Origin of the sequence: Streptomyces sp. NPDC057474 (assembly GCF_042802555.1) — a bacterium.
GTDB lineage: Bacteria > Actinomycetota > Actinomycetes > Streptomycetales > Streptomycetaceae > Streptomyces.
Genome location: NZ_JBHVDX010000011.1, coordinates 1 through 57,671, shown reverse-complemented (window position 1 = coordinate 57,671; position 57,671 = coordinate 1). Strand labels below are relative to the sequence as shown.

General features: G+C 70.0%; 41 protein-coding genes and 8 pseudogenes (1 of these 49 running past the window's edge). 15 read left to right on the top strand and 34 right to left on the bottom strand.

The genetic code is table 11. The annotated features are described in order from the left end of the window. The 4 genes and pseudogenes from ACFU53_RS05075 to ACFU53_RS05060 all read right to left on the bottom strand — a co-directional run. A protein-coding gene (locus ACFU53_RS05075) for an enoyl-CoA hydratase-related protein (RefSeq protein ID WP_383986151.1) crosses the window boundary here: on the bottom strand, nucleotides 1-727 show its 5' end (the start). The gene continues 1,073 nt to the left of window position 1, outside the view; only the first 727 of its 1,800 coding nucleotides appear in the window; it begins with the start codon at nucleotides 725-727; its stop codon lies beyond the left edge, outside the window. Between the two features lie 192 nt (nucleotides 728-919). Continuing rightward, a complete protein-coding gene (locus ACFU53_RS05070; protein ID WP_371573163.1) occupies nucleotides 920-1,177 on the bottom strand; it encodes a hypothetical protein in 258 nt (85 codons plus the stop codon). Continuing rightward, nucleotides 1,164-1,475: a DUF6400 family protein gene (locus ACFU53_RS05065; RefSeq protein ID WP_383986149.1), complete on the bottom strand. Its 312-nt coding sequence runs from the start codon at nucleotides 1,473-1,475 to the stop codon at nucleotides 1,164-1,166. Before ACFU53_RS05065 ends, ACFU53_RS05070 begins: the two co-directional genes overlap by 14 nt. Nucleotides 1,476-1,893: 418 nt before the next feature. Next, a pseudogene (locus ACFU53_RS05060) lies at nucleotides 1,894-2,123 on the bottom strand (SWIM zinc finger domain-containing protein); the annotation flags it as partial. A gap of 813 nt (nucleotides 2,124-2,936) precedes the next feature. Here ACFU53_RS05060 and ACFU53_RS05055 point away from each other — a divergent pair. Beyond that, nucleotides 2,937-3,776, top strand: coding sequence for an IS5 family transposase (locus ACFU53_RS05055; RefSeq protein WP_383986147.1), 840 nt, complete (start codon nucleotides 2,937-2,939; stop codon nucleotides 3,774-3,776). On the opposite strand, the pseudogene ACFU53_RS05050 reads toward ACFU53_RS05055, so the two are convergent. The 3 genes and pseudogenes from ACFU53_RS05050 to ACFU53_RS05040 all read right to left on the bottom strand — a co-directional run. Further along, nucleotides 3,733-4,032, bottom strand: a pseudogene (locus tag ACFU53_RS05050) (hypothetical protein); the annotation flags it as partial. The gene ACFU53_RS05055 and the pseudogene ACFU53_RS05050 overlap by 44 nt on opposite strands. A gap of 230 nt (nucleotides 4,033-4,262) precedes the next feature. Further along, nucleotides 4,263-4,925: pseudogene (locus ACFU53_RS05045) on the bottom strand (ISL3 family transposase); the annotation flags it as partial. 395 nt (nucleotides 4,926-5,320) lie between these two features. Further along, entirely contained in the window at nucleotides 5,321-6,661 is a 1,341-nt protein-coding gene (locus ACFU53_RS05040; RefSeq protein ID WP_383986145.1) for a ferric reductase-like transmembrane domain-containing protein, read from the bottom strand. Between the two features lie 215 nt (nucleotides 6,662-6,876). On the opposite strand from ACFU53_RS05040, the pseudogene ACFU53_RS05035 reads away from it, so the two are divergent. Next, a pseudogene (locus ACFU53_RS05035) lies at nucleotides 6,877-7,038 on the top strand (IS4 family transposase); the annotation flags it as partial. Nucleotides 7,039-7,558: 520 nt separating this feature from the next. Then, the gene (locus ACFU53_RS05030; RefSeq protein WP_383986144.1) at nucleotides 7,559-7,840 is read left to right on the top strand and encodes a hypothetical protein; all 282 of its coding nucleotides are present in this window, start codon (nucleotides 7,559-7,561) and stop codon (nucleotides 7,838-7,840) included. A 746-nt stretch (nucleotides 7,841-8,586) separates the two neighbouring features. Here the strand turns inward: ACFU53_RS05030 and ACFU53_RS05025 are convergent. Next, nucleotides 8,587-10,473, bottom strand: a complete 1,887-nt coding sequence (locus tag ACFU53_RS05025) for an NAD-binding protein (RefSeq protein WP_383986142.1) — start codon at nucleotides 10,471-10,473, stop codon at nucleotides 8,587-8,589. A 330-nt stretch (nucleotides 10,474-10,803) separates the two neighbouring features. Here ACFU53_RS05025 and ACFU53_RS05020 point away from each other — a divergent pair, with 330 nt between their 5' ends. Further along, nucleotides 10,804-12,828, top strand: coding sequence for a flavin monoamine oxidase family protein (locus tag ACFU53_RS05020; RefSeq protein WP_383986140.1), 2,025 nt, complete (start codon nucleotides 10,804-10,806; stop codon nucleotides 12,826-12,828). A 64-nt stretch (nucleotides 12,829-12,892) separates the two neighbouring features. Here ACFU53_RS05020 and ACFU53_RS05015 read toward each other — a convergent pair whose 3' ends face one another. Then, the gene (locus tag ACFU53_RS05015) at nucleotides 12,893-13,255 is read right to left on the bottom strand and encodes an RICIN domain-containing protein (protein ID WP_383986216.1); all 363 of its coding nucleotides are present in this window, start codon (nucleotides 13,253-13,255) and stop codon (nucleotides 12,893-12,895) included. Between the two features lie 55 nt (nucleotides 13,256-13,310). Here ACFU53_RS05015 and ACFU53_RS05010 point away from each other — a divergent pair, with 55 nt between their 5' ends. After that, a complete protein-coding gene (locus tag ACFU53_RS05010) occupies nucleotides 13,311-13,487 on the top strand; it encodes a hypothetical protein (RefSeq protein WP_383986138.1) in 177 nt (58 codons plus the stop codon). A gap of 94 nt (nucleotides 13,488-13,581) precedes the next feature. Here ACFU53_RS05010 and ACFU53_RS05005 read toward each other — a convergent pair whose 3' ends face one another. Genes ACFU53_RS05005 through glyA form a run of 6 tightly spaced genes read right to left on the bottom strand, consistent with a single transcriptional unit; the run spans nucleotide 13,582 to nucleotide 22,337 of the window. Then, a complete protein-coding gene (locus ACFU53_RS05005) occupies nucleotides 13,582-15,990 on the bottom strand; it encodes a serine dehydratase beta chain (RefSeq protein ID WP_383986136.1) in 2,409 nt (802 codons plus the stop codon). After that, nucleotides 15,990-16,598, bottom strand: a complete 609-nt coding sequence (locus ACFU53_RS05000) for a sarcosine oxidase subunit gamma (RefSeq protein ID WP_383986134.1) — start codon at nucleotides 16,596-16,598, stop codon at nucleotides 15,990-15,992. Before ACFU53_RS05000 ends, ACFU53_RS05005 begins: the two co-directional genes overlap by 1 nt. Then, entirely contained in the window at nucleotides 16,591-19,482 is a 2,892-nt protein-coding gene (locus ACFU53_RS04995) for a sarcosine oxidase subunit alpha family protein (protein WP_383986132.1), read from the bottom strand. Before ACFU53_RS04995 ends, ACFU53_RS05000 begins: the two co-directional genes overlap by 8 nt. Beyond that, nucleotides 19,479-19,775, bottom strand: a complete 297-nt coding sequence (locus ACFU53_RS04990) for a sarcosine oxidase subunit delta (RefSeq protein WP_383986130.1) — start codon at nucleotides 19,773-19,775, stop codon at nucleotides 19,479-19,481. The genes ACFU53_RS04995 and ACFU53_RS04990 overlap by 4 nt, the downstream gene beginning before the upstream one ends. 10 nt (nucleotides 19,776-19,785) lie before the next feature. Further along, complete coding sequence (locus tag ACFU53_RS04985) at nucleotides 19,786-21,006, bottom strand: sarcosine oxidase subunit beta family protein (protein WP_383986128.1); 1,221 nt, start codon at nucleotides 21,004-21,006, stop codon at nucleotides 19,786-19,788. Next, nucleotides 21,003-22,337, bottom strand: a complete 1,335-nt coding sequence (gene glyA, locus ACFU53_RS04980; protein WP_383986127.1) for a serine hydroxymethyltransferase — start codon at nucleotides 22,335-22,337, stop codon at nucleotides 21,003-21,005. Before glyA ends, ACFU53_RS04985 begins: the two co-directional genes overlap by 4 nt. A gap of 94 nt (nucleotides 22,338-22,431) precedes the next feature. On the opposite strand from glyA, the gene ACFU53_RS04975 reads away from it, so the two are divergent. Beyond that, nucleotides 22,432-23,097, top strand: a complete 666-nt coding sequence (locus tag ACFU53_RS04975) for a GntR family transcriptional regulator (protein WP_383986125.1) — start codon at nucleotides 22,432-22,434, stop codon at nucleotides 23,095-23,097. Between the two features lie 13 nt (nucleotides 23,098-23,110). Here ACFU53_RS04975 and ACFU53_RS04970 read toward each other — a convergent pair whose 3' ends face one another. After that, nucleotides 23,111-23,746, bottom strand: a complete 636-nt coding sequence (locus ACFU53_RS04970) for an FCD domain-containing protein (protein ID WP_383986123.1) — start codon at nucleotides 23,744-23,746, stop codon at nucleotides 23,111-23,113. 265 nt (nucleotides 23,747-24,011) lie between these two features. On the opposite strand from ACFU53_RS04970, the pseudogene ACFU53_RS04965 reads away from it, so the two are divergent. Together ACFU53_RS04965 and ACFU53_RS04960 are read left to right on the top strand one after the other, a co-directional pair. Then, nucleotides 24,012-24,308, top strand: a pseudogene (locus ACFU53_RS04965) (TetR/AcrR family transcriptional regulator); the annotation flags it as partial. Between the two features lie 56 nt (nucleotides 24,309-24,364). After that, nucleotides 24,365-24,951: pseudogene (locus ACFU53_RS04960) on the top strand (enoyl-CoA hydratase/isomerase family protein); the annotation flags it as partial. A 73-nt stretch (nucleotides 24,952-25,024) separates the two neighbouring features. Here ACFU53_RS04960 and ACFU53_RS04955 read toward each other — a convergent pair. The 10 genes and pseudogenes from ACFU53_RS04955 to ACFU53_RS04910 form a co-directional block, all read right to left on the bottom strand. Next, the gene (locus ACFU53_RS04955) at nucleotides 25,025-25,411 is read right to left on the bottom strand and encodes a hypothetical protein (protein ID WP_383986121.1); all 387 of its coding nucleotides are present in this window, start codon (nucleotides 25,409-25,411) and stop codon (nucleotides 25,025-25,027) included. 56 nt (nucleotides 25,412-25,467) lie between these two features. Next, nucleotides 25,468-25,635 (bottom strand): annotated as a pseudogene (locus ACFU53_RS04950) (hypothetical protein); the annotation flags it as partial. A 66-nt stretch (nucleotides 25,636-25,701) separates the two neighbouring features. Next, complete coding sequence (locus tag ACFU53_RS04945; RefSeq protein WP_383986119.1) at nucleotides 25,702-25,962, bottom strand: LysR family transcriptional regulator; 261 nt, start codon at nucleotides 25,960-25,962, stop codon at nucleotides 25,702-25,704. A gap of 24 nt (nucleotides 25,963-25,986) precedes the next feature. Continuing rightward, nucleotides 25,987-26,955 carry a helix-turn-helix domain-containing protein gene (locus ACFU53_RS04940; RefSeq protein ID WP_383986117.1) on the bottom strand — a complete coding sequence of 323 codons (969 nt, stop codon included), beginning with the start codon at nucleotides 26,953-26,955 and terminating at the stop codon, nucleotides 25,987-25,989. A 49-nt stretch (nucleotides 26,956-27,004) separates the two neighbouring features. Continuing rightward, nucleotides 27,005-27,757 (bottom strand): SDR family NAD(P)-dependent oxidoreductase, encoded by a 753-nt coding sequence (locus ACFU53_RS04935; RefSeq protein ID WP_383986115.1) that lies wholly within the window; start codon nucleotides 27,755-27,757, stop codon nucleotides 27,005-27,007. Then, on the bottom strand, nucleotides 27,754-28,791 hold the full coding sequence (locus ACFU53_RS04930; protein WP_383986113.1) for a 2,3-butanediol dehydrogenase: 1,038 nt from the start codon (nucleotides 28,789-28,791) through the stop codon (nucleotides 27,754-27,756). Before ACFU53_RS04930 ends, ACFU53_RS04935 begins: the two co-directional genes overlap by 4 nt. Nucleotides 28,792-28,843: 52 nt before the next feature. Further along, on the bottom strand, nucleotides 28,844-29,377 hold the full coding sequence (locus ACFU53_RS04925) for a 2,4'-dihydroxyacetophenone dioxygenase family protein (RefSeq protein WP_383986111.1): 534 nt from the start codon (nucleotides 29,375-29,377) through the stop codon (nucleotides 28,844-28,846). An 848-nt stretch (nucleotides 29,378-30,225) separates the two neighbouring features. Next, entirely contained in the window at nucleotides 30,226-31,683 is a 1,458-nt protein-coding gene (locus ACFU53_RS04920; protein WP_383986109.1) for a DUF1996 domain-containing protein, read from the bottom strand. Between the two features lie 331 nt (nucleotides 31,684-32,014). Next, the gene (locus tag ACFU53_RS04915; RefSeq protein WP_383986107.1) at nucleotides 32,015-32,215 is read right to left on the bottom strand and encodes a hypothetical protein; all 201 of its coding nucleotides are present in this window, start codon (nucleotides 32,213-32,215) and stop codon (nucleotides 32,015-32,017) included. 1,239 nt (nucleotides 32,216-33,454) lie between these two features. Further along, on the bottom strand, nucleotides 33,455-35,029 hold the full coding sequence (locus ACFU53_RS04910; protein WP_383986105.1) for a glycoside hydrolase family 32 protein: 1,575 nt from the start codon (nucleotides 35,027-35,029) through the stop codon (nucleotides 33,455-33,457). A 208-nt stretch (nucleotides 35,030-35,237) separates the two neighbouring features. Between ACFU53_RS04910 and ACFU53_RS04905 the strand changes: the two genes are divergently transcribed. From ACFU53_RS04905 to ACFU53_RS04890, 4 genes are all read left to right on the top strand, one after another. Continuing rightward, the gene (locus tag ACFU53_RS04905; protein ID WP_383986104.1) at nucleotides 35,238-36,647 is read left to right on the top strand and encodes an ABC transporter substrate-binding protein; all 1,410 of its coding nucleotides are present in this window, start codon (nucleotides 35,238-35,240) and stop codon (nucleotides 36,645-36,647) included. Continuing rightward, entirely contained in the window at nucleotides 36,644-37,639 is a 996-nt protein-coding gene (locus ACFU53_RS04900; RefSeq protein WP_383986102.1) for a carbohydrate ABC transporter permease, read from the top strand. The genes ACFU53_RS04905 and ACFU53_RS04900 overlap by 4 nt, the downstream gene beginning before the upstream one ends. A gap of 65 nt (nucleotides 37,640-37,704) precedes the next feature. Further along, the gene (locus ACFU53_RS04895) at nucleotides 37,705-38,565 is read left to right on the top strand and encodes a carbohydrate ABC transporter permease (protein WP_383986214.1); all 861 of its coding nucleotides are present in this window, start codon (nucleotides 37,705-37,707) and stop codon (nucleotides 38,563-38,565) included. Next, nucleotides 38,562-39,971: a glycoside hydrolase family 32 protein gene (locus ACFU53_RS04890; protein ID WP_383986101.1), complete on the top strand. Its 1,410-nt coding sequence runs from the start codon at nucleotides 38,562-38,564 to the stop codon at nucleotides 39,969-39,971. The genes ACFU53_RS04895 and ACFU53_RS04890 overlap by 4 nt, the downstream gene beginning before the upstream one ends. Here ACFU53_RS04890 and ACFU53_RS04885 read toward each other — a convergent pair. Continuing rightward, entirely contained in the window at nucleotides 39,934-40,998 is a 1,065-nt protein-coding gene (locus ACFU53_RS04885; protein WP_383986099.1) for a LacI family DNA-binding transcriptional regulator, read from the bottom strand. The genes ACFU53_RS04890 and ACFU53_RS04885 overlap by 38 nt on opposite strands. 172 nt (nucleotides 40,999-41,170) lie before the next feature. On the opposite strand from ACFU53_RS04885, the pseudogene ACFU53_RS04880 reads away from it, so the two are divergent. Beyond that, a pseudogene (locus ACFU53_RS04880) lies at nucleotides 41,171-41,422 on the top strand (PIN domain-containing protein); the annotation flags it as partial. A 941-nt stretch (nucleotides 41,423-42,363) separates the two neighbouring features. Here ACFU53_RS04880 and ACFU53_RS04875 read toward each other — a convergent pair. Next, nucleotides 42,364-42,843: a hypothetical protein gene (locus ACFU53_RS04875; RefSeq protein WP_383986098.1), complete on the bottom strand. Its 480-nt coding sequence runs from the start codon at nucleotides 42,841-42,843 to the stop codon at nucleotides 42,364-42,366. Between the two features lie 283 nt (nucleotides 42,844-43,126). Here ACFU53_RS04875 and ACFU53_RS04870 point away from each other — a divergent pair, with 283 nt between their 5' ends. Next, the gene (locus tag ACFU53_RS04870) at nucleotides 43,127-47,083 is read left to right on the top strand and encodes a DNA-binding protein (RefSeq protein WP_383986096.1); all 3,957 of its coding nucleotides are present in this window, start codon (nucleotides 43,127-43,129) and stop codon (nucleotides 47,081-47,083) included. A gap of 328 nt (nucleotides 47,084-47,411) precedes the next feature. On the opposite strand, the gene ACFU53_RS04865 is transcribed toward ACFU53_RS04870, so the two are convergent. The 5 genes from ACFU53_RS04865 to ACFU53_RS04845 all read right to left on the bottom strand — a co-directional run bounded on the left by ACFU53_RS04865 (nucleotide 47,412) and on the right by ACFU53_RS04845 (nucleotide 55,711). Beyond that, nucleotides 47,412-49,679: a discoidin domain-containing protein gene (locus tag ACFU53_RS04865; RefSeq protein ID WP_383986094.1), complete on the bottom strand. Its 2,268-nt coding sequence runs from the start codon at nucleotides 49,677-49,679 to the stop codon at nucleotides 47,412-47,414. 111 nt (nucleotides 49,680-49,790) lie between these two features. Next, nucleotides 49,791-50,681: a carbohydrate ABC transporter permease gene (locus tag ACFU53_RS04860; protein WP_383986092.1), complete on the bottom strand. Its 891-nt coding sequence runs from the start codon at nucleotides 50,679-50,681 to the stop codon at nucleotides 49,791-49,793. Between the two features lie 6 nt (nucleotides 50,682-50,687). Then, the gene (locus ACFU53_RS04855; protein ID WP_383986091.1) at nucleotides 50,688-51,668 is read right to left on the bottom strand and encodes a carbohydrate ABC transporter permease; all 981 of its coding nucleotides are present in this window, start codon (nucleotides 51,666-51,668) and stop codon (nucleotides 50,688-50,690) included. Between the two features lie 31 nt (nucleotides 51,669-51,699). Beyond that, a complete protein-coding gene (locus tag ACFU53_RS04850) occupies nucleotides 51,700-52,995 on the bottom strand; it encodes an extracellular solute-binding protein (protein ID WP_383986089.1) in 1,296 nt (431 codons plus the stop codon). An 85-nt stretch (nucleotides 52,996-53,080) separates the two neighbouring features. Continuing rightward, nucleotides 53,081-55,711 carry a beta-glucosidase gene (locus ACFU53_RS04845; RefSeq protein WP_383986087.1) on the bottom strand — a complete coding sequence of 877 codons (2,631 nt, stop codon included), beginning with the start codon at nucleotides 55,709-55,711 and terminating at the stop codon, nucleotides 53,081-53,083. A 241-nt stretch (nucleotides 55,712-55,952) separates the two neighbouring features. Here ACFU53_RS04845 and ACFU53_RS04840 point away from each other — a divergent pair, with 241 nt between their 5' ends. Next, nucleotides 55,953-56,501, top strand: coding sequence for a TetR family transcriptional regulator (locus tag ACFU53_RS04840; protein ID WP_383986212.1), 549 nt, complete (start codon nucleotides 55,953-55,955; stop codon nucleotides 56,499-56,501). A gap of 246 nt (nucleotides 56,502-56,747) precedes the next feature. On the opposite strand, the gene ACFU53_RS04835 is transcribed toward ACFU53_RS04840, so the two are convergent. Further along, on the bottom strand, nucleotides 56,748-57,671 hold a 924-nt coding region (locus tag ACFU53_RS04835), incomplete at its 5' end, for a phosphotransferase enzyme family protein (RefSeq protein ID WP_383986085.1).

Here is a 57,671-nt window from a genome sequence, read left to right as displayed (position 1 = left end):
CCCTGGTGGCCAGCAGTTCGCCCGGGCGTCCGCGCAACACGCTCTCGGGGTGACCGCCGTGCAGGTACCACTCACCGCCGAGCAGCACGTCCAGCACACCGGGCTGCGAGTCCGCAGCTCTCAGCTTGCGCAGGACGTCCTGTGTGGAGTCCTCGGCCCAGTCGATCCGCCGGACGCTCTGGTCGAGGTACGGGCGCCGGCCCGGGCCGGCGTCGGCGTCGGCGTCGGCGTCGGCCGTGCGTGCCGCGTCCTGCTTGCGTGGTACGTAGGTGCCCCCGGCGAAGCGCTCCACCGCGAGCATGACGGCCTCGATCGCGGCGTCGGCGATCTCGCCCCGGTACAGCTCGCTCTTGGACACCTGGGGAATCCGACACGGTACGGAGGCCCACACGTCACCGGCGTCCATCTCCCCGTCGGCCTGCAGGACGGTGACGCCCCACTGGTCGACGCCCTCGTGAATCGCCCAGTCCAGGGAGGACGGTCCGCGATCGCCCACGGGCCCAGGATGGACGACGAGGCATGTGTGCGCCGTCCACACCTCCTCGGGAATCGCCGTCTTCAGCATCGGCGCCACGATGAGCTGTGGTGCGTGCCGCCGCACGGCGTCCGGCAACGAGCCGCCCGGCAGGGCGAGTTCCACCGCCACGCTGTGGCCGTGGTCGCGCAGCTCGGCGTGGGCCCGCTGGGTGAGGCTGTTGAACACGCTGGCTAGGAGCAGGATGTGCACGGCTGCCTCCGGCGGACGAACGGCAGGCAGGGATGACCGCCGACCGAGATCCTCGGCCACGGCGGTCTGCCGTCCCCGACGACAGACGGTGAGGTCATCCGAAAGCAGGTGCCGATCCGCCGTCCGGCGTCACCGGCCATCGCCCGCGGCGGCACCGCCGGCCCGGCTCACCGGGTCAGCCGCTGTGGACGATCACCGTCGTCGCAGACCGCTGGTGATGCGCTCCCACGGGGAGCGGGTGGCACCGAAATGGGTCTCGTGGGTCCAGATGTGGGTGCACGACCGGCACTGCAGGTGGAGCAGGCTGCCGACGTTGGAGAGCAGATAGCGCCAGTGCTCGGAACAGGTACGACCCTGCTCGCAGGTGGCGCACCCGCGACGGTCGTCGCAGTTCGGGCAGGCCACCCAGGCGCGACGCCCGACATCGGCCTGTGGGTCAAGCGGCAGCATCGCCACCACCTCTCAGCGGTAGGACACCGGCCGAGACCAGCTCGTCGTACACACGCTGCTGCTCCGCGTCGAGGCCGGAATACAGCAGGTCGTACGCCGCTTCCTCGCCGCGCAGTGCGGCGACGGGGTCCCAGTCGGAGCCGAGAGCGGCCAGGACATGAGCGCGCCGGAGCAGTTCGTGTGAGCTCAGGTCGACGCCGAAATCGACCATGGGGAGGGCGTCAGGTCGGTCCGCCGCAGGCCTCTCTGCGGCGGGTTCGTCCGGTTCGCCGGGGAGGGCGCGGCCATGGTGGGACATGCGACCGAACGTAGGTAAGCGTTCCTCGCCCCGGCAAGAGCAGGTGGGGGAAGTCACAGCGGACCCGCGACCCGGGGCACCCGGAGACGGACCCCACATCGGCCGGTGGGGGGGTGGGCGCGTCCCCGCCGCTCGGCGCGGCCGCACCTCGCCGCTACGGTCTCGCCCGGCGTCCGCCTGTCCGAGGGCCTCCAACCCGCGCCGGTGCCCGCGGCTCCGCATCCTGCGCCAGGCCTTGTCGTCCACACCCTGACTCATAGACCGATTTCGTCCATGCGGCACACCAGGCTCCGCTTGCCTTTCTGGGTGGTGCGCAGAGCGGTGATGTACGTGCTGCACTCATCGGGTGTGCCCAGACGGTGGTGGCAGTCGCGAATGCTCTGCAGCAGGCCGACCAGCTGCGCGTAGACCCTGTTGTGCAGAAGTTGCCTTCCAGACCGTAGGGACAGTCGCACTCGCCCGACAGTCCGCCAGGCCCGTCCGGCGTCAGCTCGACCTCGTACCGTTCCGTGCCAAGACGATGGCGGCGACCCAGCCGTCGTCGATCTCGATCCCGGACACCGCGTCGAGGTATCCGAGCCCTCGCTCGAATGGACGCCCGCCGGACAGACTCTTCAGGTTCGCCTCGGTGAGACCGCCCGTGGTCACTCGGTCGTGCTCCGGCCGTGCACTTGATGTGGCGTCAGCGTAGGAGGACTCCGCTGAGTCTGTCTCGATCTCGGGGTTCTGCTGGGCGCGGGTGTTGGGCGTCATACGTTCGGAAACCGGAAGCAAAAGCTGTGTACCCGCCCTGTTCCCCCGAGGGCTTCCGACAGCTCACCCGTTCTGCAGCGTAGAAAGAAGCCGCACGCGGTGGACGTCGAGACCGGCCGGCCACACGCCAGGTGTCTCGCACCGGCGACCATGTGGCCGCGGCGCGGGACCGGACGGCTGCCCACTGCTGGGCGCGGACGCCGTGCGGGCACGTCCGCGGCGGAGCAGGCAGGTGGCGTGCGCGGCCGGGTGAGTGCTGCGGCCATGGCCGCAGGCCTTCCGCCCCGACTCCCTCGCTCAGAGGTTGTTGTCGTTCCGATCTTGAGGGGTGTGGACCGAACGGGAGTTTCGATCGGGTGAGCTAGCCTGTCCGCCGTGGACCACGCCCCCGAGCCGCTGAACTGCCCTGACTGCGGGCGCGTGATGAAGAGCCTGGGCCTTGTCCTGTCTCTCCGCGATGAGGACAAGCAGCGTGTGTGCCGACACGCCTGGAGGTGCCCGGAGGGTCACACCTGGTGGCACTGGGCGGATCGGCCGGCTGAGCCCCTGGATGTCTGCCCCTACCCCCAGCTGTTCCGGCGATGACGGCGACCTGCTGTCGCCTGCCCGCGGCCTGCGGCTCACGAGCTCGGTGGCTGTCGCCGGCCCGATCCTGATCGGTATCGGTCGGCCGGAGTCTCAATCGGGTGACTGCGGCGGCCGGCGCGCATGAGAACAGGGCCTCTTGGTAGCTCAAAGGGTGTCTACGCCAAAAAGCTGTCCAGGAGGCCCTGTTGTCGCAGTTCTACGACATCATGTGGGTGGAGTCCACTTCGACCACGGGGAGGGCAGCCGGAGGCGTACTGCCACCGGGCGATACTCGATGCGATCCGCTACCTGGTCGACAATGGCATCAAGTGGCGGGCGATGCCCGCCGACTTCCCGCCATGGGACCGGGTCTACGCGTTCTTTCGCCGCTGGCGTGACCACGGCCTGGTCAAGGAGTTCCACTACCGGCTGCGCGCCAGGCTCCGCGAGAGGCTGGGGCGCGACGCGGAGCCGTCGGCCGGGGTGATCGACTCGCAGTCCGTCAAGGCGGACGCCGTCGTCGGCTCCGACAGCCGCGGCTTCGACGGCGGCAAGCTGATCAACGGGCGCAAGCGGCACGTCGTGGTCGACACCCTCGGCCTGCTGCTGGGCGTGATGGTCACAGCCACGGATGTCGGCGACCGGACCGCCGCCCAGGTGCTGCTGCAGCAAGTCGCCGACGCGCACCACCAGTTGGAGCTGGTCTGGGCCGACGGCGGCTACACCGGCAGCCTCGTCGAGTACTGCCTGGCCACGCTCACACTGGTGCTGTCGATCGTCAAACGCAGCGACGACATGCGTGGCTTCGTGGTGCTGCCCAAGCGGTGGATCGTGGAGCGGTTCTTCGCCCACCTGATGCGCACCCGCCGCCTGGCACGCGACTACGAGCGGCGCACCACCAGCGCCGAGGCGATGGTCTACTGGTCGATGACCCTGCTCATGACCCGCCACCTGGCCCGGCCACGCCCGCAGCCAGCGTGAACCGGCCTGGCTGCTGCTCGGCCAGCCAGCCGCGCGCGACCAGGCGCTTCGCCTTCGACCGCAGCGCCTCCACCCGTGCCGGCACCACGTCCATGCCGAACAAGGCGGCCATCTCCTGGCAGGTCAGCGGCCCTTGACGGAGCCGGGACCGGTCCGCGAGCGCCTGCAGGATGCGCTGGTAGTCCACCGACAGCACCGACCAGGCCAGCCCCTCACGCCACATCGGAACCTGTGACTTCGTCTTCGCTGCCTCCGGCACCTGCGGCGTCTTTCCCGCACTGTCCGGCGGTCCTGGCCGAGCTCCCGGGCCACGGCGCTGTAGCTCCGGCCGGATGCGGTCAGGGTGTGGACGGCCTGGAACAGTCTCCTGGCGTGCTGCCCGGCTCGTGTGTCCGCTGCGGCGTCCTCGGTGGTTGCCTCGACCGGTGCTGGATCGGCGTCTTCGGCCGGCGGGAGGGCTGCGGGCAGGCAGCCCCTGTGGGCGGCAGCGATGTCCTGAACGCGACGTGACAGCCCCTGCCACAGGTGGAAGCGGTCGCTGACCTGCATGGCCTCGGGGGCGCCGGCGGTGATGCCCTGCCGGTAGGTCAGCGAGCCGTCGCGGCAGACGATCTCGACGCCGGGATGCTCACGAAGCCAGCGGCTGAGCTGTTCTGCGTCCCGTCCCTCCCAGAGCGTCAGGGGCAGACGGGTCGTGGCATCGACCAGGAGGGTTGCGTAGGTGTCGCGGTAGAGGGCGAAGTCGTCCACGCCCAGCACCCGCGGAGTGATCAGGGGCGGCAGCGGCATCCGCATCAGCTGCGACAGGACGGTGCACCGCGACAGCCTGACGTTCAGGACCCGCAGCATCCGGGCCCCACCCCGGCCCGTCAGCAGCACCCCCGCCGCCTCAACCACCCGCTGCAGCAGCGGCGTGCGGCGTTGATAACGCACGGTCAAACCCGGTACCTGCTCGGCGAACGTCACCTTTCCGCAAGCGGTGTTCTCGCAGTACAGACGGCGCACGCTCAGCTCGATCAGCACGGCACGGTCGCCCAGCGACGCATCACCGAGCCGTCTGACGTATCGGCTGTGACACCACCCGCTCGGCGTCCCGCAGCCCGTACACGGCGCGGGAGCAAGCGACCGCGTACGCGCACGGACAACCACCACAGGTCCAGAGCCGTCGACCGAAAGAACCGACACGCCCGCCAAGTGCGGTGACAGGTAAGGCAGTTCAACAGAGCACACCCAAAGGCTGCCCGCTACGCGGACCGGCCGACCACAGCACCCAGATGATCTCCGCCTACGAAAATCTTGCCAGAGCCACTTTCGCGAGTACGCCGACAACGGCCAACTCGGCCTGGATGCGGTCGGCTTCCTCCCGCAGCTCGGCAACACGACGGCGAGCACCCAGCTCACGCTGTTCCAACAGCCCAACCACCGACGGCATCCACGACCTCCCGGGCAGCGACAGCACGATAGGCCACAACTCCCACGGGATCGCCAACCCTATGCCCGACCAGCAGAAACGCAGTCCTCAAGTCCGGAAAGACAACAACTCCTCAGGCCAGGCCGAACCTCTCGGCGTGCACTTGCCGGCGGGGAACTTTCAGGCCGCGTAGGCCACTGAGCACGGCCGAGGTCATCGCGGGCGGGCCGCAGACGTACACGTCGCGCTCGGTGATGTCGGGGACCAGCGCACGGAGACCCTCCGGCTCGAACGGCGGCCTCCCCTCCCCCCTGTGGCCGGTCAGCAGGTGCAGCCGCCCGCCGCGCGCCGCGACCAGTGCACGTACCTCGTCGACCAGCACGGCGTCCCTCTCGCTGCGCACCCGGTAGAGCACGACGACGTCCCCGGCCGGTTCCTCCTCCAGCAGGGCTCGGACGGGCGTGATCCCCACCCCGCCGGCGATCAGCAGGGTGCCGGGCCGTGTGCGATGCAGTGAGGTGAACGCCCCGTACGGCCCCTCGACGAACGCGCGGGTCCCGACCGGGACGTGCCGCAGGCCGGCGCTGGTGCTGCCGACCGCCTTGGCCGTCAGGCGCAACGCATGGCCGTCGGGTGCCGCCGACAGCGAGAACGGATTCGCCAGCCACCAGTGGTTGTGCCCGGGGAACCGCCAGATACAGAACTGGCCGGCCCGGGCCGGCAGTCTGTCGAGGTGGCGGCCGGTGATGTGGACCGACACCACGTCGTCCGACTCCGGCACCACCGCCACGACCCGGAACCGGTGATAGAGGTTCCGCCACACCGGCACGATGACGCGCCCCGTCACCAGGGCACCGAACGCGAACAGCCACAGTGCCCACCAGTAGACCTTGGCCGGCGCGGACGAGTTGAACGTGGTGGTCTCCAACAGTTGGTGCACGAACGCCAGCCCCAACGCCAGGTACAGCAACAGGTGCAGACCGTGCCAGGTCTCGTACCGCAACCGCCGCCGCACCTGACGGACGGAGACCGCGGCGACCACGACGAGGAACGCCGCGGCCCACATGCCCAGCAGCGAGGCCGGCACGCCGCCCAGCGCGAGGAACGTCTTCATCATCGACGCGTCGTCGAGTCTTGCGTACCCGAGCACCACCAGCACGGCGTGGGTGAGGACCGTCCACAACAGAGTGAAGCCGACGCACCGGTGCCACACCGTCAGCCGGTCCATGCCGATGCGGCGGTCCAGCCACGACAGCCGGGCCACCAACAACAGCTGGAACAGCATCAGCACGGCGGCGTGCAGCCCGAAGAACTTGGCGACCGTGAGCACGCTGTTCTTGCCGGTGCCGGCGGTGAAGAACAGACCCTCGACGATCACCAGGTTGACGAGGACAAACGTCCACAGCGCCAAGCGCGCCGCAACGACCGGAGGTACGGTGCCTCGCGGCACGGCTGGTGAACCTGTCGCCCCCATTGCTCCCCCTCATGGGCAAGGCTACGGAACTCTCCCGAAAACGGTTGTGCCCGCTGCGCGTTCGACGGCGGCGCGGGTCAGCTTCACGGATCGAGGCCGGAACGTGCGGCTGAGCACGCGCGCGATCGTCGAAACGGCCCGCACCGACGGCCGACGTCACCGGACACGCGCGCTGGAAGGGCTACCCGAGGAAGGGTTGTTTCACGCTCCAACGCGCCGCGACCCTGGTCCGGCTCTATCACGAACGCTGGGAAATCGAATCGGCCTTCTACACGCTGCGGCACACACTCGCCGACGGGCAAGTACTGCGCTCGGCAGACCCCACCGGTCTCGAACAGGAAGTATGGGCACAGCTCACGCTCTACCAAGTGGTGCGACCACCGTGGTGGACGCGGTGGAGTACGAACTCCGCACCCCACCGGTAGCGTGAAACCGAGCGACTCGACTCCACCCAGCCCGGGCAATCCGGAGCCTCCGTCAGACCCGGAGCGATTCATACTTCAACTACAACCACTGGCTACCACGTCAGAGTCACGGGAAGTTTCGCCGCGCCCGGCAGCATGGCTGCCTGGACGGGGAAAGGGCCGGTGACGCCTGGTGGCTCAGCTGCGGTGTCCGGCACACTCCGGGGCCCGTCGGGGAGTACGGTTGCGGCATCGAGCGCACCTCGCACGCCGTCATCCGTTTCGGCGTCGCCCTCGGGGAACGGCAATGGCCGGACCACATCGGATCCGGCCAGAAAAGAGCCGCACCATGCCTCCTGACGCGTACCCTCGCGCCGGCTTCCATGTCCAGTTCCGCGCCCCGCGGTAGCGGAAATCTTCTGATTCCCGAGGTGTTCCCCGGCATTCCGGCACCTCGCGCACGCCCTGGACCGACCAAGAGGATGCAGGACATATGTATTCACAGGACGCGATCTCCGGCCGCCGCCGCGGCCGCCCCGAACCGACCGCCGAGATGATCTCCGGGCTGGCCTGTCTCATCTGCGGCGCTGACTACCGGAGCACCCCGGACGCGGAAGCCGTGGTGGTTTCCCACCGCGACGACAAGCAACAGCTCGCCTGCCACGGGACGTGCGCACGGCTGGTGAGCGGGTCGGTCTCCGGTCTGAACGAGACGCCCCTCCCGATGGCCGAGCGCCTGCGCAGGCACCAGGCCGATCCACCGGACGGGGCCTGACCGAGACTGCTCAGGCGCACCCGACGGTCGGCATTGTCGATGTCCGTGTCCGCCGAACCCCGTGCGTCTCCATCCCCCGCCGGGCTCGCGTGATCATTGTGCGGCTCAGGCCCCGGCTCTCGACCTGGGCCGGGGTGTCCCTGCTCGTCGGCTGTCCCGACTTCCCGCTCTGGAACGGGTGTCCGGGCCTGTTCGCCGGCCTGGTGACCGGCAATCCCGTTGTCGTGGCCCCCCATCCGCGTCACTGCCGCTGGCGATCACGCTGCGGGTCGCGCGGCAGGTGCCGGCGGAGGCCGGTCACGACCTGAACGTGGTGACGCTGGCGGTGGCCGAACCGGAGCGGCGGGTGCACCGACGGCCGGCCACGCCCCGGCGGTGCGCATCGTCGACTTCACCGGCTCCGCACAGACAGGGCCGCCCTGGCTCACGCGCAGGAGGCCAAGATCCATGATGCCGTGGAAAGAAATGGCCGTGGCCAGCCGAATTCCTCCCCGTCAGGGCTGACTGGATCAAGGTCAGGCACACAGAACCGTTGGGGAGGTTGTGGCCGCAGATCCAGCACGGACGCCGACGAGGCGGTGATAGTGGCGCCCATTGCTGTCGGCCATGGGCGACCACTCCGCTACGCCTTGGGGACCGTCCACTCGATGGGGTCGACGTAGAAGGTGATGTTGCCTCGGTAGCAGGTGCCGGCTTCACGGCGGCCGAGTAGAGCACCGCTGGAGCCGAACGGAGCTGCGTCAGTCCTACGCGATCACGACCACCTCGTCGCGATCGGTCCAGCACCGTCGCTCGTTCTTGTCCGGGTTGATACGCACTCCGTGGTCGGGAACGGCCGTGGCCCGGTCGTGGCGGCGGTAGCCGATGGCACATTCGCCCCGCTGCTGCGCCGCCGCGACGACCGTGGCGAAGGACGCCTCGCAGCCGGGCAGGATGTACGACGCCGCCGGTCGCAGGTGGACCTGACTGCCGGTGAGGGAGAACAGTTCCTCGAACACGGCGGCCAGGTGCCGGTTCTGGGAGATCTGAGCCATCAGCAAGCCGATGAGTTTTCCACTGATGATCACGTCGGCTCCGGGGCTGATGGGCGCGAGCGTCCGGTTGCGGTCGTCGGTCATCTCGGTGACCACCGGCAGCTCCCGTCCGGTCTCCTGCTCCAGCAGGTGCAGAACGAGGAGCGTGACGAGGGTCCGGTTGTCGGCCTCGTCGGGCTGCTGTCCCGGGACGGGGTCCGGGCCGAGCACGACGACGCTGTCGTACGAGTCGATCTCCAGGCACCGAAGTGTCTCCGGCCGGGTGATGTCTCCAGGCCGGAACGTGATGGTCAGCCGGGGTGCGAAGTGTGTACCGATGTCCCGGACCTGCTCGGCCGTCACCTCCTTCCGGTCCGCCACCACGGCAATGACCGAGCCGTGCGCGGCGTACTGGCCCAACTGGTCGACTATGAGCGAGGCCCGCCGGTTCCAGCCGAGGATCAGGAGCCGTTCGGGCCGGGCGATCGCCGGCTGCCAGGGCGTCATCACCGACTCGTCGACCAGCCCGGAGCAGTCGCTGAGCCGCGCGGTGTCGTCGTCCCGGGTGATGACGATCAGCCGGTCGCCGGGGCCGATCAGGGTCTGCGGCGGCGGGTTGAGCAAGGGCCTGCCGTCGCGCAGCAGGCCGACCACGCTGGAGGTGGCGTAGGCCAGCAGCGTGTCGCCGAAGGAGCGGCTGATCAGGGCCGGGTCGAAGGCGAGGTAGAACTCGTCTCCGGCGAAGTCCAGGAGGTCGCGGTACACCAGGGAGAGTCCGGGACGGCGGGCGGACTGGACGATCAGCCGGGCGGTGATCGCGTCGCTCTCCAGGACGATGCCGCGCGTTCCCGCGGCGAGGGAGGCGGCCAGCCGGTACCGGTCGTCTCTGACGGCGGCGACGACGGGCGGGCCTTCCTCCTCGCCGAGCGCGGACCGCAGCGCCAGCAGCGTCTTGACCACTTCCGGGTCTGCTGACGGATCGTCATGGGGCAGCACCAACACAGCGCTGGCCGCGCCCGGGTTGGTCAGGGCGAGCAGGGCGGGGTCGGTGGGGGGACCACTACGGCAGATCAGCCGGGTACGGCCGGTGGTCCCCACCTTGCTCCTGAGGGCCTCCTCCATGCTGGTCTTGTTCCGGTCCGCCAGTACGGCCACCGCGCCATACCGCTGGTTGGCGTTGGCGGCCACCAGTTCGCTCACCACCGTGAACACCTGCTCGGACCAACCCAGCACCACCGAGTGCCCCTGCTCGATGACGGTGGAGCGACCCCGCCGCAGTGCGGTGAGCCGCTCAGTGAGTCCGGTGGTGATCAGACCGACGAGGGTGGAGACGTACACCAGGGCGACCAGGGCGAGCAGTACCGACAACAGCACGCGCAGGAGTGGGCCTGTCGCCCCGCCGAGCCGCAGTGTCTCACCGGTCAGACGCCAGATCTCTACCAGCCTCCCCGAGCGGGACGCGGGCGCATGTGGGTCCGTCCACACCAGCACGGCGCTCGCCGGGAAGACGATTACGAGGCAGCCCAGGGCCAGCCAGCCGACGAGCGCGGAGGTGCCGCGTGTCAAGGTGGTGTCGAACCAGTAGCGTGCCCTGCCTTTGAGTGAAGCCCTTCGTCCCACGCCTGCCCCCTGTTCCGCCGAGGTTCCGGCGGCGGCAGCCGTGCCGCTCCGGTTTGCCCCGCTGCTCCCCCACCGACCGCGCACGGCCACACGGCCACACGGCCACGGACGTGTGCCGACGAGGCGGCCGTGACACGCGGAAGTGTGCCTACGAGGCGGCCGCGACACGCGGATCACCGTCTGTCTTTCATCCCTTCGGGGACCTCACCGAAGGCGCCGCTCCGCGGACGTCCGGCTGGGCGTCAGCGGTTTGACCTCGGCATCGCTCGTTCGGGGCAACGCCGCGGCGCAGGTGGGCGGGTCGGGTCGGCCGACCGGTACAAGTGCGTCATGACTGAAGATCACGAGGCCGTCGTGGCAGGTTCAGGCCTGTCCAGGCGCAGCTTCACAACGGCGGCGGGAACGGCTGCGGCGGCCACGGCTCTGACCAGTGGCACGCCTGCCGCGGCGATGCCCCTACAGGCCGTACAGGCCGTACAGGCCGTCCCGGCCGCACCGGCGCCCACCCGGGGCGCGGACTTCGACAGGTGCCTGGCTGTGGCCCGGGCCCTGTTGGTCGTGGACGACCACGACCGCCCCTTGGTCCCACGCTACGAGCGCGTACTCAAGGACGGACTGCCCGCTCAGCGGACGGCCACGCCCAAGAAGGTCCTCGTCGTCGGGGCCGGCCCGGCCGGTCTGGTGACGGCGTTACTGCTGAAGCGGGCGGGCCACCACGTGACCGTTCTCGAGGCGAACGGCAACCGGGCGGGCGGACGCATCAAGACCTTCCGCCGCGGCGGTCACGAACGGGCGGCTCAGCCCTTCGCCGACCCTCGCCAGTACGCCGAGGCGGGCGCAATGCGCCTGCCCTCCAGCCACCCGCTGGTGATGGGTCTGATCGACCAACTGGACCTGAAGAAGCGGCGTTTCCACTACGTTGACGTCGACGGTGACGGTCGGCCCGCCAACCGCACCTGGATTTACGTCAACGGCATCCGGATGCGGCGTGTCGACTACGCCCGCGCGCCCCGCCGCATCAACCGGTCGTTCGGCGTGCCGCGCGCCCGCTGGGACACTCCCGCCGGGGCCATCCTTCGGTCGGTGCTGGATCCGGTGCGCGACGAGTTCAGCACCGTGGACGCCGGCGGCAAGCGGGTCGACAAGCCGCTGCCGGAACGGGTGCGGGGCTGGGCCAGGGTCATCCAGCGGTTCGGCGACTGGTCGATGTTCCGCTTCCTGACCGAGCACGCCGGGCTGGACGAGCGCACTGTCGACCTGATCGGCACCCTGGAGAACCTCACGTCACGCCTGCCCCTGTCGTTCATCCACAGCTTCATCGGCTCCTCCCTCATCAGCCCCGACACCGCCTTCTGGGAGCTGGAGGGCGGCACGGCGGTGCTGCCGGACGCGCTGCTGGCGCAGGTGCGCGACACGGTCCGGTTCGACCGCCGGGTCACCCGCGTCGAGTACCACGATCCCGACCGTCCCTCCTCCGACACCCGGCACGTCGGCCGCAAGGGCCCTCAGGTGTGGGTGGACACGGTCTCCGAGGGGCGCGACGGCCCGGTGGTGCGCGAGCAGTTCACCGCGGACGCCGCCGTGGTCACCGTGCCCTTCTCCGGTCTACGGCACGTACAGATCAGCCCCCTGATGTCGTACCGAAAGCGCCGCGCGGTCGCGGAACTGCACTATGACAGCGCCACGAAGGTGCTACTGGAGTTCAGCCGCCGTTGGTGGGAGTTCACGGAGGCCGACTGGAAGCGCGAGCTGGGGCGGATCGACCCGAAGCTGTACGACTCCTACCGCACCGGCCGCACACCCGTCGACGGCAGCCTCCTCGGCGCTCATCCCTCCGTGCCGGCCGGCCACATCACCACGGGCCAACGCACCCACTACGCCGCCAACCGTGCCGTCTCCCGCGACCAGCCCCAGGCCGCACACGTCGTGGGCGGCGGCTCGGTGTCGGACAGCGCCAACCGGTTCATGTACCACCCCTCCCACCCGGTGCCCGGCAGCTCCGGCGGAGTGGTGCTGGCCTCCTACAGCTGGGCGGACGACGCACTCCGCTGGGACTCCCTGGACGACGAGGCCCGCTACCCGCACGCCCTGTGCGGACTGCAGCAGGTCTACGGCCAGCGCGTAGAGGTCTTCTACACCGGCGCCGGACGCACCCAGAGTTGGCTGCGCGACCCCTACGCCTACGGAGAGGCGTCCGTACTGCTCCCCGGCCAGCACACCGAGTTGCTGCCCTCCATTCCCGTGCCCGAAGGCCCGATGCACTTCGCGGGTGACCACACCTCTCTCAAGCCGGCCTGGATCGAGGGCGCCCTGGAGTCGGCGGTCCGCGCCGCACTGGAGGTCCACACCTCGTGAGCTGATCGACGGCCCACCCAAGGGCTCGCGGAAGATCGATCTGTTGTTCCCGCGCCCGGTTCGTTCACGCCGTAGCGGGACCCCTGACACGACTCATGATCAGTCGGCCCGCTGTCCTTCGACTTGGGCAGCGGGCCTTCAGCTGGCCACCGCGTAACCCGCTGCCTTGGGCCTGTGCGGCTCGTTGGCTGGTCGGCGAGCGGGGAGACGGCCCATTCGTGGTCGAGGGTGCCGTTGTCGTCCCACTGCAGGATCCGGGCGCCGTGGCGGTGGACCGGTTCTCCACACCCAGTACCTTGCCACTGGCCACGTTGAAGATCTTGAAGAACCCGGACGACTGCTGCACGAACCGCCACTGCTGGTCGGTGGCGTTGGTCGTGGTCCGCTGGGTCGCGCCCGCACCATTGGCGGTGGAGCCGCCGGCGATGGTGAGCCTCAGGTCGCTGTTCGCGTTGGACAGGATGTAGGTGGCACCGTCGGAGATGCCGCCGCCCAGGTCGACGACGCTGTACGTGACCGCGTTGACGCCGCTGCTTCGCCCGCGTCAAGGAGCCGACGTACCGGCCAAGGGCATGGAACTCCTCACCGGCACGCCGGTCGAGGGCACCGCCACTGTCCCACTGGGTGGTGGCGTCGCCGTCATCCGCGAACCACGCTGACCTAGGCGGGGGACCGACTCCGTAGGTGTGAGCGTGCTTCCATGCCCGCCCGTCGGCCGGCCGGCCCACCACGGAGACTCGGCGGGACACGGTCTTAACCTGTGGGCGCGATCGTCCGAGCCAGGAACGGTGCGGTCGCGCTCCTCTCCGCCCCAGCCACTTCGGCCGGCGTTCCCGCCACCACGATCCGCCCGCCCGCGTCGCCGCCGCCCGGGCCCAGGTCGATCACCCAGTCGGCGCCGGCGACCACGGCCATGTCGTGTTCGACGACCACCACGGTGTGCCCGGCGTCGACGAGGCCGTGCAGCTGGCGCATCAGTACCTCCACGTCGGCCGGGTGGAGGCCGGTTGTGGGCTCGTCGAGGACGTACAGGGTGTGGCTGCGGCGTCCGTGCCGCAGTTCGCCGGCGAGTTTGATGCGCTGGGCCTCGCCGCCGGACAGCTCGGTCGCGGGCTGCCCGAGGTGCAGATAGCCGAGGCCCACGTCGTGCAGGGTGCCGAGGCTGCGCGCAGCGGCCGGGGTGCCCGCGAAGAACTCCGCCGCCGCCTCGACCGTCAGGTCCAACACCTGAGCGATGGTGTGTCCCCGGTAGGTCACCTCCAGCGTCTGAGGGTTGTAGCGGGAGCCGCCGCATTCCGGGCAGGGCGCGTACGTGCTCGGCAGGAACAGCAGCTCCACGCTCACGAAGCCCTCGCCCTGGCAGGTCTCGCAGCGCCCGCCCGCCACGTTGAAGGAGAACCGCCCGGCACCGTAACCGCGCTCGCGCGCCTCGTCAGTGGCCGCGAACACCTTGCGGACGACGTCGAAGAGGCCGGTGTACGTCGCCAGGTTCGAGCGCGGGGTGCGGCCGATGGGCTTCTGGTCGACCGACACCAGCCGTCCCACGCCCGCCAGATCCTCACGGAGCTCACCGATGAGCGTGGACTTCCCGGATCCGGACACCCCGGTGACCGCGGTGAACACGCCCAGCGGGAATTCGGCCGTGACTCCGCGCAGGTTGTGCCGGGTCACCGGCCCGACCTTCAACTGTCCCCGGGGGGAACGGCCGTGACGGGCCGGCGCGGGCGACCGGCCGAAGAGGAAGCGGGCCGTCGCCGACTCCGTGACCGAGGCCAGCTCCGCCACCGGCCCACTGTGCAGCACCCTCCCGCCGTGCTCGCCGGCGAGCGGGCCCACGTCCACCAACCAGTCGGCGCCACGCATCACGTCGAGGTGGTGCTCCACCACGAACACCGAGTTGCCCGAGGTCTTCAGCCGGTCCAGCATGGTGAGCAGGGCCTCGGTGTCCGCCGGGTGCAGCCCCGCGGACGGCTCGTCGAGGACGTACACCACACCGAACAGCCCGGATCGCAACTGCGTGGCCAGGCGTAGCCGTTGCAGCTCCCCCGCCGACAGGGTGGGCGTCGCACGGTCCAGGCTGAGGTAGCCGAGACCCAGTTCGAGGATCGGCTCGATACGGGACCTGAGGTCGTCGGTGAGGACATGGGCCGTCCGAGAGGTGCTCGCCGGCAGGTCGGCCAGCTCCGCCAACGGCAGCGCGGCCAGTTCGGCGATCGTCCGGCCCGAGAAGGTCACCGCCAGTGCCTCGGGCCGCAGCCTGCTCCCACCGCACGCCGGGCAGTGCTCGCTCTGCAGGAAGCGTTCCGCCTTCGCCCGTAGGGCCGCGCTCTTGGTGTCGGCGAACGTCTTCATCACATACCGGCGGGCGCTCATGTACGTGCCCTGGTACGGCCGTTGGATGCGGTGGGCCTCCCGCACCGAATGCACCGTCACGACCGGCTGCTCGTCCGTGAACAGGATCCACTCCCGCTGTTCGGCAGGTAGTTCGCGCCAGGGCCGGTCCACGTCGTATCCGAGCGCGTCGAGGATGTCGCGCAGATTCTTGCCCTGCCACGCACCGGGCCACGCGGCGATGGCACCCGCACGGATGGACAGTGAGGCGTCCGGGACCAGTGATTCCTCGGTCGTATGGTGCACCCGGCCCAGCCCGTGGCACTCCGGGCACGCCCCGGCCGCCGTGTTCGGGGAGAAGGCGTCCGAGTCGAGGCGCTCCGCGCCGGGCGGGTAGTCGCCCGCGCGGGAGAAGAGCATGCGCAGGGAATTGGACAGGTTCGTGAGCGTCCCGACCGACGAGCGGGACGTGGGCGCGGCGCGCCGCTGCTGCAGGTCGGTATCGCTGTCGAAGCCGATCCGGTGCTTGCCCGCCAGGAGCAACGTGCGGCTTTCGCGTACCTGCGCGAACCGGCCGTCGGCCCGGTCGGTGTCCACGGTGGCGGGATCTTCGTCCTCCAGCCCGAGCACGACCGCCTTGTCCGAGCCATGGCCGTGGCCGGTCGCGCCGAGCGAGCCGAACAGTTCGGCCCGCACTCGGCTGACGGACGGCAGCAGGCCCTCCTCCTCCAGGAGCCCGACGAAACGTCGGGCCGCGCGCATCGGCCCCACCGTGTGGGAGGAGGAGGGGCCGATGCCGACCGAGTACAGGTCGAACGCGCTCAACGCCATCAGGGAGTCTCCGGGCCGTGGTACTCGCTCATCGCGTCGATGAGCCAGCGGGCCAGGTAGTCGGCGAACGAGGAGCGCGGGAGGAGCCGGTACGTCGGCGTGTCGTCGACCTGCCAGAGCAGTACGGCGACGGGTCCCACCGTGGTCGACAGGGCCTGGCCGGGTTCGAAGGCCCGGGGGTGGAGGTCCAACGGGCAGCCCTTTTCCAGCACGTCCCGGGCGGCCGGGCCGCTCAGCTCCAGCGTGGTGCGGTTCGCAGAGACGTCCACGACGGAGCCCGGGTCTTCGGCGAGTGCCTCCCGCACCTCGGCGACCACAGCGGTCGCGTCGGCCTGGGACAGCACGAGCCACTCGTCGGGGCCGAGCCAGAGGATGGTGTGGGGTCCGGACGTGGAGGTGAGGCCGCACTTCGGAGGGAGCGGCGCCCCCAGGGCCTTCTCGATACGGTCGGCCGCTTCGGACGCGGGGTCGACGCGCACGTTCACCATGGTGATGAACGGCCACTCGGTCAGCGTGACGCCGCGGGCGCCGGTGACGGCGGCGGCGCGCATCCGTTCCTCCAGATGCGCCACGGGGCTCGTCCGCAGTGCGGCGATCGGCTCAGCCATCTCGCTTGGTCCCTTCGGGGTCGTAGAGGACGAAGTCGGCCACCTCGACGGGCACGAGGTCCTCGCCCACGGGGGCGAGCAGGGTCTCGCCGATCCTGGCCCGCCCGTCGGCGACGAGGGCGAGGGCGAAGGGGCGGCCGAGGGCCGGGCTGTGGTAGCTGGAGGTGACGTGGCCGAGCATCGGCACCGGCCCGGCCTCGGGGGTGACGGGTACGTCCGGCGCGACGAGCTGGGTGCCCTCGGGCAGCCGGGTCGTGCGGTCGGCGGGCAGCAGTCCGACCAGCTGCTTGCGGTCGGCGCGGGAGGTGTCGGCGCGGGAGTAGGACCGCTTGCCGACGAACTCCTTCTGCTTCGAGACCACCCAGGACATACCCGCGTCCTGTGGGGTGACGGTGCCGTCGGTGTCCTGGCCGACGATGATGTACCCCTTCTCGGCGCGCAGCACGTGCATGGTCTCTGTGCCGTACGGGGTGATGCCGTACGGCTGCCCGGCCGCGTACGCCTGCTCCCAGACGGTCAGGCCGTACCACGCGGAGACGTTGATCTCGTAGGCGAGTTCGCCGGAGAAGGAGATCCGGCAGATGCGGGCCGGGATGCCGGAGGCCAGGGTGGTCTCGCGGAAGGCCATGAAGGGGAAGGCTTCGGCGGACAGGTCGACGTCGGGCGCGAGCTGGGCCACGACCTCGCGCGACTTGGGGCCGACGACCGCGATCGTCGACCACTGCTCGGTCACCGAGGTGCAGTGGACGTCGAGTTCGGGCCACTCGGTCTGCGACCACTCCTCCAGCCAGTCCAGGACGCCGGCGGCGCCACCGGTGGTGGTGGTCATGAAGAAACGGCCCTCGTCGAGGCGCAGTGTCACGCCGTCGTCGAAGATCATGCCGTCGGGCTTGCACATCACGCCGTAGCGAGCCATGCCGGGCTTGAGCTTCTTGAAGGCGTTGGTGTAGATGCGGTTGAGGAACTCGCCCGCGTCCGCGCCCCAGATCTCGATCTTGCCGAGGGTGGAGGCGTCCATGATCGCGACGCCCTCGCGGGCCGCGCGGCACTCACGGGCCACGGCGGTGTCCATGTCCTCACCGGGCAGGGGGAAGTACCAGGGGCGCTTCCACTGCCCGACGTCCTCGAACTCCGCGCCGTGTGCCACATGCCAGCTGTGGATGGACGTGGTGCGCTCGGGGTCGAACAGCTCGCCCCGCTCACGACCGGCCAGGGCGGCGAAGCCCACCGGTGTGTAGGGCGCCCGGTAGGCCGTGGTGCCGATGTCCCCGGGAGACGCGCCCGCGCCGAGTGCCTCGGCGATCACGCCGATCGCGTTGACGCCGGACGTCTTGCCCTGGTCGTTGGCCGTGCCCAGCGAGGTGTACCGCTTGACGTGCTCGACGCCGCGCATGCCCGCGCCGGTGGACCGCCATACGTCGGCGACGCTGACGTCGCGCTGCAGGTCGACGAAGTGGGTGTCCCAGCTGCTGGGTTCACCGTCGGGGCCGGGCACGAGCCAGAGGGCGCGCACCTCAGGACGTGCGCCCTTGTACGAAGCCGTGGGCACAGGCACCGGGAAGCCGGCGTCCGTCGCGGCCAGCGCTCCGGCCCGCGCCCCTTCGGCCAGGCAGCCGTCGAGGCCGTACGTCCCACGGGCCGCACCCACGACCTGCTGGTCCCGAACGGTGCCGTCTGGCACGAAGGCGACCAGGTCCTCGTCCCAGCGCAGCTTGCCCTGACGCTGGCTGTGCAGGTGCACCACCGGGCTCCAGCCGCCCGAGACGGCGAGCAGGTCGCAGTCGAAGGACTCGGGAGCACCGGTGAGTCGACCGCTCTCGTCGAGGGCCTGGACGGTGACGCCGGTCAGCCGGCCGTCCCCGTCGGTGTCGACCACCGCACTGCCCGTCAGGACCCGCACCCCGGTCGCCACGGCGACCTCGGCGGCCCGGTGGGACAGCTCGGGGCGCGCGTCCACGACGGCGGCGATGTCGATTCCGGCGGCGTGCAGGTCGGCGACCGTGTCATAGGCGCTGTCGTTGGTCGTGCTCACCACGGCTCGCGCACCCGGCGCCACGGCGTACTGGTTGAGGTACGAGCGCACGGCCGCGGCGAGCATCACGCCGGGGCGGTCGTTGCCGGCGAAGACCAGCGGACGCTCGTGCGCGCCGGTCGCCAGGACCACCTGGCGGGCCCGGATGTGCCACAGCCGCTGGCGCGAGACACCCGCGGAAGCGTCGGGGGCGTCGGCGCCGAGGTGGTCGGTGCGCCGCTGGAGGGCCAGCAGGTAGTTGTCGTCGTACGAGCCGAATGCCGTGGTGCGTTGCAGTACGACGACCTCGGGTGCGGCGTCGAGTGCCGCGCGGACCTCGGCGACCCACTCCAGGGCGCTCTGCGCGCCGACCCTCTCGGTGCTTCCGGAGAGCAGCGAACCACCGGGCTCGGGCTGGTCGTCGACGAGGATGACGCGGGCGCCGGAGCCCGCGGCAGCGGCGGCGGCCGCGAGCCCGGCCGGTCCGGCGCCGACGACCAGGACGTCGGTGTGCACGTACTTCTTGTCGTAGACGGCGGGGTCCGTGCCCGGATCGAGCCGCCCCATCCCGGACAGTGTCGTGGCGGACAGGCCGTCGTACAGCTCCGCCGTCGTCGCGGGCAGCATGCCCTCCGCGTACGAACCGTCCACCTGCAACAGGGCGTTCGGGTCCTCGACTCCCGCGGCGACGATGCCGCGCGGGCGGCCGCGGTAGAGCGACGGGGCGACCTCGACGAGGCCGTTCGCCAGCATCGCCGAGGCGACGGTGTCGCCGGGGTGCCCGGTCAGTTCCCGCCCGTCGACGGTGAACCGCAGCACGGCGTCGCGGTCGATGCGGCCCCCTTGCCGGAGCCGGAAGTGCTGGTCGGTCATCGGTTCCCTCCGGCCTGGGGCAGTTCGGGGCGGGGCTCGTCGAGCCGGTAGGAGGTCAGTACCTCGTGGGTGGCGGTGTCGCGCAGGACGTTGAACCAGCGGCGGCAGCCGATGCCGTGCATCCACCGCTCGGCGAAGGGGCCCTTGGGGTTGTCGCGGTAGAAGACGTACTCGGCCCACTGCTCGTCGGTGAGGTCCGCCTGGTTCTCGGGATAGGGGACGTGGGCCTGTCCTCCGTAGTGGTACTCGGTCTCGTTACGGGGACCGCACCATGGGCAGCTGATCAGCAGCACGGTGTCCTCCTCAGTGGGCCACGGCTGCGGCGCCGTGCTCGTCGATCAGGGCGCCCGTCGCGAAACGTTCGAGGGCGAAGGGGGCGTTCAGGGGATGCGGTTCGCCCGTGGCGATGGTGTGCGCGAAGGTCCAGCCGGCGGCCGGGGTGGCCTTGAACCCGCCGGTGCCCCAGCCGCAGTTGACGTAGAGGTTCTCGACGGGGGTCGTGCCGATGATCGGGGAGGCGTCCGGGCTGACGTCGACGATGCCGCCCCAGGTGCGCAGCACGTGGGCACGGGCGAAGACGGGGAACAGTTCGACGGCGGCGGCCATCTGCTGCTCGATGACGTGGAAGGAGCCGCGCTGCCCGTAGCCGTTGTACGAGTCGACGCCGGCGCCCATCACCAGCTCGCCCTTGTGGGCCTGGGAGACGTAGACGTGCACGTGGTTCGACATGACGACCGTCGGGTGGACCGGCTCGTGCAGCTCGGAGACCAGCGCCTGGAGGGGGTGGGACTGCACCGGCAGCCGGACGCCGGCCCGCTCGGCCAGCACGCTGCTGTGCCCGGCCGCCGCGAGGCCGACCCGGCCGGCGAGGATGCGGCCGCGGTTGGTCTCGACGCCCACGACCCGGTCGCCGTCCTTGAGGAAGCCGGTGACGTCGCAGCCCTGGATCAGGTCGACGCCCATCTCGTCGGCCCGGCGCGCCAGTGCCCAGGCGACGTGGTCGTGCTTGGCGATGCCGGCCCGTGGCTGGAAGGTGCCGCCCAGGACCGGATAACGGGTGCGGGAGGAGACGTTGAGGATGGGGCAGACCTTGGCGACCTCCTCCGGGGTGAGCCACTCGGCGTCGACCCCGTTGAGGCGGTTGGCGTTGACGCGGCGCATGCCCTCGCGGACGTCCTGCAGGGTGTGCGCGAGGTTGAGGACGCCACGCTGGCTGAACAGGAAGTCGTAGTCCAGTTCCTCCGGGAGCCGCTCCCACAGCTTGAGCGCGTGCTCGTAGATCGCCGCGCTCTCGTCCCACAGGTAGTTCGAGCGGATGATCGTGGTGTTGCGGGCCATGTTGCCGCCGGCCAGCCAGCCCTTCTCCAGGACCGCCACGTTGGTGATGCCGTGGTTCTTGGCGAGGTAGTAGGCGGTGGCCAGGCCGTGGCCTCCCGCGCCGACGATGATGACGTCGTAGGAGGAGCGCGGCTCGGGGTTGCGCCAGAGCCAGTCCGGGTGCTCCGGCAGTGGCTTGGTGGTCATGCCGCGTCTCCGTTCACGTGGGGCAGGTGGGGCAGGTGGGGATAGAGGGGGAACGCGCCGGCGAGCTTCTCGACCCGGTCGCGCAGCAGGCCCGCACGCTCGTCGCCGAGCTGCTCGTCCTTCAGGGCCTGGGCGATGATGTCGGCGACCTCGCGGAACTCCGTCTCGCCGAAGCCGCGGGTGGCCAGGGCCGGGGTGCCGATCCGCAGGCCCGAGGAGACCATCGGCGGGCGGGGGTCGAAGGGCACCGCGTTGCGGTTGACGGTGATGCCGATGCGGTGCAGCCGGTCCTCGGCCTGCTTCCCGTCGAGCGCGGAGTTCCGCAGGTCGACGAGGACCAGGTGGACTTCGGTGCCGCCGGTCAGCACGGTGATCCCGGCCTCGGCCACGTCGTCGGCCAGCAGTCGTCCGGCGAGGATGCGGGCGCCGTCCAGGGTTCGCTGCTGGCGCTCCTTGAACTCCGCGCTCGCCGCCACCTTGAAGGCCACGGCCTTCGCCGCGATGACGTGCTCCAGCGGGCCGCCCTGCTGGCCCGGGAAGACAGCTGAGTTGATCTTCTTGGCCAGGCCGGCCCGGCTGAGGATCACCCCGCCGCGCGGGCCGCCGAGGGTCTTGTGCGTGGTGGTCGTCACGACGTCGGCGTACGGCACCGGGTTCGGGTGCAGGCCCGCGGCCACCAGCCCGGCGAAGTGCGCCATGTCCACCATCAGATACGCGCCCACCGCGTCGGCGATCCGCCGGAAGGCGGCGAAGTCCAGCCGACGGGGGTAGGCCGACCAGCCGGCGACGATCATCTTGGGCCGGTGGGCGAGAGCGAGCTGCTCGACCTCGTCCATGTCGATGCGCAGGTCGGACTCGCGCACGTGGTACGGCACGACGTTGTACAGCTTGCCGGAGTAGTTGATGCGCATGCCGTGGGTCAGATGACCGCCGTGCGCCAGGTCGAGGCCGAGGATCGTGTCACCGGGCTCCAGCAGCGCGAACATCGCGGCCGCGTTGGCCTGGGCACCCGAGTGGGGCTGCACGTTCGCGGCCTCGGCGCCGAACAGCTCCTTCACCCGGGTGATGGCCAACTGCTCGACGACGTCGACGTGTTCGCAGCCGCCGTAGTAGCGGCGGCCCGGGTAACCCTCGGCGTACTTGTTGGTCAGTACCGAGCCCTGGGCCTCCATGACGGCGGCCGGGGCGAAGTTCTCCGAGGCGATCATCTCGAGGGTGGACTGCTGACGGTGCAGCTCGGCGTCCACCGCGGTGGCGACCTCCGGGTCGAGCTCGCCGAGCGGGAGGGAGAGGGAGGAGGCGACCGTGGTGATCGACGGGTTCGTTGCCATCTGCACACCGTTCTGAGAGCCGACTAATGAATGACTGATATATCAGCCTCTGCGGTAAGGTATGTGAGCGTGCTCGACAGGTCAAGGGGGCTTTATGCAGCAGGTGGCGACAGAGGCCGGGGGCGAGGAGCTGTCCCTCGCCGAGCGCGCGTACCGCATCATCCGCGACCGGCTCGTCATGCTGGAGATCCGCGCGGGTGCGCCGATCAACGAGGAACAGCTGGCGCAGTCGCTCGGCGTCGGACGGACGCCGGTGCGCGAGGCGCTCAAGCGGCTCCAGTACGAGCGTCTCATCACGGCCTATCCCCGGCGCGGCACCTTCGCCACCGAGGTCAACATCACCGACCTGGCCCACATCTCCGAGGTGCGCCAGGAACTGGAACCCCTGGCCGCGGCCCAGGCCGCGCGGCGGGCCACGGCCACGGACCGTGCGACTCTGACGGTCCTGCGGCGGGAGCTGGAGAGCGCGGATTCCGGTCGGCAGGATGCCACCGAGCTCATGCACCTGGACCTTCAGGTCCATCGCGCCATCTACGCCGCCACGCACAACCCGTACCTGGAGGACACTCTCGTCCACTACGACAACCTGGCCACCCGCATCTGGTGCCTGTTCGTCGACCGGCTGTCCGACATGGCCGGTCACGTCGAAGAGCACGGACCGTTGATCGAGGCGATCGTCGCCGGTGACCCCGACAAGGCGGCGCATCTCGCCCGCACTCATGTCGCGGGCTTCGAACAGGCCATTCGCGCGGCCATCTGAGCGGCTCGCCGCGTCAGTGCGCGGCGCCCCGCGGATCCCCGTCCCCCGGGCGCATGCGGGGCCTGCCCGCCAAGGTGGTCCACAGGTGCGGGGCGACATCGTCCTCGGGGAGCCGGGCGATCATGAAGCGGACGCGGCGTTCGATCTTGACCCGCCACAGGCGGGCCGCCTCGTTTCCGTCGGCGCCCAGCAATGCGTCGTGGATGGCGGTGTTTTCGTCGGTGATGGCGTCACAGGCCTGGCTGTAGTCCATGTGCAGAGCCCTGACGAACATGCGCAGGCGGGCCGTGAGCCGTTCGAAGGTACCGGCGGCCTGCGGGAGGTCCGCGATACGGGCCAGCGCGTCCTGGAACCGCAGGTCGACCTCCCCGCTGCGGACGTGGTCGTTGTCCCGGGCGGCGGCGCGGATCTCCGCCAGGGCCGCCGAGGCCGGGGCGAGTCTCTCCGGGCCGAGCATGGCGACACGGAGGATGAGCAGCGCCCCGAGGCTGGCGCGCAGGGCGTAGAGATCGAGGACGTCCTTCGCGGTGGCGGCGGGGACAGCGGTCGCGCCGCCCGGCAGCAGATCGAGCATGCCCTCCTCGGCCAAGGCCCGCAGTCCCGCGCGGACTTCCCGGCGGGAGAGGCCGAGGCGGAGCGCGAGCGGCACCTCCCGAACGCGGTCGCCGGGCCGGGGGCAACCGGCGAGGAGGGCGTCCCGCCCCGCAGGGCCGTGAAGGCGCCGGCCGCGGCCAGGATGTGGGGTGTCTCCCCGTCGCGGCGGAACAGCCGGCCCCCGGCGCTCGCCGCGGCCGCGACCGAACGGTCACCGCCATACCCCATAAGTTACCGACAAGTAGCTCACCTGGCGGGCCACTCCGTCGTCGGAAGGATGAGGGCAGGTGAGCCCGCGCAGGAGTGACAGCCGTGACCGGATGATCCTCAGTGCTGCCGCTCTGCTGCGCGAGTACGGGGCGAGTGCGACCAGCATCGACCGGGTGCTCTCACACAGCGGAGCCCCTCGGGGCTCGGTGTATCACCACTTCCCCGGTGGGCGGACGCAGCTCATCGACGAGGCGGTGGCACTGGCGGGGGCCTTCATCGCCGGCCTGATCGACGCCGCCATGCAGGCGGACGACCCGGTGGAGGCCGTCGACGCGTTCTTCGCGCCGTGGCGGGACCGGCTCGTGGAGGGCGACTTCCGCGTCGGCTGCCCGATCGTGGCGGTGGCCGTCGAGACCAACGACGACGCACCCCAGCTCGCCCTCTCGGCCGCCGCCGTCTTCTCATCAGCGCCGCGCTCGACGAGGTCGAGAAGGCGGAAGGCCCTCGCGCCCTGGTCACCGCCGCCACCGGCAAGTTCTACTCCAACGGGCTCGACCTGGACTGGGTGTTCGCCCATGCCGACCAGCACGTGGACTACGTCGCCTCCGTCCACGAACTGTTCGCGCGGATGCTGTCGCTGCCGGCCATCACGGTGGCCGCGCTGCAGGGACACACCTTCGCCGCCGGCGCGATGTTCTCCCTCGCCCATGACTTCCGCGTGATGCGTGCCGACCGCGGCTACTGGTGTCTGCCCGAAGCGGACATCAACATCCCCTTCACCCCCGGCATGGCCGCCCTCATCCAGTCCCGGCTGATGCCGCAGACCGCCCACGAGGCCATGGTCACCGCCCGCCGCTACGGCGGCTCCGACGCCGCGGCCGCCGGCATCGTCGACCAGGCGCGCTCCCCGAGGACGCCGTGCGCTTCACCGCCATCGAGATCGCCCAAGCACAGGTGGCCAAGGCCGGCGACACACTCGGCACCATCAAGTCCCGCATGTACGCCCCGGCCCTGGCCACCCTGCGCGACACCACCAACCCGCTCGGCTGAGCAGCACCTCACCGACCGCACTCCCCGCGGCCTCGGGCACTTCCACCCCGGGGCGCGGGCTGCTTCGGCCGCATCACACGGCGGGCTGACCGACCGGCTTCGTCTCGCCGCCGACTGACGCTGCGGCCCGCTGTGCTTCTTGCTGACTGCCATCCGCGTACGGCCGAGTGCCGGCGAGGTCAGCGCTCCTCGAAGCAGACGGTCGCGGCTCGTACCCCGCCCTCACGGCATGGGCGATTGCGGCGAGGCGGGACGCGGCCGAGTGCGCGTCCGGGAGACAGGCCAGCACGAGTTGGGTGTCCGGGTATCCGTGGACGGGCACTGTCCGTACGGATCTGCCGAGGCGGTCACGGACACTTTCGCCGACGACGACCACGAGCCGTCCGAGCGCGACGCGGTCGGCCATGACATCCAGCGGCTCGTTCGGCAGTTGCGCCTCGTAGCCCGGCAGTGCCTCCACCTCGGTGATGTCAGGAACGGACGGTCGGCCAGGGGGTGGCCCGCCGGGAGCAGGACGACCGGCCGCTCCGGGCCGAGTTCCATCAGTTCGAGGCCGGGGGTGGCAGCCGTCTGGCACATGAGGGCGATGTCCGCGGTGCCGTCCCGAAGGGCGCCGACCTCGTCGTAGGTGAAGACGACGTCGGTGGGCACGCTGTCCGCACCCTGTGCGTCGGCGGCGAGCAGGACGGGCAGGACGCCAGGGCCGGCGGCGGGCCTAGCGCGATGGTGACCCGCCGCTGCTCGGCGGCTTTACGCGCCTTGCGTACGGCGGTGTCCATCGCCGCCAGGATCGTGCGGCACTCGGCCAGGAAGACCTCGCCCGCGGCCGTCAGCGTCACCTGTCACGTGGTGCGTTCCAGCGGGGGGACACCCACGCGCCTCTCCAGAAGAGCGATGGCCCGGGACAGGGGGCGGCTGTGTGATGCCGAGGCATTCCGCGGCCTGGCCGAAGTGCAGCGTCTCGGCCACGGCCACGAAGTAGGCGAGTTCCCGGGTCTCCAGTTGATTCATCGACGTCACCCCACGTCCCGTCCTCTACTTCGTCGCCTCCGCGCGGGCCTCACTCGGAGTGAGGCCGAATCTGGAGCGGAAGAGCCGGGCGAAGTGGGCCTGGCTGGAGAACCCCCACCGGTGCGCGACATCGGCGATCCTGGTCTCCCACGCCCCGGGCCCGGTGAGTTCCCGATGCGCCCCGACCAGGCGCCGTTCCGTGATGTGCCGTGCGGGAGACCTGCCGGTCGATTCGAAGATCCGCCCCAGGTGCCGTACCGAGATGCCCATGACGCCGGCCACCTGCGCGGCCCCGAGACCGGGGTCGTGCAGATGCCGGTCGATGTAGTCCTTCGCCACGATGAGCTGCGAGCGGTAGGCGTCGGGCACAAGCCGTCCTCCCGTGCGCTCCTCGGCGAGTTGCCCGAGCAAGTCGAGCACGGCCCCCTCGGCGTCGGCGGGATCGTCCGGCCCGCCACGCAACGCGGCCACCCTGCCGAGCAGGGAACTCAGCGCGGCCACGAGCGCGCCCTCCCGCGCCGTACCGCGCCCGAACAGCATCGGCCCGGGCAACCCGCTTCCCGCGCACGCCTGCGCGAACAGATCACACGGCACGTCCACCAGGATCTGCCGCATGGAGGAGGAGAACCCGAACAGATAGGGCCTGCGCGTGTCGTAGACGCACAGCTCGCCCGCCGTGGCCGCGAGGCAGCCGTTCTCGTGCAGGAACACCGCCTCCCCCTTGAGCAGCAGGGTCGCGAACACCGAGTCCTTGGGCGTCGACCTGACCGTCTGCGGGCTGCGCTCGATCGCATGGGCGTTGCCGGTGATCTCGGCGAGGCGCAGACCGCCCAGCTCCATGTTGGTCTGGCTGGCCAGCAGGCCCTGCTCGGAATAGGAGGTGCAGGACAGGCCCACCAGCGCCCTGCGGTTGTAGTCCTCCCAGTAGTGGATGCGCTCGGCGGGCTCGATGTGCTCGGTCGTGGCCCTGGAGGTCACGGAGAGGGCTGACATGTGACCTCCTCGAGCCGCATGCGTGTCGGAGGCTCAGCGTAGGGGACCGTCACACGGCCAGGTAGCCCCCGTCCACGGGGACGACCGCGCCGGTGACGTACGAGGCCGCCGCCGAGCACAGGAACGCCACCACCGTGGCGACCTCGCGCGGCTGTCCGAGGCGCCCGGCCGGGACGCGGGCCAGCACCTGGGCCGTGGCCTCGGGGTCGTCGAGAACCCCCCGGGCCAGCGGGGTGACCACGAAGCCGGGTGCGACGGCGTTGACCCTGATGCCGTCGGCGGCGTACTCGGCGGCCAGCGACTTCGTGAGCTGGGACACGCCGCCCTTGCTCGCGCTGTAGGCGGGCCGGTCCCTGCTGCCGAAGAAGGAGAACATGGACGAGATGTTCACGATGGCGCCCCCTCGCCCGGCCAGGGCCGGGCGGGCGGACTGACAGGCGACCATGGTGGCGGTGAGGTTGATCTCGATGACCCGCTGCCAGCGGACGAGGTCGTACTCCCCGCGGTCGTGGCTGACCCCCGCGCAGTTCACCAGGACGTCCAGCGGCTGGTCCCCGGAGAGCAGACCGGCCAGCCCGGCACGGTCCAGCACATCGTGCTCCACGACGTGGACGCGGGAGTGGTCCGGCAGGTCGGCGGGGTCCGCGGGCGGCAGGCCCAGCGCGGTCACCTCGGCGCCCAGCTCGGCGAGGAGAACGGCGGTGGCCGCGCCGATCCCCGACGTCCCACCCGTCACGAACGCCCGCCGCCCCGCGAACTCACCGCTCACGGACGCCCCCTGCCTCGCCGACTCGCCGCTCACGGATGTCTCTCCTTGGGTCGTACCAGCACTTTGACCTGCTCCTCGCCGCGCAGCAGCGCCTCGAACCCGTCCCGCACGACGTGCTTCAGAGCAATGGTGGACGTGACGATCCCCGCCAGGTCCACGCCCTCCTCGGCCACCAGGCGGATCAGCTCGGGATAGGCGTGGCGGTATCCCACACTCGTCATGATCGTCTGTTCGTTGTTGACCAGGGCGAAGGCGTCCAGGGTGACCGTGCCGGTCAGGCCGAGGAACATCACCCGCCCGCCGCGCCGGGTGGCGGCCAGGCAGGCACGCAGGGTGCCCTCCGAGCCGACCGCCTCGAACACGACGTCCGCTCCGTCGCCGCCGAGCACGTCCGTGAGGTCCGCGCCGGTCTCGGCGGCTCCCAGGCGGAGAGCCAGCTCGCGGCGGGCCGGGGACCGGTCGGCGGCCACGATGCGCCCGGCGCCGTACAGGGCCGCGAGCTGGGTCACGAGCAGCCCGATCGGGCCAAGGCCGAGGACGGCTACCGTCTCGCCGGGGCGGATCCCGGCCCGCCGCACCGCGTGCAGTGCCACGGCGGCCGGCTCGAACACCGCCGCCTGCTCCAGGGGGACCTCCTCGGGCAGCCTGTGCAGCATGTACGCGGGGACGGTGGCGTGTTCGGCCAGACCGCCGTGCCCCATGAGCCCGGCGAACCCGAAATGCCGACAGATGTTGTACTCCCCCGCGAGGCATCGCGGGCAACTGCCGCACCGGTAATGCGGCTCCACCGCGACCCGGTCCCCGGGGACGACCTCGGTGACACCGCCGCCCACCTCGGTGACGGTGCCGCAGAACTCGTGTCCCAGGACGAGCGGAGCGGCCACGCCGGACTCCGGGTGCGGGTGGCCCACGGGGATGGCATGCGGCCCGTCGGCGTACTCGTGCAGGTCACTGCCGCAGATCCCGCAGTAGGCGACCTCGATGGTCACCTCTCCGGGCCCGGGCGGCGTCACCGGCACGTCCTCTACGCGTACATCCTTGGCCCCGTACCAGACGGCCGCCTTCATACGGCCCCCTCGTGACTGGTGTGCGCCGCGACGATGGTTTCCGTCATGGCGCTCAGCGGAACAGGGAGTTGACGTAGTCGGCGCCGAGCCCGACCTGCTCGTAGTGCTCGCGGCACATCTTGATGTAGTCGTGCACGTCGAAGAAGCCGTCGGGCTCGCCGTTCTCGTCCAGCCAGATGAGCGGGCCCTTGACGATGAAGAACGCCTTCATCGGCTCGTCGCTGTCGTAGGCGACCAGCGTGTGCCCCTCACCCGGGGCCTCGTACACGAAGTCGCCCGCGCTCGCGGTCCAGGGCCGCTCCAGGTAGCCCCACTTGCCGGAGATCGTGTACGCGAACACCTCGTGCGGATGGTAGTGCCGGTTGACCAGCCCCGCCTCCTTGGCCCGCAGGATGTCGGCCCAGCTGTTGTCCTTGACGTTGATCCACAGCGGGCGGGAGCCGACGGTCTCGGTGAACGGCACGTAATAGCGGTCGTCGTCCGTGGCCACCTTGGACAGGTAGACCTCGGGCAGGGCGTCGGGGCGGAAGGAGTTCTCGATCGGCTTGAGATCTTTCCAGAACTCTCCGGCGGGCATGTCGGGCATGCGGGGCCTCTTTCGTCGTGGGTTTCCCGGAGTGAACCCCGACGGGGCCGGTGCCGTCTTTCCCTCGGCAGACCTGACCGCTTGCAAATTCCGGACATACGCCGACGGCGCGCTCGGGCAGGCCGGCATCGAGGCCGCCAACTGCCTCTGGCCTCCCGGCACGTCAAAAGGGGTCGGCAGCTGCCCTTCAAGGCGACCGCCACGCCGCCACGCGGGCTCGCCACGACCGCGAGTGGCCCTCGCTCATCCCTGGGCCCCCGGGGTGCAGAACCTGCGGGTTGCGCCCACCAACTCAATCAGGACCAAGACTCATTTCGGTGCGGCCGGCTTTCGCCCCTACATGTCCACCAGGGCACCTACCCGAGGGAGCTCAACCGGCCAGACGGTTCGTGTTCTTGGTGTTCGTGTCCACGAAACTCCGTCAAAGCAACTCGATCGTAGCCATGCAGGCCGAACGGCCTCCACAGCCGCGTCACCCGACAGACAGAGCGAAACGCCGCGTGGGGCCCGTGGGCGGTGGGTACCTCGTGCAGGCCGTCCGTCAGAGGCCGATGTCGACCGTGTCGTAGCCGAGGCGGTCCTGCAGTTGTTGCAACTTGAGCCCATCGACATCGCGGTCACCTCTCCGACGCTCGCTCTGCCCCGCTCCCCACCAGCGCACCACCGAAGGTGATCAACAGGGCTGGGTCGGCAGGCTTCACCGCACCGAGTGAGCACCACCAACAGCATCCCCGGGACAGAGCCGTCGAAATGACGCCCCACCGCGGCTGGTGGGGATCGCTCCCACCAGCACTCCGTTCATGGCGGTGGGCGTCGTCAGCACGACGCCCACCGCTCGGTACTCGGACTCAGCTGCACTTACGTCCGGTGTTGATGCACTGGACCGCCTTGTTCATCAGCTTCGCGTCGAAGACATTGATGAAGTCGCCGTGGTCGGTGACCGGCTTGTGCTGCTGTTCGGGGAAGCTGTCCAACGAGAAGAACGGACGGGTCTTGCCGTTGTCCTTCACGCTGGGCGCGTCCACGTCGTACACCAGACGCTGCACCAACTGCGGAACGGCCTTGAAGCCGGTCGGGCAGGCGCCCTTGGCGTCGGCGAAGGCCACGTGCGTACGGTGGTTGGCGCTGTCGATGTTCTTGCCGTCCCAGCAGCTCTGGAACTTGAAGGTGCGCACCACGTCGCTGCCTGAGGGGCAGAGGGGGTACTTGTCCTTCAACTGCACCTTGTTCTCGAAGCCGGTGCAGCTCCAGGATGCGTTGGCGTTGGCCGTGCCGTTGACGAACGCCTTGGCGTCACCGGTGATGACGCGCAGGAACTTGGGCATCGCCACCACCTTGCCGCGGGGGCTGCCCACGAAGTTCAAGGTCGCCTTCTTGGCCGTCAGGATCCGGCCCGTGTTGCCCTCGGCGCCACCGCCCTGCTTGTCGGCGTCGAACTCCTTGGTGCCGTCCTGCAGGCGCAGCACCGGCCAGTAGTAGGACGACTTGTCGCCCTTGTTCTGGCAGCTGGTCCCGGCCTTGGCAAAGTCCTGGTCGCTGGAAAAGGCGTCGTTGTCCTGATTGCCGATGTAATCGTGCATGTGGTGTGCGCCGTTGGTGACACCGGGCGCGACGATGACGTTGTCGCTGTTGTACAGCTTGTTGGCGTTCACCCCGCACTTGCTGGCGAAGACACCCTTTGAAGCCTGCGCCGACTTGGCCGGCGTGCGCACATTGGACTTCACCTTGGTGATGTCCACGAAGTCGGCGGCGACGGGGCCGTTGCCGGTCCCTCCCGCATTGGTGTTGTTGCCACCCTGGTTGTTGCTGCCACCCTGACCGGCGGTGGGCTGGTTGCCGGTGGCGCGCAGCGTGCAGGCCGCCAAAGCGTCAAGGCCCTGCGGCTTGGCTGCCACACGGCCGATGGCGGTGGCGATCCGGTCGATCGTCGCCTTCCGCTTGTCCTTCAGTGGACCCACGATCGCGTTCTGGGCGAAGTTGGGGTCCTGCTGAATCGCCTTCTGGGAGGTGGAAAGGCGCTGGTATGCCTCGGATATCTGCTTGTCGAGGAGTGCCAGTTCCTTGTCGACCTGGGCCTTCGCCTGGGCGGGCACTGATGTCAACTGCTGGCCGACGTCGGGGCAGTCAATGGTGGAGGTGCCGGCCGCGAGCGCCTGGTTCTGGGCAGAGCCCTTCGACGCGCCGGTTTCGTCGGCCGAGGCGTAGATGTTGACCGCCACCAGTCCACCGGCTCCTATGGCCAGTGCGGCCGCCGCGCCTACCGCCCGGCGGGCAGTCTTCGATCTCTTTCGCGTGTTGCGTCTCATCAGGCCTCTCAAGGACATCTCCGGAGCCGGCAGGACTTCCGGCATGGGTGAAGCGCGTCCTCAGATACGGATATGCACGCCGAATGCTCAGCGAATTCTCAGATTTATAGGTTCCTCCATGAACAATCAGTACATAGGCCCTGAATTCGGACAGGATCGACTTCCAGTAATTGTTGGGCGGCTCAGCACAGCAGTACGCGGGAACCGGCGGGCGCCGGCGGGTGCTCGACCTGTTGCGGATCAGCCCGGATCGCAATCCCGGCGCGCTTCACGCCCTCCTCGTGATCACACAGAAGCGATCTTCACTCGCAAGAGGGTAGGTCGGAAACGCTCAGCACAAGGCCGCGGTGAGGATCTGCGGCGGCTTCGTCGACATCAGCTGTTGCTGGTCGAGCAGTGCGAGACGCTTTCGAAGCCGTACATCGAGCTCGGCAGCCTTGCGGTGGAGGCTCGCGGAGGACTCCTTGGGCAGGCCCGGCGTGGACCAGGCTTTGGAAGCCCAGGACCCGGACGCGCTGGCCACACTCGTCATCGACACACTCCTCCATGGCGCGGGACCACGCGGCTGAGCAAGTCCGCCCACGTCTGCGGCACGCGCCGGCTCTGCTCCGAGGTCCCGGGGCTGGACGGCAGAGCGCCTGCGCCTCCGGGGCGCGGGCTGATGGTGCAACCGCAGTCCGCGAGCAGGGGCCGCACCTCGCCGGTGGCCCGGGTGGGCGTAGCGGCTCACGCCGAACCAGCAGACCAGGCCGGCGAGAGACAGATCGGCGAACGCCAGCCGACGTTCGCACCGGCGCCCGCCGGACGATTCCGTGGTCGCAGCATGTGCCTGGTCTGGTGCCGTTCGTGCCACAACGGGACTCCGGCGCCGAGTACGCCGATCACGGAGGCCCGCCGAGGCCCTTGACACCGCTGAGCTCGGCAGCGGGGGCGCCGGCTCCACCGAGATCACGTCGGCCATCAGGACTTCCACGAGGACGCGGCCCTTGCCACCACGTTCGGTTTCGGTCTGCCTTCCAGCCGGAAGGAGGTTTCGGCCTCAACCGCCGCACCGACAACATGCACAGGTCACCGTTGCCGGCCCGCACTACCTCGGTGTCGCTGAGGACAGGACGCTCTGGGCCGTTTTCTGTACGGGCCGTTCTGCCAGCGCCCACTCGGGGCCGCAGCAGCTCGGGGTTGAGACGTTGGAGCACCCCGCATCTCCGCGCCACACCACACTGACCGGCGCCACCAAGCCAGAACTGCCGTGAGCGACGGTCTCATGCTGTCACTTCCGATGACCTGCGTCCTGCCAGCGTCCCGAATCCAGCCTCCGGCCGCCCGCAGAGGCCCCTGCAAGCGGCCTGCTTCAGCGACGAGCCGACTCATCTGTGCTGGGCAGAGCTGTTCGAACTAGCGCCAGCGGTAACGGCGTTGAACTCACGAGCAGCAGATTCAGTCCGTTGGGCCAAAGTCCTGATCCGCACGCCCGATGAGACGTTTCCGCAGGTCAGAGGCGCGCATGGTGGGGCGGGTGGGACTCGAACCCATGGCCGACGGATTATGAGTCCTTTGAGGATCTTGGCGGGCCTTGGCGATCAACGGCCGTTCGTGACGTTTTTGCTGGCCACACTGAGTGCGCCATGTCTCCACGCCTCCGTCTTTATCGGCCTGTTCCTATCCTTGCGTCCCAGCTGCGTCCTGACACCGCCTCCGGGCGGCCAGGGAACACCGGACTGTCAGGCGATCACGTCGGCGCGGAGGTGGTGTCGAACCCACTCGCGTCGGGTCAGACCTCGAACTCCCGGATCACCGTGTTCCGGAACACCGCCTGCCCGTCGATCGTGAACAGCGCCAGTCCCGTGTCGGACGGGTCGGGGAAGGCCTCGGTCGAGTGCACGTAGCGGCCGTCGCCCACGAACATCTCGACGGACGTGCGGTCGACGAGGATCCGCAGGCGGACCGTGCCGACGGACAGGTCGAACGGCGTCCGACTCTCCTGCCAGCGGCCGGAGGTGTCGGGGCTCACGGTGTAACCGCGGTTGACGAAGGCGCAGTCGCCGTAGACTCCCACGTCGATGTGCCGCCCGCCGTCCGACGACCGCCGCAACTGGAGGCCGACGCCCAGCAGTTGGTCCCAGGTGATCTCACAGGTCAGCTCGTACGCGGTACCCGTGTAGGCGAGCAGCCGCGTGCCGGCGACGGTGATGTCGCCGAGGTCCACCGTGCGCGACGCATGGTCGTCCAGGGCCGCCACCGGCTGGGACGCCAGGTAATACGTACCCGACGCGCGCTTCAGGCGTACCTCGCGGACGATCGAGTCCGTGCCGTTGAAGCCGTCGCACTCCGTGGTGGGCGTGGTGTTCGCGTAGTCCCAGTGGTTCATCCAGCCGATCGCATACCGCGCGTCAGGGTCCAGGACCCCGCTCGCGTCACGTTTGTCGAAGGTGACCGCCGCGTACCAGTCCCAGCCGTGGTCCAGCCACTGGGGATCGGACGCGTCGGCGGTGAAGGTCGTACCGTCGAAGGAACCCGTCCAGTAGGCGAACGTGCTCGGCAGCCCGGAGCCCTTGCCGTTGGCGCTGACGCCCAGTACCCACTTCCAGATCCCGTCGTCCGCCCTGATCCGGAACAAGTCGGGGCACTCCAGGACGCCGATGCCGCCCTTGATGAAGCCGCCGACGTACGTCCACGACTTGAGGTCGGCCGAGTGGTAGAAGCCCACTTTGTCGTTCTCGGCGAGCGCCATCACCCACCGCCCGCGCTCCTCGTCGCGGATCACCTTGGGGTCGCGGAAGTCCCGTACCCCGGGGTTGGGGAGGACCGGGGCGGTGCCGTGATGCGTGAAGGTGCGGCCGCCGTCCGTCGAGTAGTACAGGTACTGGGCCTGGGTCTCGCCGGGCGCCATGGTGGCGATGACGATCACCGCGCCCGCGCCGAAGCCCGCCGTGTCGTGCGTGTCGACAACCGCCGAGCCGGACCAGACATCGCCGTTGGGGGTCGTGTCCTTGGGCACGGCGATGCCCCGGTCGGTGAAGGAGACGAGGTCGGTGCTGGTGGCCAGGCGCCAGGCGGTGCCGGCCGCCGTGCCGCCCGTCGAGTAGTCGGGGTTGTAGAGGTAGTAGTAGTGGTACTCGCCGTCGATCCAGACCGGACGCTGCGGGTCGTTCATCCACTGGTCGGGGACCGTGAAGTGGTACTCGGCGCGGTAGCTGCCCGTGCACGCGGCCGTCGCCTCACGGGGCACCGCCACCGCCGGTCTCACGAGGTCCGGCAGCAGAACACCGGCGGCGCCGACGGCCGAGGCCGCCAGCAGCGACCGCCTGGACAGCGTCTCCCCCGGGCCGAGCGAACTCCTCTTCATGCCACGCATCGTGCGGCTCCCTTCCCCGACGTCGTCGTCGGGACGCGGCTCATATTGACCGGAACCGTAGACCTAACTCGTTAAAGGTCAAGCCCTCGCACACTGTCCGTTCACGTAACTTCCCATCCGCGCACATCCCTTGACAGAGCCGCAGCGGGGTTCTCATCATCAGGAATCAAACTTCGGCTAACACGAGTTAGGCTCGCCGATGACCGACTCGCTCCTCTCCCGCCGGGCCCTGGTGCGCTACGGCGCGTACGGCGCCGGAGCCGCCGCTCTCGCCGGTGTCGCGGCCGGCTGGGACCGCCTCACCGCCGCCGACATCCCCGGCCGGGACGACGGCTCGCTCGTCATCGCCACCCTGGGCTCCGCCTTCAACCCCGAGGCACAACGCGCCCTGCGCGATGGGTTCCGCGAGGTCCACCCCGACATCAAGATCCGTATCAACCCCGTGCAGGCCTACGACTGGTCGGACTTCTTCTCCAAGATCCTCACCCAGATCGCCGCGGGCACGGCACCCGACCTCGTGTACGTCGCCACCGAGGGCGTGCAGCTCTTCGCCCGGCGGCTCGGCGTACCGCTGGACCGGTGGGCGAAGCGGGACGCGGCCGAGCTGCGCACGTACTTCGCCGACGTGCATCCCTCGCTGGTCGAGTCGATGATGTACGAGGGGAGCCTCTACCAGCTGCCGGTCGAGTTCAACGCGGCCGACATGTACCTCAATAGCCGGGTCCTCGAACGCGCGGGTGCCGACCTCCCCGACGACGACTGGACCCACGACGACTTCACCACGCTGCTGCGAGCGATGAAACGCAGCAACGGCGACCGGTTCACCCCGTACTTCTGGACCAACCGGCTGTGGGGCGGAGTGGTCCCCTGGCTCTTCGCCAACGACACCAACCTCCTCACCGAGTCCAAGGCCCCCGGCGGCGACTGGCTCTGGAACTCCTTCTATCCCGAGGCACAGCGGCGCGGCCGGGGCGGCGGCTACCGGTGGACGACACCCCTGGCCGACTCCGACCGCGTCGCGGAGGTCTACGACTACCTCTCCTCCCTCGTCCAGGAGGATCTGTGCACCCGGCCGGAGGGCGGCGACGGCCGCAACCTCGTCGGCGTCTTCTCCACCGGCCGCGTCGGTGTCACACCCGCGGGCGGCTTCTGGGCGGGTGGCCTGCATCAGGCGGGCATGAAATCGACCGAATACGACGTCCGGTACTTCCCGCGCTGGCGTACGCGACGTCACCAGTTCGGCGCCGCCGGGTACGCGCTGCTGCGCACGTCGAAGATGCGGGACGAGGCCTGGGAGTTCATCAAGTACACCGCCCGCAAAGACGTGATGACCCAGCTCTTCGCAGCCAACCAGACCACTCCGGCCCGCCGCTCCATGGTCGACCAGGCCCGCTACCGGGAGACCGGCCCGGCCCACTGGCAGGTCTTCTACGACACTCTCGACAAGATCCCCACCACCGGCCCGATCCCGGCCCCGCCGCAGGTCAACGAGGTCGAGCAGCTGCTGATCAAGCACACCGGAACCGCCCTAGCGAGCCCCGGCGCGGTGCGTCCCGCGCTGCGCCGGCTGCAGGGGGACCTGGAGAAGGCCATGGAGCGTGAAGTGTGACGAACACCGAGATCAGGCCCGTGGGGCCGGAGCCCGCCCGCACCCGCAAGAGCCGCAGGAACCGCAGGACCGGTCAGACCCGTAAGGCATCCGAGTCCACGGCCGCCACCACCATCCGCACCCGGGGCGCCCGCCTGCTCGCCGTACTGTTCCTCGCGCCCACGGTCGTCGGCATCGTCGTCTTCACGGTCGTACCGATCGTCGGCTCGGTCGTCCTCAGCCTCTTCCAGTGGGACGTGATCGAGGACCCGCGCTGGGCCGGAGCGGCCAACTACCGCGAAATCCTCACCGACTCGACGGTCCTCGTCTCCTTCCGCAACACGCTCGTCTTCATGGTGCTCGCGGTCGCGCTGCAGCTGCTGATCGCGCTCGCGCTGGCGATCACGGTGAACGGCCGGATGCCCAAGTGGCTGCGGTCCGTGTTCCGTTCGGCGTTCTTCTTCCCGCTGGTGCTGTCCGCCGCGTCCATCTCGGTGGTGATGAAGTACCTGTTCAACCAGGACTTCGGTCCCGTGAACTGGCTCCTCGGCACCGTCGGTATCCCCTCGGTCCCGTGGCTGACCTCGGAGAACGGGGCGATGGCGGCCGTGGTCCTGGCGTACGTCTGGCAGCAGTTCGGCTTCTCGTTCCTGCTGTTCGTCGGCGGCCTGAACAACATCCCGAAGGAGGTGCACGAGGCGGCTTCGCTGGACGGCGCGAGCGGGGTTCGCAAGCACCTCGCCATCACCCTGCCGCTGCTGTCGCCCACGCTGCTGGTGGCGTCCGTGGTCGGCATCATCAACGCCCTCCAGGTCTTCGAGCAGCCGTACGTTCTCACGGCGGGCGGTCCCGGCGACTCGACGCGCACGGTCGTGATGGTCATCTACGAGACGGCCTTCGAGCAGCTCCGCTTCGGCGAGGCGTCCGCCGTGGGCGTCCTGCTCTTCGCCCTGATCATGGCCGTCACCGCACTCCAGTTCCGGCTCAGCCGGCGTTACGTCCACTACCAGTGAGCCGGGTGAGTCAGATGAGTACGAGTTCCCTCGCGGGTTCGGCATCGGGTCCGGCATCGGGTTCGATGCCGGGTCCCCGCACGAGCCCCACCGCGTCACGCGTACGGCACGGCCTGGCGCCCTGGGGCCGGATCGCCGGCCTGGCGCTGTGCGCCCTGTTGACGCTCGGCCCGGTCATCTGGACGGTGTCGACGTCACTGCGCACGCCGGCGGAGTCCTTCGACCTGCCGCCGAAGATCATCCCCGCGGACCCCACCCTCGACGCCTACCGCGGGGTCTTCGACCAGATCGACGTGTGGCTGTACGCGCTGAACTCCACCCTGGTGACCGCGCTGATCGCGGTCGGTCAGATGATCACCGCAGGGCTGGCGGGCTATGCCTTCGCCCGCCTCGAATTCCGCTTCAAGAAGCCGCTGTTCGCGCTGGTCCTGGCCACGATGATGGTGCCCCTGCAGGTCACGATGGTCCCGGTCTTCCTGGAACTGAAGACGATGGGCCTGACCGACACCCTGCTCGGCCTCATCGTCCCGGCCTTCCCGACGGCCTTCGGCACCTTCCTGATGCGCCAGTACTTCCTGGGCATGCCGAAGGACCTGGGCGAGGCGGCGATGATCGACGGCGCGGGCCCATGGCGTGTCTTCCAATCCGTGTACGCCCCCTTGGCGGCCCCCGGCCTCGCCATCGTCGGCGTACTGGCTTTCAACTACCACTGGAACGAGTTCTTCCGGCCGCTGATCCTCGAAACCTCCACCGAGAACCTCACGCTGCCCCTGGGCCTGGTCTCCCTCCAGGGCAACCTCGGCACCGGCTCGATCTCCGTCGTCCTCGCCGGGGTCGTCCTCTCCATGGTCCCCGCCGTCGTCGTGTTCGTCGTCGGCCAGCGCCCTCTGCGCGAGGGCATCACATCCGCAGGAGTCAATCGTTGAGTTCCGACAGCCGGTCGACCGACGCCCACAGCCCGCGCTTCAGGGTCCGCCCGCCGGCCAACTGGATGAACGACCCGAACGGGCCGTTCCGCTGGGGCGGTCGATACCACCTCTTCTACCAGCACAACCCCGACGCCCCCGTCCACGCGAACGTCCACTGGGGCCACGCCTCCAGCCCCGACCTCGCCCACTGGGACGACCACGGGATCGCCCTGCGGCCGGCGCCCGGCGGCCCGGACGAGGCGGGCTGCTGGTCCGGCTGCGTGGTGGATGACGGTGGCGTACCGACAGCGGTGTACTCCGGGATCGACCAAGACCACCAGGGCCTGAGCGCGATCTGTCTCGCCGTGGCCGAGGACGACGGCCTTCAGGAGTGGAAGCAACTCCCGGTGCCGGTGGCCGCCGGCCCGCCGGCCGGCCTGGACGTGACGATGTTCCGGGACCCGTTCGTCTTCCGCTTCGCCGGACGCCGCTGGGCGCTGGTGGGCGCCGGCCACGCCGACGGCACCCCGTCCGTCCTGGTGTACGACTGCGAGAACCTGTACGCGTGGCGGTTCGCCGGGGTCCTGCTGGACGGCCGGGACCCGGCGGCGGCCCGCGCCTTCGGTACGCGGGCGATCGGCTGGGAGTGCCCGCAGCTGTGGGAGACCCCCGGGGGCGACTGGGTGCTGGCGGTGGCGCTGTGGGACGGTGACCCGCTGAGCACCGCGTACCTCACGGGGCATCTGGTGGAGGTGGGGGACGGTGGACCGAGGTTCGTCGCCGGTATGGGCGGCGGCCCCCTCGACCTCGGCCGTGACTTCTACGCCCCCTCCGTCCTTCAGGACACGGAGTCCGGCCGCGCCCTGCTCTGGGGCTGGTCCTGGGAGTCCCGCCCTCGCGAGGAGGTGGACCGCGCGGGCTGGTCCGGCGTCCTCACGGCACCACGCGTGGTGGACACCCACGAGAACGGCACGCTGCGGGTCGTACCGGCCGCGGAGCTCGAACTACTCCGGGCGGCCGTCCCGTTCACGGCCACACCCGGACCGCATCGACCGCTCCCCCTCTCCTACGACCTGCTGGTGACCGCCCGGTCGGCGGCGACGTTGAGTCTGCTGCGGGCCGCGTCCGGAGCCGAGCTGACCGTGCGCCTCGACCCGGCGTCCGGCGCGGTGACCCTGGACCGCACGGCCTGGCCACGCTCCCGCCCGGACGGCACGGCCCCCCTGGTCCTGCCTACCCCACCGGGCGAGACCCTCACCGTACGGATCCTCGTGGACGGCTCTCTGTTGGAACTGTTCGCGGGCGGCCGGGCGATGGCCACGGAACGGGTGTACCGACGCGGCGACGACGTCGCGGAGCTGGCCGTGTCGGGGACGGCCGTCGAGGTCACGGGTTGGGAGCTGGTCCCACCGAGCCCCGCATGACGACCGGGCACTCCAGCCGCCGGGTCGTGACGGGCGGCGCGGTCCCGCTGTCGATGGCGTCCAGGAGCAGGCGGGCGGCCGTCTCTCCCATCACGCGGTGGGGCAGAGCGACCGTGGTGAGGGGTGGGCTGAGGAAGGCAGCCATGTGCTCCTGGTCGTCGTAGCCGACGACGGACAGATCGGCGGGCACGTCGAGGCCCAGGCGCGCGGCGGCGTGGAGGACTCCGGCGGCGACCCGGTCGTTGTAACAGACGATCCCCGTGGGCCGCCGGTCGGAGGGAACACGGTCCAGCAACCGCAACGCTCCCTCGTACCCGGCGGAGATCTCCCCTCCCGTCCGCAGGAGCCAGTCCTTCTCGGCGGTCAGCCCCACCGCCCGCAGCGCGTCACGGAAGCCGCGCAGCCGCTCCGCGGTCGCGATGTCGTCCAGGCCACCCACCAGGGCGACACGGCGGTGGCCCGCGTCGAGGAGGACGCGCGCGGCGCTGCGGCCACCGGCCCGCTCGGCGGGGATGACGGCGGCGAGGGAGCCGTCCGCGGGGAGGCAGTTGGCGAGCACGGCGAACGTGCGGTGCAGCCCTTCCGGGACGCGGGCGCGGCGCAACGACAGCGCGGCGTAGATGATCCCGTCGACCCTCCGGTCGAGCAGTTCGGCGACGGCCGCGTCCTCGGTGACCGGGTCCTGCCCGGAGTCGACGGTGAGCACCAGATGCTCACTGTTCCACGCCGTGTCCATGGCCCCGCGCAGCAGCTGCCCGGCGAACGGCGAGGTGGCGATCTCGTCCGTCACCAGACCGATCACGGCGGTACGACGTCGGCGCAGGCCACGGGCGACCGCGTTCGGCCGGTAGCCGAGCTGTGCGGCTGCCTTGCGGATCTTCTCCTGCGTCTCGGCGGAGAGGTTGCCCTCGGCACGCCCGTTGAAGACGAAGGACACGGCCGTGTGCGACACCCCGGCAAGCCGGGCGACATCCCGCGAGGTCGCCCGCTCGGCCCCGCCACCCCGCGTCTTCTCCACCCCGCCCATGCCCCGTCCCCGCAGACTTTGCCTGATCAGGCAAAGCCTACCCGCGGGAGATGTTGCGGAGCCCGCCGCAGACCGAATGGGACACCGCGGTGGGACAGCCGCTGACCTCGGCACGCCGGGGTGCAGGTCGTCGTGCGACCCGCGGCCGTCGGACCGCCGACCCTCACGGCTGTCAGCACGACTCGATCGGACACGGCCTCGACGCCTTCGCCCCGTCGAACTCTTCGACCGCCTGCTGACGCCGGACCGGAGGGAGGAACAGCTGACCGCCAAAGGGGAGCACCGCAGCGCGGGTCCCGTCGATCTTCTTGTGGCTGCCGCCGCCGAGGAAGCGGGGCTTACGCTGCTCCACTGCGACCGCGACTTCGAAACCGTCGCCCGCACGACAGGGCAGCCGGTGCGCATGATCGACCTCAGGCAGTAGCACTCCGCGAAAGCACAGCGGGAGTCCGAGCCTCTCACCGGGGTAACGGCGTTGCCCAGCGCCATGACGCCCGACGCACAGCTCGGGGCCAGGGCAGCCGACCAGCGGACCAGACGTCGCACAGCAGCGGTGACCGACAGACACACACCGCAGGACCCCGCCGCCGGCAGCCAGAGCAGCGTGGACGCAGGTCCCCAGGCAACCCTTTCCGATTACCTGCGTCCCATCATCGTCCAAACTTCGGCGTCCACCCACCCCCACAGCCCACCTGCGGCGGCCGACCCGGCACTGGGCTGATACGTCTTCGCAGGTCGAAGTGTTCCGAACTGACGCCGATCACAACGGCGTTGAACTCACAAGCAGCGGATTCAGTCCGTTGACCCAAAGTCCTGAATCCGTGCTCCTGCCGAGACGTTTCCGCAGGTCACAGACCTGCACAGTGGGGCGGGTGGGACTCGAACCCACGGCCGACGGATTATGAGTCCTCTGGGAGTCTTGGCGGCCCTTGTCAGTCTGCGTCGATTCACGGCGTCCTTGCAGGTCAGACGTGTGCACCTGTGTCGGCCTTACGCGGTCCTTGCCGGTTGGTTCCTGTCCTTGTGGTCCCTACGTGGTCCCTGCCGCTCGTTGAGAGACCTGCCCGGTACAGAATCCTGACTGGCGCTCCAGCTCAACGGGCACGGTCGAACCATGGCGCAGCGGATTCCCCTTCCAACGGGCAGAGGCCCCGCCCGGGCACTCGGGGCGGAGCCTCTGGGACCGTTGACGCAGGGCCAGGACGCCTACGTGCAGGCTACCGACAGATGACGGACTGCACATGGCAAGTTGCGCGGCCCTGGTGATGCTCGGAAAGTGGCCACCGGATGCCCTGAAGCGAGGCAAACCCGCCATGCTGGCCTGCAGCGACGCCTCCCAAGATCAACTTATCCAGGGAACTCGGACTAAGGGAGACGGGTCCCGAGCGCCTTGCTGCACTTCGGGTCGCCGGCATTGGACTTGTCGAAGATGAAGGAGAACCCGTAGCTGCCGCTTCCGCGGGTGTAGGCCCCGCCCAGCCGGTGCCACTGTCCGTCCTGCTTGGCGCGGGCCGTCTTGTAGACCTGCCGCGGGAGCGTGCCGGCGTCCGTCCACATGACGTCGGCTTTGTTCCCGCCGTGGTTGCGCCCCTTCGTGATCTTGTATTGGACCCAGTTGACCTTCTGCGGACCGGACCCCGGGATGGTGTAGTTGACGTAGATGTATCCGGTGAAACCGCCCTTGCTGCACTGCCGGGTCATGCCCTTGGACACCGCGGCGGCGGCTCCCTCCTGAACGGTGGCCGAATGGGCGGCCGGAACGGCCCGCGCCGGGGCGGAGGCCAACAGTCCGCCGGAGAGCGCAACCACTGCCGCTACGGTCGCGCCGCGTCGCATCACACGCATGAGGTGCTCTTTCCTGAGCCGTCGAGCAGCTCGGCAGGGAGGGCCGATAGACATCGGCCAGGGGTACGTCCTGGCCATCGGCCTCGTCTGACCATGACTTTTCCGGGTGATGCATTGGATGGCAGCCCGCTCCACCACCCTGATCAATGAGAGTGCCGCCGGTCGCGCGGGCTCGCGGAGCCGGTCCGGAACCGGGGCTGGTGGTTGCCGCGGTGCGAGGGGGTGCGTAGCTTGGCGGGCGGTCGTCCGCGTCCACGGGGGAGGCGGGGGGATGGGGTGGCCGATGGCAGGACGTCCGGAGAGTCCGCTGGACCCGTTGGCCGGGCCGGTGCCCCGGCTGGCGTTCGAGTTGCGCAAGCTGCGGACCGAGGCCGGCAGCCCCACCTACCGGACGATGGCCCGGCGCACCGGCCATGGGGCGAGCACCCTGTCCCAGGCAGCTGCCGGTGAACACCTGCCGACCCTGCCGGTGGTCCTCGCTTACGTGCGGGCCTGCGGTGGCGACCCCAAGGCGTGGGAGGAACGCTGGCGCCTGGCCGCCGAGGAAGAGGCGACCAAGCCGCGTGCGGATGACGGTGTCCCGGCACCGTACCGAGGCCTGGCCCGCTTCGAACCCACGGATGCCGCCTTGTTCTTCGGCCGCGAACGGATCACCGGCCACCTCACGGACCTGGCCCGCCGCCGCCGGTTCACGGCGGTCTTCGGCCCGTCGGGCAGCGGCAAGTCCTCCCTGCTGCGCGCCGGCCTCATCCCTGCTCTGCAGACTGGGCCTTCCCCGCAACCGCGCCCGGCGGCCATCCGGATCCTCACACCCGGACCCCACCCCGGCCGCACCCACACCGCGGTGTTCACTCCCAACGACGGACCGGGCGAGACGGTGATCGTCGTGGACCAGTTCGAGGAAGTCTTCACCCTGTGCACCGACCCCGCCGAACGCAACACGTTCATCGACCTGGCGCTCACCGCCCTTCGGCCGGACAGCCGGTTACGGGTGGTTTTGGCAGTGCGGGGCGACTTCTACGGTCGCTGCGCCGAGCATGACGCCCTGGCCCGGGCCCTGGGAGAGGCCAGCCTCCTGGTCGGCCCGATGAGCCCCGCCGAGCTGCGCGAGGCGATCGTCAAACCGGCCGCCGAGGCGGGATTCATCGTCGAGCGCGAACTGACCGCGCGGCTGGTCCGCGAGGCCTCCGACGCCCCCGGCGGTCTGCCATTGATGTCCCATGTGCTGCGGGAGACCTGGCTGCGGCGCCGCAGCCGGGCGCTGACCATGGAGGCGTACGAAGCCACCGGTGGCCTGCACGGCGCGGTCGCCAAGACCGCCGAGGACGTCTACACCGGCCTCTCGCCGGACCATGCCGCGCTGGCCCGACGCATCCTCCTCCGCCTGATCGCCCCCGGGGAGGGCTCCCAGGACACTCGCCGTCCCGCCGACCGCACCGAACTCGACACCGGTCGTCCCGAGGACACCGCCGTAGTCCTGGAACGCCTCGTCCGCGCCCGGCTCCTCACCCTCGACGGCAACACCGTCGACCTCGCCCACGAGGCACTCATCACCGCCTGGCCAAGGCTGCGCTCCTGGATCGAGGAGGACCGCGAACGCCTGCGTGCCCAACGGCGGTTGACCGAGGCCGCCCGCGCCTGGGACGACCTCGGCCGCGACCCGGGAGCCCTGTACCGCGGCACCCGGCTGGCCGCCGCCGAGGATCTCTTCGCCGGACCCGAACGGACCGAGGACCTCGCCGGGCTGGAACGTTCCTTCCTCACCGCCAGCAGAGCGGGCCGCACCCGCGAACGCCGTCGGCTGCGCGGCTTGGCCGGCACGCTGTCCGTACTGCTCGCGCTCGCGCTGCTGGCCGGTGTCATCGCCTGGCAGCAGAACCGCACCAACGACCGCCAACACGTGGAGGCCGAGGCCCGCCGGATCGCGGCCGTCGCCGACAGCATGCGCTTCTCCGACCCGGTGAAGGCGATGCGGCTCAGCGTCGCCGCCTACCGGCTGGCCGACACCACCGAGACCCGTTCGGCGCTCCTCGGCGCGAAGGCGCAGAAGGAACAGAGCCTCTTCACCCCGCCGGACACGGACGCCGACGCCCCCGACGCCCTGCACCTGCTGAGCGCCGACGGCCGCACGCTGGTCAGTGTCGGGAAACGGTGGATACGCCGCTGGGACGTAACCACCCACAAACTGCTGGCCTCGGTCGGGGGAGTCGGGAAGGTGACGGACAGCCTCGTGTACGACCTCAGCCCCGACGCCGGCATCCTGCTGGAATACGACCTGGCGGGTGATGGACCGGTGCGGTTGCGGAGTCTGTCCCCGGGGCTCTCCGACGACTGGAGTCTGCCGCGGGCGGACCTCGCCGGCTTCTCTCCCAGCGGGCGAACGCTGCTCACCGAGGTCACCGAGGTCACCCCTTCCGGCACATCCGGGCAGACCATGGTCCGGCTGTGGGACGTGCGCCGCCGACTGGCGCTACTCGAACGCCGTTTCGACGACGACCATTCCGTCGGAAACACGGCGGTCGCCCCCGACGACGGGCGGGTCGCGATGTGCACGGCCGACCGGTGGCTGGAGACCAGCGGCACACTGGAGGTATGGGACGTCGCGAAGCGCCGGAAGCTGGCTGTCCCGCTGACCAGGAAGGCACAGCGGGCGCTGTGCGACAGTGACAGTGGTATCCGGTTCACGCCGGACGGACGCGGTCTGGCAGCCTTCAGTGAGACCGGAGTCCGGTTCTGGAACCTCTCGACGGGGCGTGAAGCGCCGAGCATCAAGCACTCCGACTCAGGCTTCAACGAAGTCTCGTTCAGCCAGGACGGGAAGCTCGCCGCGGTCGCGGAGACCGACGAGATCCTGGTGTGGCGGGTCGCCTCGCCCGCCCACCCTGTCTACCGGTATCCGCTCGTCAACGAGTCCGCCGGGGATGTGCGGGTGGACTCGGACCGGCGCGTGGTGCGCTATGTCGGCGGCATGGGATCGGTGGTTCGAACCCTCTCCCTGGACGATGTGCTCGGCGGCCGCTGGCACCCGGACTCCGCGAGCACGGCCGAGTTCGGCCCCGACGGGCGCACTCTGGCCGCCGTACGCACCGGGGCGAGGAGCGCCGTACTCCAACTGCTCGACGGGCGGAGCGGCGCCGTGGTCAGGGAGTTGCCGCAGCTGACCTGCGGATATGGAGACACCCCCGTGCCGGGGGATCCGGAGGAGTCCGAGGAGCCGGAGGAGTCCGAGGAGCCGGAGGAGTCCGAGGAGCCGGAGGAGTCCGAGGAGCCGGAGGAGTCGGGGGATCCGGCGGTGTCGGCGGAGCTCCAGCGTGCGCAGTCCGTGCGCGCGTCCTGTGTCGTGCGCCTGGCGTTCCGCCCCGATGGAAAGGCTCTCGCGTACGGCCTCAACATCATGCGTCCGTCCGGCCCGACGGAGCGGGTGTCCCTGCTGGACTTCGCGACGGGACGCAGGACGAACGGCTTCGACATCGGGTCCAGCGACCTTGGGAAGGAGGATCTCAGCTGGGACGCCGATGTCGTCGGCATCACCTTCGGCCCGGACGGGACATCCTTGCTGGTCTCCCGGCAGGTGGCCGACAGCCACCGGATCGATGTCACGGACCCGCGCCACCAATCGTCGGGGGCGGGGCCGATAGCCGACGCCGGCGGGTCCGTCCTGGCATGGCGCGCCGACGGGAAGAGCTTCGCCACATCGCTGGGCCAGGTCGTGGATTTGCGGACCGGGAAGGTCACCCGGCGGGTGACCCTGACCGAGGAGGGGGAGGCCACCGCGCTGGTGGCCAGCAAGGACGGCCGGTACCTTGCGGCCGGCGACTCCTCCGGCCGTGTGACCGTCTGGGACGGCAGGGTCGAAAAGCGCCTGGGCGTGCTGCCCGGAACCTTCGGCGGGGTCGGGGGGCGCTCGGGCGAGCCCGAACCCGTGTCCGCGCTGGCGTTCTCCGCAGACGGGGGCACGCTGGCCGTGGCGGGGCCGGACGGCACGCTCCAGCTCTGGGACGTCGCCACCAACCAGCCGCTGGGAGGCCCGCTGATGACCCCCGGGGACGCACTCCTCGCGCTCCACTTCAGCCGCGACGGCTCCACGCTCTACACCGCCGGCGCTCATGTGCGGCTCCAGAAGTACGAGATCGGCCCGGCCCGGGTCGCGGCCGAGGTGTGCGAGCGCGCCGGGGCCGGTCTGTCGCGGGCCGACTGGAGGACGTACCTGCCGGATGTTCCGTACCGGAAGACCTGCTGAGCCGGCCCGCGCGGGATCCTGCTGCCGCTGCCGAACGGGAACAGTGGCTCGCGCAGATGCAGCAGTTCGTCAGTGCCGCCACGGCGATGACGACGGCGCGCCCCCTGTACCAGGAGAGATATCTGAGCCGTAGGACACGGGACCGCGTGCTCGCACTGGCCCTGCGCGAAGGGGGGTACCTGGGCGCGTCCACGGTGGCAGCTGGGAGATCGCGGTGCAGCTTTTCTGCGGCGGGGCTCGTCCGTCGATTCGTGCGGCGGGATGGGCCCCACACGGCTTGCTTCACCGTGCGGGGCCCGCGGCTGCGGGAAGGCGTTCTGGTCGTGCTTCAGGAGGGCCGCGTGGTGAAGATCGCGGCGGCGCCTGCGGGCAGTCGATAGCTGTACGTCGTAGTGCCCCACGGGACGTCGAACGCGGCCGTGCCGCTGCTGGAGTTGTATGTCACCGACAGTTGGGTGCCGTCGGGCAGTTGAGCGTTCTTGTGCTGAACTCCCTTGGTCGCCTTGGGGTTCGAGGTTGCGTTGCCCCCGACGGCGAGGACGGAGACGTCGTGGATGGACCACCAGCTGCCGGAGCTGGACTTGTTGACTACCCGGATGTGGCGGGCGGTAGTGGTGGGCAGCAGGATTCGTGTAACGGTGCTGCCGGGGCCGGTGGCGATCGGCTTGCCCCAGCTGCTGCCGTCGTCGGAGACGTACACCTCGTACTGGCGGGCGAAGTCACCGGATGAGGCGCTGCTGTCCAGGACGAGCTGGTCGAAGGTCCGGGTCGAGCCGAGGTCGACCTGGAACCAGTCGCCGGACTGCATGCCGTGGCCGGAGCTCCAGCGCGTGGCCGCGTCGCCGTCGAGGGCCTGGGTGGGCGGGTCGTCCGAGCTGCTCGCGGAGGCTGTTGCCTGCCAGCCCTCGCGGGCCAGGGGCGCTTCACCCGTGGACGGGGTGAGGGAGGCGCCGGTGGGCAGGGTGTAGCCGAGCCACCGGTCGCCGAGGCGGACCTGGGGCTGCCGGGCGAGGAGCTCGTTGTCGTAGGTGATCAGAGCCTGGCTGCCGTCGGGGTTGCGGAAGGGGATGTCGACGGAGCCGATGGCTGCCGGGGCGGTGTTGCCGCTCTGCTGGCCGTTCCAGCTGAAGGTCGCCGCTGCTCCCGCCGCCAGGGTGTAGGTGAAGTGACGCTTGCCCCAGCGGACCGTGAAAGTGCGGTCGGTGGTGGCGGAGTTGTAGGTGACCAGCGCGGTGGAGCCGTCAGGGTTGGTGAAGGCGACGTCCTCGACGCTGCCCTTACCGAGCGTGCTGGAGGCGACTCGGCGGGCGCCGGGCTGGACGAACTTGCTGGCCTGGGCGAGTCCCCAGTAGTCGGCCGTCGGGGTGTACGACCACTTGCCGTCGGCGTTCTGCGCGACGGTCACCACCGGGCGGCAGCCTTCGCATCCGTTGTTCCTGGGGCCGCCGTCGGCATCCAGGGCGATGTTCCAGCGGACGATGCTCTGGGCCCAGTTCCGGGGGCCGTTGATGACGTTGTCCATGACGCCGGCGAAGGCGCCGCTCTCGTCGCCCTCCCAGTTGCCGCCGGAGCACTCGGTCTGGAAGGCGGACTTGTTGGGGTAGTCGTTGTGGACGGCCGTCTGGTTCAGGACGAACTCGGCGCCGGCATAGCAGTGCCAGGCCGTACCGGCGACGTTCCGGGCCGTGGCCGGGTCGGCGTACAGCGACTCGGGGTAGCTGGTGACGTCCCAGTTGTGGTCGTAGCCCAGGATGGCGGTGGACAATCCCTGTTTCTTCAGGGTCGGGCCGAGGTAGTCGGTGACGAAGGTCTTCTGCTGGTCGGCGGGCAGGTACATGCCTGGGTAGGTCGACGGTTCGTGCAGCGGCTCGTTCTGCGGGGTGACGTAGCGGACCGGGACGCCAGCCGTCGCGTACGCCTTGAGGAACTTCGCGAAGTAGTCGGCGTACGGCTGGTAGGCGTCCACCTTCAGCCGGCCGCCGATCATCGAATCGCTGGTCTTCATCCAGCCCGGCGGGCTCCACGGGGTGGCCATGACGGCCAGCTGCGGGTTGAGGCTGCGGGCCTGCTTGAGCAGGGGGATGGTGTACGAGCGGTCGTGGTCGACGGTGAACTGCGTCAGCTCGGGGTCGGTCCGGCCGGCGGGCAGGTCGTCGTAGGAGTAGTTGCCGCTCACGGTGAAGTCGCTGGCGCCCATGGGCTGGCGCAGGACGTTCAGGCCGATGCCGTCGCGGCGGCTGAAGAGGTCGCGCATCAGTGCGGCGCGCTGTGTCTTGTCTAGCTTGGTGCCGATCAGCCAGGCGGAGGAGTCGGTGAACGAGGCGCCGAAGCCAGTCATCGGCTGGTACGCGCGGGTGGTGTCCACAGTGATCGTCGAGCCGGATGAGCCGGACGGTGCGCGTCCCGTCTTCCAAGTCACGGACGGCTGCTTGGCCAGGTGGGTGTCGGTGGACAGGTCGGTGAGCCAGACCGACGCCTTACCGGACGCGCCGTTGGCCGAGGCCGGGGCAGCTGCCGGGAGGACGGGAAGCGTGGCGATCAGGGTCGCGGCGGCTGCCAGGGCGGTCCGGCGCCGTTGCCGGGTGGCGGTTCTCATGGTGCGGCTCCTTGCGGGCGGGCATGACGGCCGTGCACGGCGGCTCGCGTGCATGACGTGGGTGATACGAAACCGGCGCGTGGGGGCCCGGTAAGGGCGCCGGAGCTGAGGTCACTTCAGGCCGGTGGTGGCGATACCGGCGACGAAGTGGCGCTGGAAGAGCAGGAAGACGATGGTCACCGGGAGCAGGACGACGACGGAGCCGGCGAGCAGGATGCCGAAGCGGGTGAAGTCCTGTCCGCTGCTGGCCAGGGCGAGGCCGACGGGGAGGGTGTACTGGCTCTCGTTCTGGGCCACGACCAGCGGCCACAGGAAGTTGTTCCAGGAGCCCAGGAAGGTGATGATCCCGAGGGTGGCGAGGGCCGGTCTGGTCAGCGGCAGGACGATCTTCCAGAAGATGGCCAGCTCACGGCAGCCGTCGACACGGGCGGCGTCGATCAGCTCGTCGGGCAGGGTGGAGATGAACTGCCGCATCAGGAACACCCCGAAGGGGGTGGCCAGGAACGGCAGGATCAACCCGAGCAGGGAACCGGTCAGCTGCATGTTGGACACCAAGACGTACAGCGGTACGAAGGTGACCAGGCCCGGCACCATGAGGGTCGCGATGACCAGCGTGAACACGGCGCGCTTGCCGCGGAACTCCAGCTTGGCCAGGGCGTACCCGAGCATGGAGCAGAAGAGCAGGTTCCCGGCGGTGACGGCCAGGGCCACGATCACGGAGTTGGCGAACATGCTCGTGAAGTCCAGCGTGCCGAGCAGTTCCCGGTAGTTGGCGAGCGTGGGGCGGGTGGGGACCAGGTCCGGTGGGATCTTGCGGATGTCGGCCTCGGGCTTGAACGACCCGGAGAGCATCCACAGGAACGGCGTGACCATGAGCAGCAGCAGGCCGGTGAGCGGCAGGTAGAGCCAGGGCCGGCCCCACTCCCGGCGGATGCGGCGGCGCCGCAGGACCGTGTCAACGGCCGATGACTGCGTGGGGGCGGAGGTGAGTGTGGTGGTCATGGGGCATCAGTCCTTGTCCCGCAGTACGCGGAACTGCAGCACGGTCAGAGCGATGATCAGGACGAAGACGACGTAGCCGGCCGCCGATGCCATGTCGTAGTTGCCGTTGCCGAACTGTTTGTAGGCGTACAGCGTGGCCGACAGGGTGGAGTCCAGCGGGCCGCCGTCGGTCATGACGAACGGCTCGTCGAAGAACTGCAGGTAGCCGATGCCGGTGGTCACGGCGGTGAGGAGGAGGGCCGGGCGCAGGAGGGGGAAGGTGACCCGCCAGAACCGCTGCCAGGGCCCAGCGCCGTCGAGTTCGGCCGCCTCCATCAGGGAGTGGGGCACGGACTGCAGGCCCGCCAGCATGATGATCATGACGGTGCCGAGGTTGCGCCACACGGCCATGAGGATCATGACGGGCAGCGCGAAGCGGGTGTCGGCCAGCCAGGCCGGGCCGTCGATCCCGAACCAGGCCAGGACGGTGTTCACCAGGCCCGCCTGGGGTTCGAAGAGGGTTTTCCACACCACGGCGACCGCCACCACGCTGGTGATCACCGGCAGGTAGAAGCCGACCCGGAAGACGGCCCGGAAGCGGCGGATGCCGCGGTCGAGGGCGACCGCCGCGGCGAGCCCGGCGGCCAGGGTCAGGGGCAGGCCGATCAGGACGAACACGGCGGTGTTCTGAAGGGCCGTGAAGAACTGCGGGTCCTGGAAGAGCCGTACGTAGTTGCCGAAGCCGGTGAACGACACGCTCAGCGGGGTGCGCAGGTCGGCGCTCTTGGTGTCGGTCAGGCTCATCAGCATCGACCAGGCGACCGGCAGCAGCATGAAGGCGAGGAACAGGGCGAGGAACGGGGCGGCGAGGCTCCACGCGGCGCGGGTCTGGCGGCCTTGCGCGGTGCGCCGTGGCAAAGAGTTGCGGCGGGCCGCCGGCTGCGGGCCGGCGGCGTCGCCTTCCTTGGTGCCCTGCCCGGCGATGGTGCTCGTGGGCATGGTTGTCATCCGTCCGTACGAGGGATGCTGCGGGGGCGGTTCAGCGGCCGGTGCCGATGCTGGTGGCCTTGGACTGCAGGGTTTTCTGCGTCTCGGCGACGGTGGCCTTGCCGTATGCGAGCTTCTCCAGCTCGCTGTCGATGGTGTCGGCGACCTGCTGCCAGGTCGTGATGGCCGGCGGGGCCTTGGTGACCTTCAGCTGGGTTTCGAAGGCCTCCATGTCCTCGTTCTCGCTCAGCTTCCCCTCCGACCAGGACTGGACGACGGCGGGGAGGTTGCCGGTGGCGTCCGCGTACTCGGCGAGGTTCTTGGCGTCGGTGAGGAACTGGACGAACTTCCACGCCGCGTCCGCGTTCTTGGCGTCCTTGAAGACCGCCAGGTCGCTGCCGCCGGCCAGACCGGCGGCCTGCTCGCCCTGCGGCAGGGGCATGGTCTTCCACTTGCTGTCCAGCTCGGGAGCGTTCAGGTGCAGGTTGCCGCCGGTGCTGGCGCCCTGCTGCACGGTGCCGATCAGCCCGTTCTGGAAGTTCTGGCCGGAGTCGGTCTTGTCGTTCGGCGACAGGCCGTCCTTGAAGATGTCGCCGTAGGTCTCCAGGGCCTTGGTGACCTCGGGTGAATCGAAGGTGAACTTCTTGGTCCCGGCGTCGTAGATGTCACCGCCCTGCTGCCACACCAGCGGCAGCCAGAACAGCCAGGAGTTGAAGCCGGTCTGCAGCTGGGTGGCGTGGCGCAGCTTGGGGTTCGCCTTGCCCGCGGCGGCCTGGATGGCCTTGAGGTCCTTGAGGTAGCCGTCCCAGTCGGCGGCGGGGGCACCCTTGATGCCCGCCTTCGTGGTGATGTCGGTGCGGTAGTAGATCACCGAGGTGTCGGCCGTGAAGGGGACGCCGTAGGAGGTGTCCTTGTACTTCGTGGTGTCCCACTGGCCGGGGAAGAACGCCGACGACTCGAACGAGGCCGGGGTGGCCTGGAAGCCGTTCATGGAGGCCATCTCGGCCATCCACGTGGAGCCGATCAGCGACATGTCGGGGGTGTTGCCGCCGGCGATCGAGGTGGTGAGCTTCTCGTGCGCGGCGTCCCACGGCACGGCGGTGATCCGGACCGACACGTCCGGGTTCTGCTGCTCGAACTTCTTCGCCAGCTCCTGCAGGGGCTTGTCGGCCTTGTCGCCCATGGACCACATGACCAGCTTGCCCTTGGCCTTGCCACTGCTGATCTGCGTAGGGGCGTCGGCGGTCGAGGAGTCGTCGCTCCGGCCGCAGCCGGTGGCCAGCAGGGCGGCCGCGACGGTGGCGCAGGCTATCCGGAGGGTTCTGGTGGTGTGACGGGTGGTTCTCATGGTGCGGCTCCTTGCGGTTGAACAGGCGAAGCAGGGGGTGGCGAGGTCAAGGGGTGGCTGGTGGTGCCTGGTGAAGCCGGGTGGGTCAGCGTGCGGCGTGGAACCCGCTGTCGTCGACGGTCACCTCCGCCGTGAGGCGTAGATCACGGCTGGAGCGCCCGACGTGCAGCCGGTAGCGGCCGGGAGGGGTGCGCCAGCCGCCCGTGTCGGCGTCCCAGACCTGGAAGGCGCGGGCGGGCACGCGCAGGTCGGCGGTGGTACGGGCACCTACTGCCGCCCGGACGGTCGCGAAGCCGGCGAGCAGGCGCACCGGACGGTCGATGCCGTCGTGGGGCGGCTCCAGATAGACCTGGACGACCTCGCCACCGGCCCGGGGCCCGGTGTTGGTCAGTTCCACGGTCAGGTTGAGCCCGTCTCCACCTGCGGGGCTGGGCAGATCGGTGGAGACGGACGATTGTGAGACGGCCACGGACTCGTAGGTCCACCGGGTCCAGCCAAGCCCGTGACCGAACGGGAAGGCCGGGACGAGACCGCCCCTGTCCCAGGCCCGGTGGCCGATGTGGACGCCTTCGTCGTAGTCCACGACACCGTCGCGGGGCACGGCGTCGGGTACGGGGACGTCCTCCGCGCGGGCGGGCAGAGTCCAGGGCAGCCGGCCGGACGGCTCGATGCGGCCCAGCAGTACATCGGCCAGGGCGTGCCCGGCCTCCTGGCCCGGCAGCCACGCCCACAGCAGGGCAGGCGCCTCGTCGGCCCAGGGCAGCAGCACGGGGGCGCCGGCGTTGACGACGACGATCGTGCGCGGGTTGGCGGCGAGCACCTTGCGGACCAGGTCGTTCTGGTGGCCGGGCAGGTCGAGGCCGGTGCGGTCCCAGCCCTCGGACTCGACCTCCTCGTTGGTGCCCACCACGACCACGGCCACATCGGCCGCCTGCGCCGCGGAGGCGGCCTCGGCGATCTCCTCATACGGCGTGGACCCGGGCGGGGCGTGGCGCAGCTGGGCGGTGACGAAGCGGTCGTAGCCGCCGGGCTCGACCACGGTGAGGTCGACACCGAGGGAGAGCCGGCGCGGGTGCTGCCCCACCTCCAGGTCGATGCTCCGCAGGGTCGGGTTGTTGTGCGTGGAGTCGAGGATCAGCTCCACGCCCCGGTCGTCATCCCCGGAGAGGACCTCCTCGCCGTCCACGGTCACCCTGTAGCGGCCGACGCACCCGATCTCCAGGCGGTGCGTGCCCGGCTCGGTGAGGGTCAGTACGGTCCGGAGCACCACGCGGTGCGTCTCCGGTCCGAAGTCGCTGTATCCGCTCCAGTCACCGGAGGGGCGTATCCGGCCGCCGACGCGATGACCGTCGGCGTCGAGGTGGTCGGCGTACACGCCGACGGTGCCGGTGTCGGGGTCGGTGAGCAGCGCGTCGGTGAGGTAGGGCGGGCGCAGGCGGGAGTCGCCGCCCCGGTGCACGGACAGGTGCACGTCCTTGGGGAGCGCGGCACGCAGCCCGTCCTCGAACGACACCGTGCGCACCGCCGGGACGAAGGCGCTGCCGCCGCCCTGGAGGTAGGGCGCCACGGCGTTGGGGCCGATCAGCGCGACGCTGCGGATGCCTTCCGGCGACGGCGTCGGCGGCAGGTCTGCCTCGTCACGGCTGCCCTCCGGCGCCGGCGACAGGTCCGCCTGCTCGCGGCGGCCGCCCAGTGCCAACGGCAGCAGCTCGCCCTGGTTGCGCAGCAGCACCATCCCCCGGGCCGCGACCTCCCGCAGGAGTCGGAACTCCTCCTGCGTGGGCCCCGTCAGGACGGCGGGCGCCTCCGGGTTCTGTCCGGGTTCGCCCAGCCGGCCGGTGTGCCGGGCCAGGCGCAACAGCCGCAGCACCTTGTCGTCGATGAGCCGCTCGTCCACCTCGCCCGCACGGACGGCCTCCGCGAGGGGGCGGCCCCACAGGGGCTCGGGTCCGGGCATCGCCAGGTCGAGGCCGCCGACCGCCGAGGCCACGGTCGAGCCGGTGGCGGCCCAGTCGCTGACGACGGGCCCGGAGAAACCCCACTCCTCCTTCAGCACCTCGCGCAACAGCCGGGCGTTCTCGGTCATCGGCGCCGACTCGGTGCCGTCGTCGACACCCGAGTAGGCGGCCATCACGCTCCAGGGCTCGGCCTCGGCGATGACCTGCTCGAACGGAGCCAGGTAGACCTCGCGCAGGGTGCGCTCGTCGAGCCGGGAGCGGTAGCGGGTGCGGTCGGTCTCGGAGTCGTTGGCCACGAAGTGCTTCAGGCACGCGCTCACGCCCCGGTTCTGCAGACCGCGTACGAGGGCGGCGGCCAGGGTGCCGGTGAGCAAGGGGTCCTCGGAGAAGTACTCGAAGTGCCGTCCGGCGACCGGGGTGCGCTGGAGGTTCACCACCGGGCCGAGGACGACGTCGACGCCCTTGCGGCGCGCCTCCGTCGCGAACAGGTTCCCCAGCCGCTCGGCGAGTTCGGTGTCCCAGGTGGCCGCGAGCGCGCTCGGCGCCGGGGCCAGCAGACCGGTTTCGGCCGGGTCGTCGCCGGTCCCGCGTACTCCCTGCGGGCCGTCCGACATCGTCACCGCCGACAGACCGAGGCGGGGCTCGGCCGGGAGTCTCCACAGGCTCATGCCTGTCAGCAGCCGGACCTTGGACTCCAGGTCCAGGGTCCGGATGCGGTCGGACAGCTCGGTGTCATCGGGGAGGGCAGGGCAGCTCATGCTCGTCCTTCCAGGCCGCGGTGCGGCACGAAGCAGGCGGAACGGGAGCAGGAAAGCACACTTACTAAGTACTTAGTAAGTGCTTGTGCGTAAGTTCTTTCCCGGGTTTGATGTGAACGTGACCACTGATCGACAGCCCCGTAAACTCCGCACGGTGACCGAGAGCAGGCCGAACGGCGAACGCCAGCCCCGCGCGGGGAAGAGCCTCAAAGCCCAGCAGCGGCGGCAGGAGATCCTCAAGATCGCCATGGACACGTTCGCGGCCCGCGGCTACAACAACGCCTCCCTGCAGGAGATCGCCGACCGTGCGGGAGTCACCCAGGCCGGCGTCCTGCACTACTTCCGTTCCAAGGCCCAGCTGCTCACCAGCGTCCTCGCCCTGCGCGACGAAACCGACATCGAACAGCTCGGCAGTGAACGCCCTCGGGGCCTGACCTTTCTGCGTCACCTGGTCGACACGGCCCGCCGTAACGCCGACCGAGAAGGCATCGTCCGCCTGTACGCCGTCCTGTCGGCGGAGAGCGTCACCGAAGGCCACCCCGCGCAGGACTATTTCCGCGACCGCTACACCGGACTGCGCGTCTTCGTCACCGAGGCCCTCGCCGAAGCGTGCGAACTCGGCGAGATCCGGACGGACGTGAACATCGAAGACGCGGCCAACGCGATCATCGCCGTCATGGACGGCCTCCAGATCCAGTGGCTGCTCGCCCCCGACTCGGTCGACATGGCCGCCTCCACCGACCGCGTGATCACCGCGCTCCTGGCAGACCTCACCGACAGCCGCAGCTGATCTCAAGTCCCGCCCGGAAGCCGCAGCTGATCTCAAGTCCCGCTCGGAGCCCCGGCTCCGCGACCCCGCAACCATGGCGACGCCGCCGCAACAGCGCGTCCGGGGTGCCGCCTGGTCGTGTGCTGCGCCCGTTCCCACAGTCAAGCTGTAGGAACGTCAGCGCGCACGGATGGGCATAGCCACGGCGGGCGTGACTCCCGAACAGGTCACCGATCCGCGATCTCCGCAGCTCCCTTTCCGGTCACCTCAACCACACTCGATCCCGACGGCCCGACAGCCGTCGAGTGATCCCGGAGGGGCCGTTTTCTGGTTCGGGCCGTTTCCGGACAGCCCAGGGCGCTCGACGGCACCGCGGTCACTGAGCGGCAGGTCGTACTCGGCGGTGGTGGCGCCGTAGAAGCTGAACAGCATGTACAGCAGCGCGATCCGGGCGCATGCCCGCACCTCCCGCATCGGGAGACTGGGGTGCTCCGAGCGGTAGGCCCTGGCCATCGCCAGTGCGCAAGCCCCCCACTCGGTACTGGTGGCGACGGTGCGCGGGTCGAAAGCCGTCCGCCCCAACTCCCAGGCTGGCATAGCGTTGGCGCAGCGGAAGTCGATGACGCCGGTGACGGCATCGGCGAGGGTGATCAGGTTGGTGCGGCTGAGATCCGCATGCAGCGCCTGTTCCACCAGCGTCGCGGGCAGGTGTTCCCGCAACAGGTGGACGTGGGCGCGCAGGTCCTCACGCCGCTGGTCGAGGTCGACGCGCAGTTGGTCGAGACCGTCGTGGCCTTGGCGCGTGGCTCTGGTCATCACGGTGTCACATTTCGCAACAGCGTCCTCGACGGGCTCGGCCCGCCAGCGGGTCTGCTGCACGCGCCCGGGCAACGGGTACGCGGCGAGCGCACGGTGCATGCGTCCCATGACGACGCCGATGTGCTCGGCGAGGGGGACCGTCATCGCCGAGGGGTTCACCCGTCCGGGAGCCTCGTCGACCACGGCCCACCCGCTGCCTCCCGCGATGGTGACCAGGTTGTCGTTGGCGTCGGGCCACACGCGTGGAACGGGGAGGTTCGCGGCCCTTGCAGTATTCTGAACCTTCCCCTTGATCGTGGACACCTGGAGACTGGGACGTGAGTTCCAGAGGAAGTAGTGCCAGGTGGGAAGTAAGAGCAACCGCAGCAGGCG

Coding starts and splice junctions, on each gene's coding strand:
- ACFU53_RS05070 (WP_371573163.1), bottom strand. CDS start 1,177: ATGCTGCCGCTTGACCCACAGGCCGATGTCGGGCGTCGCGCCTGGGTG.
- ACFU53_RS05065 (WP_383986149.1), bottom strand. CDS start 1,475: ATGTCCCACCATGGCCGCGCCCTCCCCGGCGAACCGGACGAACCCGCC.
- ACFU53_RS05055 (WP_383986147.1), top strand. CDS start 2,937: ATGAGAACAGGGCCTCTTGGTAGCTCAAAGGGTGTCTACGCCAAAAAG.
- ACFU53_RS05040 (WP_383986145.1), bottom strand. CDS start 6,661: ATGGGGGCGACAGGTTCACCAGCCGTGCCGCGAGGCACCGTACCTCCG.
- ACFU53_RS05030 (WP_383986144.1), top strand. CDS start 7,559: ATGTATTCACAGGACGCGATCTCCGGCCGCCGCCGCGGCCGCCCCGAA.
- ACFU53_RS05020 (WP_383986140.1), top strand. CDS start 10,804: ATGACTGAAGATCACGAGGCCGTCGTGGCAGGTTCAGGCCTGTCCAGG.
- ACFU53_RS05010 (WP_383986138.1), top strand. CDS start 13,311: ATGCCGCCGCCCAGGTCGACGACGCTGTACGTGACCGCGTTGACGCCG.
- ACFU53_RS05005 (WP_383986136.1), bottom strand. CDS start 15,990: ATGGCGTTGAGCGCGTTCGACCTGTACTCGGTCGGCATCGGCCCCTCC.
- ACFU53_RS05000 (WP_383986134.1), bottom strand. CDS start 16,598: ATGGCTGAGCCGATCGCCGCACTGCGGACGAGCCCCGTGGCGCATCTG.
- ACFU53_RS04995 (WP_383986132.1), bottom strand. CDS start 19,482: ATGACCGACCAGCACTTCCGGCTCCGGCAAGGGGGCCGCATCGACCGC.
- ACFU53_RS04985 (WP_383986128.1), bottom strand. CDS start 21,006: ATGACCACCAAGCCACTGCCGGAGCACCCGGACTGGCTCTGGCGCAAC.
- glyA (WP_383986127.1), bottom strand. CDS start 22,337: ATGGCAACGAACCCGTCGATCACCACGGTCGCCTCCTCCCTCTCCCTC.
- ACFU53_RS04975 (WP_383986125.1), top strand. CDS start 22,432: ATGCAGCAGGTGGCGACAGAGGCCGGGGGCGAGGAGCTGTCCCTCGCC.
- ACFU53_RS04945 (WP_383986119.1), bottom strand. CDS start 25,962: ATGAATCAACTGGAGACCCGGGAACTCGCCTACTTCGTGGCCGTGGCC.
- ACFU53_RS04940 (WP_383986117.1), bottom strand. CDS start 26,955: ATGTCAGCCCTCTCCGTGACCTCCAGGGCCACGACCGAGCACATCGAG.
- ACFU53_RS04930 (WP_383986113.1), bottom strand. CDS start 28,791: ATGAAGGCGGCCGTCTGGTACGGGGCCAAGGATGTACGCGTAGAGGAC.
- ACFU53_RS04925 (WP_383986111.1), bottom strand. CDS start 29,377: ATGCCCGACATGCCCGCCGGAGAGTTCTGGAAAGATCTCAAGCCGATC.
- ACFU53_RS04920 (WP_383986109.1), bottom strand. CDS start 31,683: ATGAGACGCAACACGCGAAAGAGATCGAAGACTGCCCGCCGGGCGGTA.
- ACFU53_RS04915 (WP_383986107.1), bottom strand. CDS start 32,215: ATGACGAGTGTGGCCAGCGCGTCCGGGTCCTGGGCTTCCAAAGCCTGG.
- ACFU53_RS04910 (WP_383986105.1), bottom strand. CDS start 35,029: ATGAAGAGGAGTTCGCTCGGCCCGGGGGAGACGCTGTCCAGGCGGTCG.
- ACFU53_RS04905 (WP_383986104.1), top strand. CDS start 35,238: ATGACCGACTCGCTCCTCTCCCGCCGGGCCCTGGTGCGCTACGGCGCG.
- ACFU53_RS04895 (WP_383986214.1), top strand. CDS start 37,705: ATGCCGGGTCCCCGCACGAGCCCCACCGCGTCACGCGTACGGCACGGC.
- ACFU53_RS04885 (WP_383986099.1), bottom strand. CDS start 40,998: ATGGGCGGGGTGGAGAAGACGCGGGGTGGCGGGGCCGAGCGGGCGACC.
- ACFU53_RS04875 (WP_383986098.1), bottom strand. CDS start 42,843: ATGCGTGTGATGCGACGCGGCGCGACCGTAGCGGCAGTGGTTGCGCTC.
- ACFU53_RS04870 (WP_383986096.1), top strand. CDS start 43,127: ATGGCAGGACGTCCGGAGAGTCCGCTGGACCCGTTGGCCGGGCCGGTG.
- ACFU53_RS04865 (WP_383986094.1), bottom strand. CDS start 49,679: ATGAGAACCGCCACCCGGCAACGGCGCCGGACCGCCCTGGCAGCCGCC.
- ACFU53_RS04860 (WP_383986092.1), bottom strand. CDS start 50,681: ATGACCACCACACTCACCTCCGCCCCCACGCAGTCATCGGCCGTTGAC.
- ACFU53_RS04855 (WP_383986091.1), bottom strand. CDS start 51,668: ATGACAACCATGCCCACGAGCACCATCGCCGGGCAGGGCACCAAGGAA.
- ACFU53_RS04850 (WP_383986089.1), bottom strand. CDS start 52,995: ATGAGAACCACCCGTCACACCACCAGAACCCTCCGGATAGCCTGCGCC.
- ACFU53_RS04845 (WP_383986087.1), bottom strand. CDS start 55,711: ATGAGCTGCCCTGCCCTCCCCGATGACACCGAGCTGTCCGACCGCATC.